The following is a 57,671-nucleotide window of genomic DNA, read 5'->3' on the forward strand; positions in this document are numbered from 1 at the left end:
GGCATCCGTGCGCCGTCCGCTCCCAGACACCAGAAGCGAGCCACCCCGTCCACCACCGTGACCCCGAGAGTGAAGGCGCTTTCCGTGCCCACGTCGACCACGGCCACCTGACGGGTCCCGTCCTCCTCCCGCTCCGTCAGGCTGAGCACGGTCCGCCCGCCGCCCCGCCACTGCTGACCACGCTGCCCCTCGCCCTCGGGCTCCGCCCACGTCACGTCGAGCGCCAGCCAGGACTCGGTGTCGTACCAGAGCACCAGCCCGGCGGCCTGGGTGAACGTGGTCGGCCGGGCCTCCACGGTGACCTCGGCCTCCGCCCGGTGCTCGGTGATCCGCTGGGCGAGCAGACTGTGCGCCCACCGCGACTGAGGCCCGTGCCGCCCCCGCAACCGGATCCAGCCCGGCCGGACGGCCGTGTCGGCCCAGGACGGATCGGGAGCGGCCCGCAGGGTGCTCCAGGGCCAGCCCAACGGGTCGTCGGCCACGGCGGGTTGCCGGCCCAACGGGTCGTCGACCGTGGCGGGTTGTTCCACCGGCCCCGCATGCGTGGGTACCTCGACCTCGACCGCGGGATGCGCACCCCCGTGTCGCATCCTCGGCCAGCCCTCCGCGTCCCAGGTCACCGCCTGGATCGCCGTCTCCCGGCCGAGCGGGCAGCGCGGGCCGTCCGGCGTGTTCAGCGGGCGGGCCGCGAGGTGGCTCAACACCCAGCTCCCGTCGTGCAGTTGGACCAGCTCACCGTGGCCGGCCTTCTGCAGCGGCAGTGCGGGATCGTCCCGGGACGTCAGCAGCGGCCGGTCGTCCAGCTCGTAGGGGCCGGTGATCTCCCGGCTGCGGGCGACCAGGACCCCGTGCTCGAAACCGGTGCCGCCCTCGGCGAGGAGGAGGTGGTACCAGCCTTGGTGGCGAAGCAGTTTGGGCCCCTCGACGAGCCGTTCGTGCTGGAGCAGCAGACGCGTGTCACCGACGGGCGCCAGCGTCTCGCGGTCCAGCTCCGTCAGCACGATCCCGGCGAAGCGCCGGCCGCCTGGGCGGTGGTCGTTCTGGAGGTTGAGCAGCCACAGCCGGCCCCCCTCGCCGTGGAAGAGCGCGGGGTCGAAGCCATGGCTCGCGATCCGCCGCGGCGCCGTCCACGCGCCGGACGCCTCCGTCGCCGTGGAGACATAGGTGTCCGTGTCGAAGTACGGCGTGCCGACCGAGCGGACGATCGAGTAGACCACCCAGAACCGCTCACCGTCCCAGCTCAGGGACGGCGCCCAGATGCCGCCCGAGTCGGGGACGCCGGCGAGGGAGCCGCCCGGGACCGCGCCCTCGACGTGGCCCGCGTACTCCCAGTGCGCGAGGTCGCGCGAGCGGTGCAGCGGGATCGTCGGGAACCACTCGAAGGAACTGGTCGCCACGTAGTACCAGTCGCCGACGCGGACCATCGACGGGTCGGGGGCGAAGCCGCGGATCACCGGGTTGCGCAGCAGGGTCACTTGAGGGCTCCGAGGGTGACTCCGGTACGCCAGTAGCGGCGCATCGCGACCATCATGATCGCCATCGGGACGATGGACAGCAGGGCACCGGTCAGGACCAGGCTGGTGAGGTCGACGCCGGACTCCAGGCGCTTGCCGGACCAGTTGTAGAGGCCGATGTTGAGCGTCCAGTTGTTCTCGCCGCGCAGCACGGTCAGCGGCAGGAAGAAGGCGTTCCAGGTGTTGACGAAGGCCAGCAGGAACACCGTGGCACCCCCCGTGGTCATCATCCGCAGCACGATGCTGAAGAAGATCCTGAGCTCACCGGCCCCGTCGATACGGGCCGCCTCAAGGAGTTCGAACGGGATGGTCGCCTCGGTGTAGACCTTGGCGAGGTACACGCTGAACGGGTTGATCAGACAGGGGATCAGCATCGCCCAGGGCGTGTCGACCAGGCCGATCTCCGAGAACAGCAGGTACAGCGGCAGCGTGAGCAGGGCGATCGGGATCAGGAAGGAACCGACCACGCACGCGAACACCAGGTTGCGGCCCGGGAAGTCGAAGCGCGCGAGCCCGTAACCGGTCGCCAGCGCCAGCAGAGTGCCACCCAGCGAGCCGACACCGGCGTACAGGAACGAGTTCGCCGTCCAGCGCAGGAAGATGCCGTCCTCGTAGGTGAAGAGCTGATGCAGGTTGTCCCACAGGTGCCAGCCGGAGAACCACAGCCCGTTGGACTGGTACAGCCCGGTGCGGTCCTTGGTGGCGGCGACGACCAGCCACCACACCGGGAAGAGGCTGTAGACGCTCGCCAGGGAGAGTCCCACGAGGAGGAACCGCTGCCCGCCCCGTGAACGGGCAGCGGGGTCGGGGGTGTGGAGACGGCGGACCTGCTGTGCCTTACGGGGACGTTCCTCGGTGATCGTCATCAGTCGGTCTCCTTCGAGGTGAACCGGTAGAACAGGAAGGAGGCGACGCCGAGGATCAGGGCGAGCAGCACCGAAAGGGCCGCCGCGTAGTGGTAGTTGCCGGCGTTGAACGCCTGGTTGTAGATGATCATGATCGGGGTGAAGGAGTCGCTGACCGTCTGCGGTGTGACGTTCCTGAAGAGCGCGGGCTCGTTGAAGATCTGGAGCATCTGGATGATGGAGAGCATCCCCGTCAGCACCAACGCCCCCCGCACGAACGGGATCTTGATGCTGAGCGCGATCCGCAGCTCCGAGGCCCCGTCCAGCCGAGCGGCCTCGAACAGATCACGCGGCACGCCCTGGAGCGCCGAGTAGATGATGACCATGTTGTAGCCGATGCCGTGCCAGGTCAGCAGGTTGCCGATGGACGGCCACACCATCGACGGCGCGAAGAAGTTCCAGGAGAACCCGAAGACCTCACCGAGCGGGGTGAGCGGCCCGACGTCCGGGCTGTAGAGGTTCAGCCACACGATGGCCGCGACCACACCCGGGATCATGTACGGCACCAGCAGCAGGATCCGGAACCGCCCGGCCGTCCGGGAGCCGAGCGCGTCCAGGAACAGGGCGAGGAGGAGACTGACCAGCAGCATGACCGGGATCTGCACGCAGGCGAACAGCACCACCCGCAGCACGGACCCCATGAACGCCGAGTCGGTCAGCCCCTGCTGGTAGTTGTCCAGCCCGGAGAACTCGTCGGTCGTGCCGCCGAGCCCGAGCCCCGAGGACTGCGAGCGGTACAGCGACTGGTAGACGGCGTACCCGATCGGCAGCAGGTACAGGAAGACGAAGCCGAGCTGGAAGGGCACCGTGAAGGCGGCACCCTTCCAGCGCAGTGAGCGAATCATCAGCAGCAGCCCTAAGCCTCTAGCCCTTGACGCTGATGCCGCGGGACTTCAGGTCCTTGACCGTCCATTCCTGCATGTGCGCCAGCAGCTCGGTCACCGTCTGCTCCTTGCTGACCACCTTCGCCCAGCCGGCCTGCATCTCGGTGAACATCGCGGTCCAGTCGGGTCCGAAGGTCCAGTCGGTCGTGACGGTCTTCAGGCTGTCCTTCACGATCTGCTGCCCCGCCTGGTAGTGGGAGCCCAGCAGCTTCTGGGAGACCGCCTCGGGCACGTACGCGTCGCTGTCGGCCAGCGCCGGCATCACGCCGTTGCCGGTCTCCGGGCTCGCCATCGTCTTCACGGCGCCGGTGTTCGTGGACATCCACAGCGCGGCCTCGGCGGCCTGCTCCTGGTTCTCGCACCCCTTGGTCACCAGCGTCACGCTGCCCGTCAGGTTGGTGCCGGCCGGCGTCTTGGCGGCCTCACCGGTGAACGTCGGCCAGGGCGAGAGCCCCCACTTCCCGAAGGACTTGGTGAAGTTCTGCACCATGCCGGCCATCTGCCAGGTGGAGATCTGCCGGGTGGCGGTGCCGCCGTTGTCGTAGTTGCGCTGCACGGCCGCGTAGTCGGCGAACGACAGCTTGCTGTTGAGGTCGTTGTCGATGATCTCCTGGATCACCTTGGCGGCCTTCAGCGTGCCCGCGTCCTGGAAGTCCACCTTCCAGGAGTTGCCGTCGATGGAGTACCAGTGCGCCCCGGCCTGCATGGCGAGCACCTCCAACGTGCTGGGGTCCTCACCGGCGTAGTTGGTGATCTTGACGCCGTGCTTCTTCAGCACCTTGCCCGCGGCGATGAACTCGTCCCAGGTCGTGGGCGCCTTGATGCCGTACTTCTCGAAGAGGTCGGTGCGGTAGATGGTGAAGTTCGGCGCCGAGCTGGTCGGCACGCCGTACATCTTGCCCTGCACCTGCGCGCTCGCCCACGAACCGGTGTTGAACTTCGCCTTCTCGCCCTCGACGTACTTCGTGATGTCGGCGAGCGCGCCCTGTGCGACCCAACTGGTGACGTACTCGGCGGTGTTCTGCACCAGACAGGGCTCGTTGCCCGCCTTCACCGCGTTGGTGAGCTGCTTCTGCATGGTGAGCTGGTCGGTGACCTTCGTGTACTTCAGCTTGATGTCCTTGTGCGAGGCGTTGAACGCCTTGACGACCGCGTCCTGGCCGTTGGCCCAGCCCCAGAAGGGAAGGGTGACCGGCCCGGACGACTGCGAGTCGCCGGAATCGTCCGACCCGCCGCACGCGGTGAGCAGACCTGACAACGCGAGTCCCGCAACGGCGGCGCGGGCGAACCTTCTCCGGGGGCTGCTGAAGTTCATCTGACCGTGTTCCTTCGGAAAGTAGGGCGTCTCGGAGAGGAGAGAGGGGATCGGCGGCTCGGTGTCGGCCGGAAACGGCGGCCGGAAGTTCACGGCTCGCGGTTGCGGGGGGTCGGCCCAGCGGAAGCTGTAGTAACCGGCGGAAGCTGTAGTAACCGGTTGCTGGGACGGTAGGCCGACGGCCCGGTGGTTAGCAAGAGGCAGGCGGCAAATTGTTGCTCCGGTCCACCTGTCGGACAAGCCCGGCGCCCACCCGCACACCGATGTCGGCCCGGACATAAGACCAGTTCAGAGGCGTACCGCAGCGCAAGAGAGCTGTCCGGCACCGCAACCGGACCACGGCCCGACCCACAACAGAAACCGTTTACGAAACGATCTCATCCTCTGTTGCTAGCGAGGTTGTGCGGGCGGCCGCACCGAGTTCCGTACGACGACATGGGTGCCCAGCACCAGATGGTCCCCGTCGGCCCCCCGGCGCCGCGCTGAGCCGCCCTCACGCCGGTCGGCGACCGCACGCAGGGCGACCCGTCCCATCTCCTCGTAGGGCACATGGACGGTGGTGAGCTGCGGGGTGAGCTGGGAGGCGAGCGGGATGTCGTCGTACCCGACGATCGACACGTCCTCGGGCACCCGCAGCCCGGCCGCACGCAGGGCCTGCATGGCCCCGGCGGCGACGACATCGGTCCCGGCGAGCACGGCGGTGAACTCGAGCCCGTCCCGCAGACTTTCCTCGACGGCGTCGTACCCGTGCTCGTAGTCGTAGGCCCCGTGGCGCACCATGCCTGCTTCGAACGGCACGCCGTACGCCTCGAATGCGCGCCGAGCGCCTCTCAATCGTCCCTGGGCCGTGGTGAGTTCGGAGTGCCCCGGCAGCACGAGCACCCTCCGGTGGCCGGCCGAGAGCAGATGGCTGGCCATGGCGTAGGCGCCGCCCTCGTTGTCGTAGTCGACGGTCGTGGCCGGCACGTCGCCTTCCAGCGGTGGCCGTCCCACCAGCACCAGGTGCGACCCGGCGGCGTCCAGGGACCGCGCGAACCGGGCCATGCGCAACTGGTACTCGTCGTAGTCGTAGGCGCCGCCGAGCAGCACCACGGCCGCGACCCCCTGCTGGCGCATGAGGTTGACGAGGGCGAGCTCGCGCTCGGGGTCGTCCCCGGTGGTCCCCACCAGCGACAACCATCCCCGCAGTGTGGCGGCGCCCTCAACTCCCTTGGCCACGTGGGCGAACGCGGCACCGGTGATGTTGTTGATGAGGATGGCGACGGTGGGTGTGCCGCCGCCGGCGAGCGACCGGGCGTGCGCGTTGGTGACGTAGTCCAGGTCCCGAACGACCTTCATCACCCTGCGGCGCAGCTCCTCGGAGACCGGGTAGTTCCCGGACAGCACCCGGGAAACACTGGCCACGGACACCCCGGCCCGCTCGGCCACGTCCCGGATGGTGGCCCGTCCGACGTCCCCGGACGCCTTGCGCTGACTCACCCTTGCGGCTCCTTCACGGTCGTGGCCGGGGGCTCCGCCCCGTGCGGGTCCGGAAACCGTATCCCATTGTTACTACGGCACGATTCCGACGGCAGGGGGGCGGCTTGCGGTGAGTGCCCACCAAGGTGCACTGCACCCAGGACACCGACGCGCCCCCGGAGGCGACCGAACCAATGCGGTGCGGGTAAGTGCAGTGACCTGGGTGCAGGTGATCCGGCCGCGGCGACTGCGGCGACCCGTCCCCTCAAGCCACCCGCCCCATGTCCGCGTACCGCACCTCGTGCACCAACCCCACCCCCGCCCCCACCCGCTCCAGTTCCTCCACCACGATCCGTCCCAGCCGTTCCAGCTCGTTCCCCAGGGACCCCGCGATGTGCGGTGTGAGGAACACGTTGGGCAGCCGGTACAGCGGTGACTCCGCGGGCAGCGGTTCGGGTTCCGTGACGTCGAGCACCGCCCGCAGCCGCCCCGAGACCAGTTCGTCGGTCAGGGCGTCCGGGTCGACGAGCGCCCCGCGGGACGTGTTGATGAGCACGCCCCCGTCCCGGATCAACCCGAGCCGGGCCCCGTCCAGCATCCGGTACGTCTCCGGGATGTCGGGCGCGTGCAGCGAGACGATGTCGCTGCGCCGCAACAGGTCCTCCAGCGAGACGAGTTCGGCTCCGAGCGAGGCGGCCTCCGCGGGGCTGACGTAGGGGTCGTGCAGCAGCACCGTGAAGTCGAACGGCCGCAGCAGCTCCAGCAACCGTCGCCCGACCCGGGACGCCCCGATGACGCCCACCCGCCGTCCCACGTTCCCGGTGGCCGCGGTTTCGGCGGGGGAAGGGTACGCATGCGTGATCCGGAACCGCTCCCGGTGGTCGAACGTGTCCTTCCCGCACAGCAGGATCATCGCGAGGGTGTACTCCGCGACCGGCAGGGCGTTGCCGGTGACCGCGCTGGAGACGGCGATGCCGCGTCGCCACACGGCGTCGCCGACGAGTGAGCGGACCGAGCCGGCGGCGTGCAGGACGGTGCGCAGGCGGGGTGCCGCGGCAAGGACGCCGCTGTCCAGGTGGGGGCAGCCCCAGCCGGTGATGAGGACGTCGGCCCGGGCCAGGGCGTCGGCCGCGCGGGGGTCGGTGAAGTCCTGGACGACGAGTGCGGGGTCGAGGTCGGCGGCCTCGCTCAGCCGGGTCATCAGGGGCGGGGGGAAGAGCAGGGGGAGGTGTACGGGATCCATCGCGAACACGGCCCTGGGTGGCTGAGGGCTGGGCATGTCACTCCTGACACACTGAGTGGAAACTGTTTCTGAAAACGTCTTCTACAGCAGATCTACCGTAGGTCTGGCGTCGAGGCGTGGTCAATCGCTGAAGCGGCCTGGATGACAACCGGTTTCTCCGCAGGGCCGTGTCGGCGAGGTTACACAGACTTTTCGAAAGTTCGTCAGGCCTCTTGACGCCGTTTCCGGACAGGGCAGAAGCTCTGCCCCAACGCAGCAACCGGTTGTCTACCGGTTCTCGCGTTCCCATGAACGGACAGAGCAGGAGGTGGTGCGTCGTGCGCCCACACGCCGGTGCCGCGTTGAGCCGCCGCCGTTTTCTCTCCCTTTCCGCAGGCGGTGCCGTGGCGGGAGCGGCGTCGCTGAGCGGCTGCGCGATGCAGGTGTCGAGCGCGGTCGGCGGCTCCGGCGAGACCGTCACGGTGATGGCCAAGGCCGACGACATCTCACCGGAGCTGATCAAGCAGGCCCAGAAGGACATCGGCGTCAGGATCAACACGGTGCTGTACAGCACCAGCAAGCTGATCGCGATGATGACCAACGGCAACCCGCCGGACCTGGTGCGCGGTGTCGGCGCCGTGGACGCCCCGTACTACGCGGCCCGGGGCGTGATGGAGGACCTGGACCCGTACTTCGCCAGGAGCAGCGTCCTGCGGGTGGACGACCTGGACCCGGTCAACGACCTGTGGCGCTACGACGGCCGTGTCCAGGGCAAGGGCCCCCGCTACGGCATGGCGAAGGACTTCTCCCAGGACTCGATGTTCTGGTACAACACCGCCCTGTTCGACGAGGCGGACGTCGACTACCCGCCGGAGCTCGCCCCGGTCACCTACGAGGAGTGGCTGGACACGGCCAAGCGCCTCACCCGCCGCCGCAACGGCCAGACGACCGTGTTCGGCGGCAGCTACAACGGCGTGCTCACCCCCAACCTGCTGGCGAGCCTCACCGTGGCCGCCGGAGGAAACCTCTTCACCGACGACTACTCCCGGGTCGACTTCACCACCCCCGAGGCCCGTAAGGCGCTCGGCTGGTACATCGACTACTGCCGGACCAAGGTCGGGCCCAGCATCGTCCAGCCCGACCCCAACACCTGGGACGGGCCCACCTTCCAGGCGAACCGGCTCGCCATGTCGAACTCGGGCTACTGGCTCGGCGGTCTGATCAACGCGGACAAGAAGCTCGCCCCGCTGTCCCGGCTCGCCCCCGCCCCGTACTTCGAGGGCGGCCGGCGGGTCAGCCCCTGCCAGGCCGGCACCGGCTTCTGGATCCCGAGCAAGGCACACCACAAGGACGCCGCCTGGCGGGTCTTCGAGTGGTTCTTCGGCGAGGCCCCGGCCAAGGCGCGCGCCTCGGGCGGCTGGGGCATCCCGACCCTGAAGTCACTGCGACCGCTGATGCCCGCTCAGGAGGACTACCAGAAGCGGGTGCTCAAGGTGCAGGAGGCCGAGCTGAAGCACTACTCGGTGATCGCCTTCACGCCGTACGCCACCGCGGACTCGCTCCTTGCCCTCTTCAACCAGATAGCCCCCGCCGCCATGACCGGCGGCATGTCCGTCGACACCCTCGCGGGGCGGCTGAACTCGGCCATGAACGCTCAGCTCAAGCGCGGTAAGGAGCAGGTCGGATGACGGTCGATCAGATGTCCACGGTCGCCGAACGGCGCCGCTCGGCCCCGGCGGAGGGTTCGGCCCCTTCCCGGCCGCGCACCTCCATCGCCACCCGCAGGCACCGGGCGTTCTACATGTTCGTCTCGCCCTGGATCATCGGCTTCGCGGTGCTGACCATCGCGCCGATGGCGTACGCGCTGTGGCTGAGCTTCACCACCTTCGACGGCATCTCGCCCCACTGGCACTACGTCGGTCTGGGCAATTACCGCGAGCTGTTCTCCGACGCGCAGACCTGGCAGTCGCTGGGCCGCACCGGCCTGTTCGCGATCGCCTCGGTACCGCTGTCGATCGCCGCCGGGCTCGGGCTCGCCGTACTGGTGAACCGGCCGCTCAAGGCGCGCGGGCTGTTCCGCACGCTGCTCTATCTGCCGGCGGTGGTGCCGCCGGTGGGCGCGGGCATCGCCTTCAAGCAGCTCTTCGACCAGAACTCCGGTGCCGCCAACGGGGTGTTGAACTTCTTCGGCATCGACGCCCTCGGCTGGCTCGCCGATCCCTACGCCCGTTACGTACTGATCATGACGGTGCTCTGGACCGCCGGGAACATCATGATCATCTCGCTGGCGGGGCTCCAGGACATCCCCCGCGAGCTCCTCGAAGCGGCCCGGATCGACGGTGCGAGCGCCTGGCGGAGCTTCCGCAGCGTCACGGTGCCGCTGCTGTCACCGGTGCTGCTCTTCCAGACCGTGACCGGGGTGATCGCCTCGGTGCAGACCATCATGCCGCTGCTGCTGGCCCCCGACCCGACCCCGGCCGGCATCACCGCGCTCCCGCAGTCCACCTACCTCTACATGATGCACGTGTTCGCGGAGTACTTCGCGTTCGGCCGCTACGGCTACGCCTCCGCGCTGCTGTGGGTGCTCTTCGTCCTGATCCTCGTCGCGACCGGAGTGATCTTCAAGGCCACGTCGGGCGTGGTGTTCTACAACGTCGACCCGGAGGCGAAGAAGTGACCGCCACCAGCCCCACCGCCCCGGCCCCCACGGGCGCCGGCCTCAAGCCCGCCCCCCGCGTGCGCGTGCGCGTCAACCGTCTCGTCCTGTACACGGTGCTCGTAGCGATCACCGGCCTGTTCCTGGGCCCCTTCGGCTGGCTGGTCATCTCCGGCCTCAAGACCCCGGCGGAGCTCGCGGCCTCGCCCGTGCACTGGCTGCCGGCACACGTGCAGTGGCACAACATCGCCGACGCCTTCAACCTCATCGACTTCCTCGGCTACGCCCGCAACTCCCTGGTCATCGCGCTGATCTACGCCACGCTCGTCACCCTGAGCTCCGCATGGGTCGGCTTCGGCTTCGCCCGCCTCGAAGCCCCCGGCAAGAAGACCCTGTTCGGCATCCTGCTGGGCTCGATGATGCTGCCCCAGATGATCACCCTGCTTCCGACCTACCTGATCTTCGCCAAGCTCGGCATGGTCGACACGTACTGGCCGTGGGTGCTGTGGGGCCTGTCGTCCGCCCCCTATCTGGTCTTCCTCTTCCGGCAGTTCTTCGCGGGCCTGCCCCGGGAGCTGGAGGAGGCCGCGATCGTCGACGGCTGCGGCTACGCGGCGATCTTCTGGCGGATCTTCCTCCCGCAGTCCTGGCCGGTCCTCTCCGCGAGCTTCGTGATCGCGTTCACCTGGACGTGGGGCGACTACATCGCCCCGCAGCTGCTGCTCTCCACGGACCGCACCACCCTCGCGGTCGCGGTCATGTCCACCTACGTCACCTCGGCCGGCACCCCGGTCACCAACCTCCAGGCCGCGGCCTCGGTGATGTACGTCGTCCCGATCCTGCTGATCTTCCTCGTCGCCCAGCGCGGTTTCGTCGCCGGAATGTCGACGACCGGCCTCAAGTAGCCCGCCCCGTACCCCTGTTCGCAAGGAGTTCCGAATGAACACGCCGTTGTCCCGCCGTACGGCCCTCCAGGCGGCCGGTGCCACCGTGCTCGCCGCGGGTCTGACCGACCTGACGGCCACGGCGGCCCGGGCCGACGACACCGCCGGCGTCACGCCGAAGCTGGTCACCTATCCCCGCCCGTCCGCGATGCCCACCAACACCAGCTTCAAGGTGCGGGTGCGCACCGCCCCCGACGGCGAGTGGCAGACCCTCGACATCTGGCGGCCGCAGCTCGGCGAGATCAACCCCACCACCGGCTCCAGCAAGACCTACAACTCCTCGCTGGCGTACTTCGACTTCCAGGGCTCCGTCGAGGTCGAGGTCACCTACCTCAAGGGCGGCACCACCAAGGTCCGGGTGAGACCGGACTCCTACGGCATCAAGCCCGAGGTGCTCGGTGACACCCTGCGCTTCACGCTCGACCAGCCGCGCAACCTCGTCGTCCAGATCAACGACGACATCTTCGACTGCCTCCACCTGTTCGCCCGCGCCGTCGAGAAGAACAAGCCCGCGCAGGACGACCCGGACGTCCTCTACTACGGCCCCGGCGTCCACACCACCGCCGACGGCACCCTGCTCGTCCCCTCCGGCAAGACCGTGTACCTCGACGGCGGCGCCGTCCTCAAGGCCACCGTGATCTTCCGGAACGTGGAGCACGCGGGGATCGCAGGGCGGGGCGTGCTGGCCGGGACCGCGGGCGGCGGGGCCCTGGTGGAGAGTTCGCGCAACATCTCCATCGGCGCCGTCACCGTGCTCAACCCCAACGGCTACGCGGTCCAGTTGGGCGAGGCCACCGGTGTCACCATCAAGGGGCTCGGCTCCTTCAGCAACAAGGGCTGGGGCGACGGCATCGACGTCTTCTGCTCCAGCAACGTCGTCATCGACGGCGTCTTCATGCGCAACTCCGACGACTGCATCGCCATCTACACCCACCGCTGGGAGTACTACGGCGACACCACCGACGTCACCGTGCGCAACTCCACCCTCTGGGCGGACGTCGCCCACCCCATCAACGTGGGCACGCACGGCAACACCGACAACCCCGAGGTCCTGAAGAACCTCCGCTTCAAGAACCTCGACATCCTCGACCACCGTGAACCGCAGATGAACTACCAGGGCTGCATCGCCCTCAACCCCGGCGACTCCAACCTGATCAAGAACGTCCGCATCGAGGACGTACGGATCGAGGACTTCCGCTGGGGCCAGGTCATCTACATGAAGGTCATGTACAACACGAAGTACAACACCTCGGTCGGCCGCGGCATCCAGAACGTCTACGTCAAGAACCTCAGCTACACGGGCACCAACGCGAAGCCGTCGCTCTTCCTCGGCTACGACGCCAAGCACGCCATCGAGGACGTCACCTTCGAGAACCTGGTGATCAACGGACTCGTCGTGGCCGACTCGATGAAGAAGCCGAGCTGGTACTACACCACCGACACGGTCCAGTGGTTCGCCAACGAACACGTCACGAACCTCAGGTTCATCACCACCGCCGAGGCCGAGGCGGCCGCCGCGTCATGAGCACCAGGCCCCTGGGACCCATCACCCCGTCCCGCCGCGGCTTCCTCGGCGGCACGGCGGCCCTGCTGCTGGTGGCGGGGGCGAGCGGACTGCTCGCCCCCGGCACCGCCCGGGCCGCCGACCGGAAGTCCGGCAGCCGTGCCTTCGCGCACCCCGGCCTCCTGCACACCGCCGACGACCTCGCCCGCATGAAGGCCGCCGTCGCCGCCAAGCAGTCCCCGATATACGACGGCTACCTGGCGTTCGCGGCCCACGCGCGCTCCAAGTCGACGTACACCATCCAGAACACCGGGCAGATCACCTCCTGGGGCCGTGGCCCCACCAACTTCCAGAACCAGGCGGTCGCCGACTCGGCCGCCGCCTACCAGAACGCCCTCATGTGGGCCGTCACGGGCAACCGCGCCAACGCCGACAAGGCCCGTGACCTCCTCAACGCCTGGTCGGCGTCCCTCACCATGATCACGGGAGCGGACGGCCCGCTCGGCGCCGGACTCCAGGCCTTCAAGTTCGTCAACGCGGCCGAACTGCTGCGCCACACCGGCTACGACGGCTGGGCCGACGCGGACATCGCCCGCTGCGAGCGGTCCTTCCTGGACGTCTGGTATCCGGCCGTCTCCGGGTACATGCTCTACGCCAACGGCAACTGGGACCTGACGGCTCTTCAGACCATCCTGGCCATCGGAGTGTTCTGCGAGGAACCCACCCTCTTCGAGGACGCGCTCCGCTTCGCCGCGGCGGGCGCGGGCAACGGCTCCCTCGCCCACCGGATCGTCACCGACGCCGGCCAGGGCCAGGAGTCCGGCCGCGACCAGGGCCACGAACAGCTCGCGGTCGGTCTCACCGGTGACATCGCCCAGGTCGCCTGGAACCAGGGCGTCGACCTGTGGGCGTACGACGACAACCGCGTCCTCGCCAACTTCGAGTACGCGGCCCGCTACAACCTCGGCAACGACGTCCCCTTCACCCCCGACCTCGACCGCACCGGCAAGTACCTCAAGCAGACCGTCTCCGCCACCGGCCGCGGCACCCTGCCCCCGATCTACGAGATGGCCTACGCCCACTACGCCGGCGTCCGCGGCCTCGACACCCCGTACACCGAGGCGGCCGTCTTCCGCGGCACCGGCGGCGCCCGGGTCGTCGAGGGCAGCAACGACGACCTGCCGAGCTGGGGGACCTTCGCCTACGCGGGGGCCACGGCACCCGCCCCCACCGCGCCGACCGCGCCGGCGGGGGTCACGGCGGTGGGGGAGCGGGCCGGGATCACGGTGAGCTGGCTGCCCTCGACGTGGGCCACCAGCTACACCGTCCTGCGCGCCACGCGCCCCCAGGGGCCGTACGAGCAGATCGCCACCGGCGTCGACCGGCCGACGTACACCGACGACCGGGTGCGCGCGGGAGGGACGTACCACTACACCGTCGTCGCCGCCAACTCCCTGGGCAGCAGCGGTGATTCGGCCTCCGCCTCGGCCACCGCCGGCCTCCCGGAACCCTGGTCGACCCAGGACGTCGGGGACGTGCGGATCCCCGGCTCGGCGGTCTTCGACGGTGAGCGGTTCGTGCTGGAGGCGAGCGGCACCGCCGACGCCCACCGGCTGGTCCAGCTGCCCCTGCGCGGCGACGGCACGATCACCGCGCGGATCGTGTGGCCGCTGAGCTCGCAGTACTCCAAGATCGGCGTCAGCCTCCGGGACTCCCTCGACGCGGACGCGGCCCACGCCGCCATGGTCATCCAGGGGCTCCCGCTGCACACCTGGAGCGGGGTGTGGACGGTACGGCCGTCGAAGGGGGCCAACGTCTCCGCGACCGGCAGCACACCGGTGCCGCCCTCGCAGCGGACGGCGATCACCACCGGCGCGGGCTTCCCGATCTCCGGCCTGGGCGCCCTGCCCGAGTCGGCGACCCCGCTCGAAGCCCCCTATGTCGAGGGAGCGGGGGACGGCTACCGGCTGCGCATGCCCTACTGGGTGCGCGTGACCCGCAAGGGCCGCCGCTGCACCGGCGCGATCTCCCCGGACGGCGTCCGCTGGGCCGAAGTCGGCTCCACCGAGGTCGCGTTGGGGCGGACGGTCCACGCGGGCCTCCTCCTCACGTCCTGCCTCGGAGTCGACGCGGACTACGCCGAGACCGGCACCGGCGCCTTCGACAACGTCACCGTGACCTCCGCGACCGCGGGCGAGATCTGGTCCGTGCCCGAACCGGCCCGCGCCGCGGGGGACCTGCGGGCGACGACCGGCCCCGACGCCGTCGAGCTGGCCTGGACCGACCCTGATCTCTCCGCCCGCTACAAGGTCCTACGGGCGACGGACCCCGACGGCCCCTACCGCACCCTCGCGACCGGCCTGGGCCCGGTCGGGTCCGGCACCCGCATCCGGTACGCGGACGCCACCGGCACCCCCGGGACGACGTACCACTACGCCGTCGCGAAGACGAACGCGGCCGGGCGCGGCCCCCTGTCGGAACCCGCCTCCGCGTCGATGCCGACCCCCTCCGTCCCCGAACTCACCTCCGCCGACACGGCGTTCGCGAACAAGGGGGTCGCCTTCCGGCACGTCCTGCGGGCCTCCCACGACCCCGTCCGGTTCACCGCCACCGGCCTCCCCGACGGCCTCCGCGTCGACAGGCGCACCGGACTGATCCACGGAACGCCCCGCGAGACCGGCGAGTTCACCGTCACCACCACCGCCGGGAACGCGGCGGGCGACGGCACCGCGCCCCTCACCCTCACCGTCGGCACACCCCCACCGTCCCCCTGGACGTACGGCGACCTCGGCGACGTGGTCCTCGACGACCGCGCCTTCGGGACACTCGGCGTCGCCGCGGTCCTCACCCCCGGCAGCACCGCCCACCAGGACGGGACCTTCGTGGTGCGGGGCGCGGGCGTCGACCTGAACGTCAACAACCAGGGCATGACAGGGCAGTTCGCCAGGCGGCCCGTCACCGGCGACTGCCAGGTCACCGCCCGGCTGGTCTCCCGCACCGGAGCCGGCGCCGACCGCGTCGGGCTGCTGATGGCCAAGTCGCTGTCACCGTTCGACCAGGCGGCCGGAGTCATCGTCACCGGCGGCACCACCGCGCAGCTCATGCTGCGCAGGACCGTCGCCGGCGCCTCCGCCTTCACCGGCAACGCGACCGTCCAACTCCCCGCACTGCTGCGGCTGAAGCGCACCGGGACCGTCTTCACCGCATCCGTGTCGTCCGATGACGGCGCCACCTGGACCGACCTCGCCTCCGGTGAGATCCCCGGCTTCGGCGACGCCCCCTTCCACGTCGGCCCGGTGGCCTGCTCCCGCAGCCCGCTGGCCCTCGTCACCTCCGAGTTCGACGAGGTGAGCATCACCCCGATGTGATCCCCATCTGATTCCCCCCACGGAATGGAGATGCACAGCATGAGCCGCACATCCCCCCACGAGCACCTGCACAGAGCCGAGTTGAGCCGCCGCGGTCTCCTGCGGACCGCGGGCGGGCTCGGCGCCGCGCTCGCCCTGGGAAGCGGCGCGTTCGCCGCCACCACGGCGGACGCGGCGCCGGCGACCTGGACCCACCCGGGCATGCTGCACAACGCCGGCGACATCAACCGGGCCAAGCTCAGGGTCGCCGCGGGCACCGACCCCTGGCTCTCCGGCTGGAAGAAACTGGTCGCCAACTCCCACTCCCAGTCCACCTGGACCAACCGGGCCACCGCCACGATCATCCGCGGCGGCACCGGCGAGAACTACTCCCTGCTCTTCAACGACATCGCCGCCGCCTACCAGAACGCCCTGCGTTGGCAGGTCGGCGGCACCGAGGCCAACGCCGCGTGCGCCGCGAAGATCCTCAACGCCTGGTCGAGGACGCTGACTTCGGTCACCGGCAACGCGGACCGGTTCCTCGCGGCCGGCATCTACGGCTGGCAGTTCGCCAACGCCTGCGAACTCATGCGCGGCTACAGCGGCTTCGACCTCGCCGCCGCCCAGGAGATGCTGACCAAGGTCTTCTACCCGCTCAACAACAGCTTCCTGACCAACCACAACGACGCCTGCATCACCAACTACTGGGCCAACTGGGACCTGTGCAACACGGCCTCGATCCTCGCCATCGGCATCCTCAACGAGGACGGCGCCAAGTACGACCAGGCCGTCACCTACTTCAAGTCCGGCGCCGGCAACGGCTCCCTCGCCCACGCGGTGCCCTACCTCTACACCGACTCGGCCGGCTACGCGCTGGGCCAGTGGCAGGAGGCGGGGCGCGACCAGGGCCACACCGTGATGAGCATGGGCCAGATGGGCGCCGTCTGCGAGATGGCCTGGAACCAGGGCGACGACCTCTACTCCTACGACGGCCGCCGCTTCATGAAGGCCGCCCAGTACGTCGCGAAGTACAACCTCGGCCAGGACGTGCCCTTCACCACCTACAACTGGGGCACCGGGCAGAACTGCGCCGCCTCCTCCCAGACCGTCATCTCCGCCACCTCCCGCGGCCAGGTCCGCCCGGTCTGGGCGATGCTCCACTTCCACTACAACCGGCGCCTGGGCCTCGACGACAAGTACATCTCGCAGATGTACTACGACCTCGTCGCCCCCGAGGGAGGAGGCGGCGACTACGGCACCACCAGCGGAGGCTTCGACCAGCTCGGCTTCGGCACCCTGATGTACGCCAAGTAGCCGCCGAACCGCGCTCTGCACCGGAATACCGAGCCGAGATGTGATGCTCTGTTGTTCACGGTGCAGCAGCGCGGTGAGGAGGCTGGTGGATGACAGCAGTCCAGGCGGACCCCGTGGTCAGTACGCCGTACGGGGAGGTGCGCGGCCGGTACGAGAACCGTGTCGCGGTGTTCCGGGGCATCCCCTACGCGGCCCCGCCCTTCGGCCCCCGCCGCTTCCGGCCACCGGAGCCGCCCGAGCCCTGGGACGGGGTGCGCGACACGGTCGACTTCGGGCCGACGGCACCGAAACCGCCGTACTCCGACGCCTTCGCGCAGTACCTCTCCGACCCGTCCGTGCCCGGCGACGACTGCCTCAACCTCAACGTGTGGACGCCCGAGCCCGGCCCCGGGGCCCGGCTCCCGGTCCTGGTGTGGCTGCACGGCGGCGCCCTGACCAGGGGATCCTCGGCGGTGCCGGTGTACGACGGGCATGCCTTCGCCCGGGACGGCGTCGTGTTCGTCTCGGTGAACTACCGGCTCGGCGTCGAGGGCTACGGCCTCTTCCCGGACGCCCCCGCCAACCCCGGCCTGCGCGACCAGCTCGCCGCGCTCCAGTGGGTCCACGAGGCGATCGGGGCCTTCGGCGGCGACCCGGGGCGGGTGACGCTGGCCGGGCAGTCGGCCGGGGCGATCAGTACCGGCGCCCTGCTGGCCGCCCCCCGGGCCCAGGGGCTCTTCCGGCGGGCCGTCCTCCAGAGCGGGCCGCCCGAGGCGAGCGACCGCGACAAGGTACGGCGGATGGTGCGCCGCATGGCCACCCGGCTGAAGGTCCCCGCCACCGCCGCGGCCTTCGCCGACGTCGACCGTGACCTGCTGCTGCGCACCCAGGCCGAGGTGGGCCGGCTCAGCAGCCCGGTCCTCGGCGGCCCCGCCTTCGGGATCGTGGTCGACGGCGACCTCGTGCCGCGCGACCCCCTGGAGGCCCTCACCGAGCCGGGTGCCGCCGTCGCGAAGGACGTCGACCTGATGCTGGGCTGGACCAGCGAGGAGTACCGCCTCTGGCTCGTCCCGGGAGGGCTCCTGGAGCGGGTCGACCGGCTCGGCCCGGTCGCCCTCGCCGGCGCCATGGCTCGCTGCCACTGCGGCTTCGAGGTGGTCCGCGGCTACCGCGCCCTGCACCCCGGCGCCGGCACCGCCGAGATCGTCGGCCAGATGGTCACCGACCACCTGCTCCGCATCCCCCTGCACCGCCTAGCCGAGGCCCGCCCGGGCTCGTCGTACGTCTACGAGTTCGCCTGGCCCTCGAACCTGCCGCAGCTCGGCGCGTGCCACGCCCTGGAGCTGGGCTTCGTCTTCGACACCGGGAACACCCCCGAGTCGGCCAAGCTCGCGGGCGAGGGCGCCCCGGCCGAGCTCGCCGAGGCCATGCACGGGGCGTGGGTGCGCTTCGCCGCCGACGGCGACCCCGGCTGGCGGCCCTGGGACACCACCCACCCCGTGCGGGTCTTCGGCAAGGGCGACCCCCACCTCGTGTCCGGCCCTCGGGACGGCGATTTCGCGGTGTGGACGGCGGACCCGACCACCGAGGAGACGGCGCCCGTGTCGGAACCGGTGGAGGGCTGGCCCGGGCGGACCGCGGAACTGCGGTCGGCCGTACGACGGCTGCGGCGCTCCGGCCTCGCAAGGCGGCACTGACGGCGGGCCCGCCGAATCTCAGCCGCCGGTCGCCCCGACCGAGTCCCTGACCACCACATGGGTGCCCAACAGGAGGTGCTCGTCCGGATCCTCCGCGGTACGGCCGAGCGCGGTGCGTACGGCGAGGCGGCCCAGTTCCTCGTAGGGGACGTGGACGGTGGTGAGCGCCGGGTGCAGGTCGCGGGCGAAGGGGATGTCGTCGTAGCCGGCCAGGGAGACGTCCCCGGGGACGTCGAGTCCGGCCTCGTGGAGGGCGGTCAGGGCGCCCGCCGCGACCATGTCGGTGGCGGCGACCACGGCCGTGAAGTCCAGGCCGTCCTTCAGGGCCCGGCGCATCAGACGGTGACCGGCGTCGCGGGTGAAGTCGCCGTTCAGGACCAGCGCGGGATCGGGGTCCAGGCCGCGCGCGCGGTGCGCCGCGAGATAGCCGCGCTCACGGCCCTGCGCGGTGGTGTGGTCCGCCCTGCCGCCGAGGAACAGGACCCGCCGGTGGCCCTGGGACAGGACGTGGGCGACGAGCGCGTAGGCGCCGCTCTCGTTGTCGTACTCGATGACCGTGACCGGCGCCCCGGGGCCCAGCGGGGGCCTGCCGCACAGCACGAGCCGCGATCCGGCCGAGGCCAGCGAGTCGGCCATGCGGCGGGTGCGCTCGCGGTACTCGACGGTGTCGGCGGCGCCGCCCACCAGGATCACGGCGGCGGCGCGCTGGGCCCGCATCATCTCCACGAACTCCAGTTCGTGCTCGACGTCCCCCTCCGTGCTGCACACCAGACACAGATGGCCCAGCCGGGTCGCCTCGCGTTCCACACCGTGCGCCATCAGCGCGAACGAGGGCCCGGTGATGTCCTCGAGGACGAACGCGAGCGTGGGGGTGCCGACCCCGGCGATCGCCTTCGCGCGCGCGTCCGCCACGTAGTCCATCTCGCGCACGGCACGCATCACGCGCGTGCGTGTCGCCGCGCTCACCGGATACACCCCGCCGAGCACCCGCGACACGGTCGACGCGGACACCCCGGCCCGCGCCGCCACGTCCCGGATCGTGCTCCGGCTCGCGTCCTCGCTCTTCCTGGTCATACCTGCCTCGCCCCCTCGGGAACAGCGGCAACACCCATGGAAACCGGTTCCCGAGCGGAGGCTAGCAGGACGACGAGGCGAGGTTAAGGCCTTCAGGGGCGTGGGGAACCGCGCGAGCAACCACGACGAGGCTCAAGCCGCAGAGCGACAGAACCCCTCCGGCGAGAAGGCGCACCGCCCGCCCGCTAACGCACCGCCCCCGCGATCCCGGCGATCGCCTCGGGCCCTACCCGGCAGCACCCCCCGACCAGCCGTGCCCCGCCCTCCTGCCAGCCGCGCACCTGCTCCGGGGCGAAGGACGAGTCGCCCTCCCACGCGCGCGTGCCGGCGTTCCAGCTCTCCCCGCTGTTGGGATAGACGACGACCGGCTTGCCGGTGACCCGCGCGGCGGTCTCGATCGCGGCCGGCACGTCCTCGGGAACACAGCAGTTGACGCCCACCGCGACGACCTCGTCCACGTCGGCGGCCAGGGCGAACGCCTCCTCCAGGGGCTGGCCGGCCCGGGTGCGGCCGCCCGCGACGGAGTAGGAGAGCCAGGCCGGCACACCGAGACCGCGGACCGCCCGGAGCAGGGCCTCGGCCTCGTCGGCGTCCGGGACCGTCTCCAACGCCAGGACATCGGGTCCGGCCGCCGCCAGCACCTCGAGCCGGGGCCGGTGGAACGCCTCCAGCTCGGCCACGCTCAGGCCGTACCGCCCCCGGTACTCCGAACCGTCCGCGAGCATCGCGCCGTACGGCCCGACCGAGGCCGCCACGTACAGCGGCCGCCGGACCCCCTTCGCCCCCGCCTGCCGTGTCGCCTCCCGCGCCAACCCGACGCTCAGGGCGAGGAGTTCGGCCGCCCGCTCGCGCTCGATCCCGCGCTTGGCGAACCCCTCGAACGTGGCCTGGTAGCTGGACGTGATCGCCACGTCCGCGCCCGCCTCGTAGTACGCGAGATGCGCCTCGGTGATCGCCTCGGGCCGCTCGGCGAGCAGCCGTGCCGACCACAGCTCGTCGCTCAGGTCGTGTCCGGCGGACTCCAACTGGTTGGACATGCCGCCGTCGAGCACGACCGGGCCGGCCGCGAGGGCCTCGGCGAAGGGGCGGGCGGGGGCGTCGGGGAGTTCCGGGGTGTCGCTGCTCATGCCTCGACGCTAACCGAACGGCCGCCGGACGGCCCCGGCTGTCCGGTCCGCGAACACCGTGACCGGCATGCGGGACCACTACGCTCTCCCGTATGACCGACCTGGACGCCGGCCTCGTGGCCGCCGAAGCGGTGGAGGTCCTCGGCCCGGGCACCGGCCCGGTCTTCGCGTCCTCCCTCACCCACAACCCCGGCAACGGTGTCACCGCGGGGGTCTGGAGCATCACGTTCGGAGAGCGGACGGCGGTGCTCAAGGTCCTCACCCGCGCCAAGGACGTCACCGGCGCGTGGGCGGCCTCCGAGGACCCCCGGCACTGGAACCACTGGCGGCGCGAGGCGGACGTCTACACCTCGGGACTCGCCCGGGCCTGGCAGCCGTACGGCATCCGCGCGCCCCGCCTGCTCGCCTGCGTCGAACGGGCGGACGGCGATGTGGCGCTGTGGCTGGAGCGGGTGCCGGGCAGACCCGCCCAGCGCTGGTCGATCGACGCCCACGTACGGCACGCCCACCGGATGGGACGGGCGCAGGGGGCCGTCGGCGCGCGGGACGAGCCCTGGCTGTCCCGGCGGTTCCTGCGGGAGTACACGGGTGCGAAGACCGAGGGGCGGGAGCTTCTCGACGACGACGAGGCCTGGCGGCAGCCGCTGATCCGGGACCACTTTCCCGCGGGGCTGCGCCGTGACATGGTCCGGCTCCACCACGACCGCGAGTGGTTCCTCCAGATCATGGAGTCCCTGCCGCGTGCCTTCAGCCACCTCGACCAGTGGCCGGCGAACGTCCGCGCGGACGGGCGGGACAGTGTGCTGCTCGACTGGGCGTTCGCGGGGGACGGAGCGCTCGGGGAGGACCTCGGGAACTACCTGTCCGACTCGGTCTTCGATCTGTTCGTGCCCGCCGACCGGTTGCCCCGGTACGCGGCGGCCGCCTACCACGCCTACCTGGAGGGGCTCCGGGCGAGCGGGTGGCGGGGCGACGAGCGGGCCGTACGGCTCGGGGTGTGCGCGTCGGCCGTGAAGTACGACTGGCTCACGGCGCTGCTGCTGGCGCGGGCGGGGCAGGAGCGGCAACTGGACCACGGGGGGCGGCGGGAGGTGTCCGTGCAACGCCGGTACCGGGAGCGGGGGCTTGCGCTGGCGTTCCTCGCGGAGTGGGCGGAGGAGGCGCGCGGCCTGGCGCCTGGGCTCGGATACCCCGCGGCGCCCAGTACTTCTCTGTGAGGTCGAGCGCTGCGGAGGGGCGCCGTGGAGCCCCGGCGCCGATCAGTGCGCCGCGTGGCGCCCGCCCGGGCGTTGCCTGCCCCGCCTGCGCACGGTCGGGGGGATCACCAGACCGGCCAGCAGCCCCAGCGCCAGGATGTACGGCCACCAGCCGAGCCCCTCGGCCACCTCGCCCGTGGGGTGGGGTGCCGCGACCGCCGCGTTCGGCGTCGAGGCGGGACGGACCAGCGGGGAGGCTTTCGTCGAGACGGCGGTCAGCATCACGTCGTTGCCGTCGCCGCCCCGGTAGGTGATCCGGTAGGTCGTGTCGGCGAGTTCGAGTCGCGTGCCCTCCTTCAGGCCCTTGAAGGCACCCCTGGTCCTCGCGCCGCCCTTGTTGTCCAGCACGGTGATCCTGCGTGCCGGGTGGGTGCCGGCCGCGGCGAGGTCGAGGTCACCGGACAGCCGTACGGGGCCGGTCACCTTCAACGGGCTCTTGCCCAGGACCAGTTGGCCCCTCGCGCTCTGGGAGTATCCGCCGGAGACGGTCAGACCGCCCGCCACCACGCCGTCGTTGGTGACCGCGCCCTTCACCGTGCCCTTGCCGGACAGCGAGGAGACCACCCGGAGGCCGACCGGGCCGGCGTCCAGCCGTGCGGTCGCCGAGGTGAGACGAACCGCCCTGCTGCGGGCGAGCGTCGCTCCGCCGCGCAGGGCCAGCGTGCCCTTCTCGACCGTCGTCGTGCCCGTGTAGGTGATTCCGCTGCCGGTCAGTGTCGTGGTCGCCCGGCCGGCCTGGGTGAGCGAGCCGCTGCCGCTGATCCGGGGCAGGGTCAGGGACTTGGCCGTGTTGTCGAGGATCAGCGAGCCGTCGTTCACGACCTTGTAGTGGCCGCCCCCGGTGTAGAGCCCGCCGTCACCCCCCGGCCTGCCGCTGCCCAGGCGGAGCACGGCACCCTTCTCGACGGTCGTGGAGCCGTCGTAGTACTGGACGGCCGCGAAGGTGACGTCGTTGCCCTTCGTGCCCTTGATGACGATGTCACCCGCGCCGGGCGCGGACAGGGTGTCGTGGAAGCGGCCGCCGCCGATGGGGGCGCCCAGGGTGACCGGCCCGTTGTAGTCGAAGGTCAGCAGGGAACGGGAGCGCGCCGCGAGGAGGTTGATGTAGACCGTCTTCGCCGTGCCCGGCATGAAGATCCTGCTGGTCGTGCCGTCGCCCCACTGGACGTTCGCGCCCTTGATGTTGGTGCCGCGCTTGTTCACGTTCTTGGGGGCGGGCGTCCAGTTGAGGGCGGGGTCGCTGAGCGAGGGATCGGTGTCGCCGCCCTGGTTCGACCAGGAGTACTGGCCGGTGAGGATCACCTTGCCGCCCGGCCGGGACTGGACGTTGATGTCGCTGCCGTACTCGCGCTGGTAGAAGTCCATCCGCTGGGTGACGGTCTGCCCGAGCGGGGTGTCCACGGTCCAGGTGCCCTGGTTCAGCACCTTGCGCACGTTCGGCAGGGCGGTCGCGTACTCGGGCCGTCCGGCGTTGGCCTGCGTGCCGTTGTCGATCACCCCGGAGAACGGGCCCGACGTCAGGTCCCAGGTGCCCCACAGGAAGCGCGGCTGGGTGACCAGGCCGGAGCCGCTCACGGTGCCCAGGTTGTAGGCGCTCTTCAGGGACAGCCGCAGGGTGCCGTCGACCCGGATGTTGTCCTGGTTCAGCCGGAACGCCGGGGTGGCGTAGGGGAAGTGGCCGATCAGGCCGGTCGTGCCACCGTCGCCGTACTGGAGGGTCGCCCCGCGCTCGACCGTGACCGCGGGCGGGTCGGGGCGGGTCGTGGTGACGTACGGGTGGTTGCCGCCCGGCGTCCGCACGGACTGCCGTTGCCGCGACCGGGGCAGCGTGAAGTCGCTGTCCCTCGTGAGGATCAGCGTCCCGCTGCCGCGCACGGTGAGCGTGCCCGTGCCGCGGAGCACGCCGTCGTACGTCGTCGTGCCGGCCGGGACGGTGACGACCGTGTCGCCGGTCAGCGTGACGTCCCGGCCCGCGAGGACGTCGGCGGTGGCGTCCCGGGGGCCGGCCGCCAGCGCGGGGGGAGCGGTGGCCAGGAGGGCGACCGCCGCCAGGGCACCGGCGGCCGCTGCTGTTCTGTGGAAATGGCTGCGCACATGACCGGAGACGGGCGGGACGGGAGGCGATAACAGAAAACCGAAACAGAAAGCGCCTTCTTTTGGTCGCGTCCGACCCGTTGACCTCCTGGTTCCCCAGCCGTACCTTTCGGCTGTTCGCAATCACCAACAGATGTTCTCAATATCGAACATCGCTCTCAGGACACCCCCACCCGAGAGGCAGTCCGTATGAGCCGCGCCCCCGACGTCCCCCACCGACGACTGCTGCTGAAAGGTGCCCTGGCCGCGGGCGCCCTGGCCGCGACCCCCACAGCGGCCGAAGCCGCCCCGCGACCGAAGAAGGCCCCCGCCTTCGTGAACCCGCTCGTCCGCAACCGCGCGGACCCGTACATCCACCGTCACTCCGACGGCTACTACTACTTCACCGCCACCGCCCCCGAGTACGACCGCATCGTCCTGCGCCGCTCACGCACCCTCAACGGCCTCGCGGGCGCCGACGAGTCCGTCATCTGGACCAAGCACCCCACCGGTGTCATGGGCGCCCACATCTGGGCGCCGGAGATCCATCGCATCGGCGGCAAGTGGTACATCTACTTCGCCTCCGCGCCCGCCGAGAGCGTGTGGGACATCCGCATCTGGGTCCTGGAGAACGCCAACCCCAACCCGTTCAAGGGCACTTGGGTCGAAAAGGGTCAGGTCAGGACCGCCTGGGAGACCTTCTCCCTGGACGCCACCACCTTCACCCACCGCGGCACCCGCTACCTCGCCTGGGCCCAGCACGAACCCGGCCTGGACAACAACACCGGCATCTTCCTGTCGAGGATGGCGAACCCATGGACACTGACGGGCCCTCAGATCCGGCTCTCCACACCGGAGTACGACTGGGAGTGCGTCGGCTACCGGGTCAACGAAGGCCCCTCGGTCATCGCCCGCAACGGCCGCCTGTTCATGACCTACTCGGCCAGCGCCACCGACTGGCACTACTGCATGGGCCTGCTCACGGCCGACGCGGACGCCGACCTCATGAACCCGGCGAGCTGGTCCAAGTCGCCGACCCCCGTCTTCACCAGCAACGACACCACCAAGCAGTACGGCCCGGGCCACAACTGCTTCACGGTCGCCGAGGACGGTCGCAGTGACGTCCTCGTCTACCACGCCCGCCAGTACAAGGAGATCGTCGGCGACCCGCTGAACGACCCCAACCGCCACACCCGCGTCCAGAGGCTCGGCTGGCGCGCGGACGGCACCCCGGACTTCGGCATACCGGTGGCGGACACCATCACGGACACGGAGGTCGCGTCATGAGACGTGCTTACGCAGTACTGCTCGCCCTGTGTCTGGCCCTGGCCGGCGCCCTGGTGACCGCGGGACCGGCCCAGGCCGCCCCGCTGACGATCCCCAACGGCGTCCAGTTCACGGACACTTCGGGGAACGCCCTGCACGCCCACGGCGGCGGGGTCATCAAGGTCGGCTCCTACTACTACTGGTTCGGCGAGGACCGCAACGCCGACAACACCTTCCGGTACGTGGACGCGTACCGCTCCACCGACCTGAAGAACTGGGAGTTCAGGAACCACGTCCTGACCCAGTCCAGCGCCGCCGAGCTCGGGACCGCCTACATCGAGCGGCCCAAGGTCATCTACAACGCGACCACCGGCAAGTTCGTGATGTGGATGCACAAGGAGAACGGCACCGACTACAGCGAGGCCCGCGCCGCCGTCGCCGTGTCGTCCACCGTCGACGGCAACTACAGCTACCAGGGCAGCTTCCGCCCGCTCGGCCAGTACATGTCCCGTGACATCACGACGTTCGTCGACACCGACGGCACCGGCTACATGGTCTCGGCGGCCAACGAGAACTACGACCTGCACATCTACAGGCTCACCGCCGACTACACCGGCATCGCGAGCCGCGTCGCCAACCCGTGGCCGGGCGGCCACCGTGAGGCGCCCGCCCTCTTCAAGCGGGGCAACGTCTACTTCATGCTGACCTCGGGCGCGACCGGCTGGAGCGCCAACCAGCAGCAGTACGCCACCGCCACCTCCCTCGCGGGGCCGTGGACCTCGATGGCCAACGTCGGTGACTCCACGACCTACAACTCCCAGACCGCGTACGTCCTTCCGGTGCAGGGCACCTCGGGCACCTCGTACCTCTACATGGGCGACCGCTGGGGCAACTCCTTCGGCGGGACCGTCAACGACTCGCGGTACGTGTGGCTGCCGTTGACCTTCCCGAGCTCCACCACGATGTCCATGTCCTGGTACCCCGAGGTCACGATCGACGCGGCCGCCGGGACGGTCTCCGGCACCGGCGCCACGTACAACACGCTGGTCGCCCGCAACAGCGGCAAGTGCGCCGACGTGGCCGACCAGTCGCTGTGGCAGGGGGTCGCGATCAGCCAGTACACCTGCAACAGCGGCGCCAACCAGAAGTGGTGGTTCAAGAGCCTCGGCAGCGGCTACTACCAGCTCGTCGGCCGCGGCAGCTCGCTGTGCCTCCAGGAGAACGCCTCCACGGTCACCCAGGAGAACTGCTCCTCGAGTGCCACCACCCAGCAGTGGTCGGTGGTCACGTCGGGCTCGTACGTGAACATCAAGGCCCGTGCCAGCGGTGAGTGCCTGGACGTGAACGGCGCGTCCACCGCCAACTCCGCCGCGATCATCACGTACACGTGCAATGGAGCGACCAACCAGCAGTGGACACGCGGTACATGACGTCAGCTCAGTAGATCGATGGCGTCGATCGACGTGCCCGCGCTGAGATAGGCCGTCGACCCCGAACCGCTCACGATGTTGATCTTCAGCGTGTTGTACTGGCCGGTGTCCGTACGCCAGGCACTGGCCGGGACGCTGTAGGTGAACGTGTAGTTGTTGCCCCGGTAGGACCCGTTGGTCAGGGACCGGGTGCTCGGCTGCGTGGGCGGGGAGGGGATCGCCGACGTCCAGGTGTCGTTCACGACGACCTGCGGCCGCCCGTTGGCGTAGGCCGTCGTCACGCCGATCCGCAGGGTGTGCGCGGCGGCGGCCTGCGCGGCGGTCAGCTTGAAGTACACCAGCAGACCGCTGTTGACGTCCTTCCACAGGTAGCAGGGGAAGGCGGAGGTCTCGGTACCGCTGCCGATCACCACGTTGCCGGTCCAGGAGGAGGCGCGGACGTCGGAGGGGTGGGCGTACGTCATCAGATCGGCGTTCTTGAAGCCGCCGGGCGTGCCCGTCCAGTCGTTGATCCGCCAGATCGCGCCCGCGTTGCTCGGGTCGTTCGAGGACGGGATCGCGATCGTGTTCAGGGTGGTCGTACCGCCGGCGGTCACCGTCACCGAGGTGGTGTACACGGCGAGTTCGCTCTTGAAGACGGTGAGCGTGTACGTCCCCGGAAGGACTCCGCCGATGGAGAAGTTGCCGTCCGAGGAGCGTGCCGAGCCCCAGTACTGGGCGGCCGAGTTGGCGAGGCCGACGGTGTACGGGTACGCCGTGTCGCGGCCCGTGATGCCGACGCCCGCGACCTTGCCCCGGCCGCCCGAGCCGACGTAACCGGAGATGCCGAGCGAGTCCGCCCAGGAGGTGGTGAGCGTGCCCGGGAACAGTGAGGAGGAGGGCGCGCCGCCGTCCGTGAGGGCGATGACGTACGGGCCCTGGAGGCCGAAGCGCTCGTTCTCCGTCTGGTTCTGGGCGTAGTGCAGGATCTCGTACAGGCCGCCGCCGTCCGCGCTCTGGTGCCGCAGCAGCGAGCGGTAGAAGGGACCGCCGGACGCCTTCTCGTGGTTGGAGCGGACGATCCACAGGCCGACGCCGTTCGCGCTCCAGCCGATGTAGTCGTAGTCCATGACCCGCCGCTTCGAGTAGTGCTTCGAGCGGGTCTGACCGTCGGACTTCGCGAAGACGTCCGCGGCCTCGATGGTGGTGGGCGCGTAAGTATAGGAATCGGGCTCGTCGTTGAGGAACAGGCCCGCCTTCACGCGCAGGATGAAGCGGGTGGAGGCGACCGAGGTGTCGGCCCGGTTGGTCCACAGGTAGACGTTGTTCTCGCCGCTGCGGGCCGCGTAGTAGTGCCGGAGCGTGCCGTACGCGACCGAGATCAGGATCGTCGACCCGGACTGCTTGATCGTGACGGTGGAGGTGCCGAGGCCGGACTCGATGTGCGAGTTCTTGCCGCCGTAGCCCTGGTACTCGGTGCCCTTGTAGACGAGCGAGGTCAGGTCGCCGTTGGTCTTGCTGACCTTGAAGACGAGGTTCGCGCCGGTGTCGACGACGTAGTTCGAGCCGTCGTCGGACCAGCCGAAGCCGGCGGCGGACGCGCTCGTGGCGAGCGGCCCGGCGAGGGCGGCGGTGCCCGCGGCGGCCGCGGTGCCGAGGACGAAGGTACGGCGTCCGACCGTTCTGGACACGGAGGATTCGGACATGGGGGTGCCTCCTTCGAGAGGTGTGGGGGTGGGGCAGGCACTTGGAGAGTGACAGTTGAATCGATTTCGCGAAAGGGCTTTCGTGCGCTGGAGGTTGGCGACTTTGTGAAATTGGTCCAAGGTCTAGAAAGCGCTTGCAGAAGGCGGTACGGTCCGGCGCCAGGTGTTGTCCCCCTGACGGAGGAACCGCGAATGAGACGTTTCAACCTCGCCCTGCTGGCGGCGGTGGCACTGGCCTCGGGCCTGACGGCCGTCCCGGCGCAGGCGCACCCAGCACGTCCGCTCGGTCTCGACAACTGCACCGCCGACGCCTGCCACTTCGCCGTCCCGCCGGGCACGTACGACGTGAAGGTCCTCCTCGGCGCCGACACCGCGTCGAGCACGGCGATCAGCGGCGAGACCCGGCGCTCGCTGCTGCCGGAGACGGCGGCCCCGGCCGGCGAGCGCGTCGCCCGCAGCTTCACCGTGAACGTCCGCACCCCGGAGGGCGAACCGACCGGCCCCGACGGCACACCGGGCCTGGACCTCGTCCTGGGCGGCTCGGCCCCCGCCCTCGCCGACATCAAGGTCACCCGCGCCCGGCACACCCGCCAGATCCTCCTGGTCGGCGACTCCACGGTCTGCGACCAGCCCGGCGACCCCTACTCCGGCTGGGGCCAGCAACTGCCCCAGTACCTGCGCAAGGGCGTGTCCGTGGCCAACTACGCCGACTCCGGCGAGAGCACGGTGACCTATCTGTCCGAGCCACGCCTGTGGGCCACGGTCCAGCCACTGATCCACCGCGGCGACCTCGTCCTGATCCAGCTCGCCCACAACGACAAGACCACCGACGAGGCGACCTACCGGGCGAACCTGGAGACTCTGGTCGCGGGTGTGAGGGAGAAAGGCGGGAACCCTGTCCTCGTGACGCCCATCGTGCGACGCTGGTTCAACTCGGACGGCACGCTGAACAACGGGACGGCCCTGCTGGTCAACGGCCTCGGGGTGGACCATCCCGCGGTGATCCGCTCGGTGGCCGCAGCAGAGGACGTCCCGCTGGTCGACCTGACGGCGAAGACGAAGTCGCTCGTGGAGTCCCTCGGCGTGGAGGGCTCCAAGGCGATCTACCTCTACAACGAGAAAAGGGACAACACCCACACCTCCGTACACGGCGCCACCGTGTACGCGGGCCTGGTCCGCGACGAACTGGTCGCACAGGGACTGGTGCCCGAAGGGGCCGTGAGGGTGGGATAGACGCCTGGGGCGTCCCGACCGGAACCGGGGCGCCCCAGGTCTGTGACGCGAGCCTGCGAGTCAAGCCTGTGATGGGAAAAAAGAGAGAACCGATGCACCTGCCCCCCGAGGACCGCACCCTCAGTCCCCGCACCGGCTACACGCGCGCCCACTGGGAGGCCGCCGCCGACGCCCTGCTCGCCGCCGTCGAGCCGTACACCACCGGGGACCGCGCCCTGTACCACCTCCCCGGCGACCGCGAGAGCTGGTCCGGCCGCCTCTCCGACGGCCTGGAGGGCTACGCCCGTACGCTCCTGCTGGCGGCCTTCCGCCAGGACGCGACCGCGCTGGAGCGGTACGCCGACGGACTCGCCGCCGGCGTCTCGGGCATCTGGCCGCGGATCGAGGACCGCAGCCAGCCCTTGGTGGAGGCCGCGTCGATCGCGTTCGCCCTGCGGATCACCAAACCGCTGCTCTGGGACCGCCTCGACGACGCCGTACGCCAGCGGGCCGCCGCCTGGCTCGGCGACGCGCTCACCGCCGAGGCGTGGCCATGTAACTGGGAACTCTTCCCCGTCACGGTCGCCGGTTTCCTCTCCTCGGTCGGCCACCAGCCGGAGGCCTCCCGCAAGGCGATCGACCGCGGCCTGGAACGCATCGAGCAGTGGTACGTCGGCGACGGCTGGTACACCGACGGCGACGGCCGCAAGTTCGACTACTACAACGGCTGGGCCATGCACCTCTACCCGGTGCTGCACGCGTGGCTGGCCGAGGACGACCGCCTGCTGGACCTGTACGGCGGTCGCCTCTCCCGCCATCTCGACGACTACGCCCGCTTGTTCGGCGCCGACGGCGCCCCGATGCACCAGGGCCGCTCCCTGACCTACCGCTTTGCGACCACCGTCCCGCTGTGGCTGGGCGCCCTGACGGGCCACACCCCGCTGCCCCCCGGCGAGACCCGGCGACTGGCCTCAGGCGCCCTCAAGTACTTCCTGGACCGGGGCGCGGTGGACTCCCGCGGCCTGCTCACCCTTGGCTGGCACGGCCCGAACCCCGCTGTCCTGCAAGGCTATTCGGGCCCGGCGTCCCCGTACTGGGCGAGCAAGGGCTTCCTCGGTCTGCTCCTCCCGGCCGACCACGAGGTGTGGACGGCGGTGGAGGAGCCGGGCCCGGCCGAGCGCTCCGACGCGGTCACCTCGATCGCCGCCCCCAACTGGCTGCTCCAGTCCACGAGTTCCGACGGCCTGGTCCGCCTCCACAACCACGGCAGCGAGGACGTCCGCTACGACCCGTACTACACCCGCCTCGCCTACTCGACGGTCACCGAGCCCTCGGAGTCGTCCTCCGCGTCGTACGACAACAGCCTGGTGGTGGACGGCGATCCGAGCCGGACGGAGATCGAGCCGTTGGGGGTGGGGGAGGGGTGGGTGGCGTCGCGGCACACGGCGGCCGGGAGTGTGCGGGTGACCAGTGCCGTGCTCGCGCGCGGCGCTGTGGAGGTACGCGCCTTCCTCGTGACCGGAGCCGAGCCCGGGACACCGGTACGGGTGACTGGATGGGCCGCGCGGGAGGGTGTGCGGGCCGAACTGCTTCCCGCCGTGGGCCTCGACGACGAGCTGGGCGGGGTGACGGGCGAGGGGGACACGCTGTTCGTCGCACTGGCCCGCCTCACCGGTGACGCGGACGCCGCGCCGTTGGGGGAGACGGTGACCGTACGGGCCGCGGGGGCGGGGGAGTTGACGGTGGCGTGGAGCGGGGGCACCGAGACGCGGGTCCGGCTGAAGAGCTCCTCGGTGGACATCACCGCCGGGGGCTGAGTCGCCTCGGGCAGTATGAGGATCATGGGTGGGAGAGACGAACTGGTCGAACTGCTGGGCCGGGCAGGGCTGGAGGTCGTGGGGGACTGGCGGGTCGAGGAGGTGCCGCCGCCGCAGTTCGCGTGGCGGTACGTCATCGCGTGGCAGACCGAGCCGACCGTCGCGGTGGCGGACGACCGGCCGGACCTGATCGCCGAACTCAACGCCCAGTGGCACCGGCTGGCGACCGAGGCGGGGATCCTCGGCGGCGACGGGGTGTTCCTGATCGACTTCTCCGGCACCGGGCGTTGGGTGCGGGTACGGCTCACCGACGGCTGGGACCTCGCGGGGGTCCTGGGGCCGCGCCCGGGGCAGCCGGAGTTCCTCACGCTGTCCCTGGACGGGGACACCATGGTGGGCGCCACGACCGAGGAGTACGCGGTCTGGCTGGTCGCCGTCGACCGGCTCGGGGAGCGGAGGGAGGCGGCGGCGCTGGCCGCCGCCGAGGAGAGCCCGCAGGACCGGGCCGAGTCCTGGGAGGCGCTGTTCCGGGGACCGCGAGCCCGCGGGAAACTGCTCGACGCGTGGGCGAGCGGGCTCTGGCGCAACCCGGCGGCCCCGCAGGAGCTGCGGCACGAGCTGTGGGAGAGGGCCCGCTACGGGATGTACGGCGCCCTGCCGACGGAGGTCGTGGACGCGGCACTGGCCCATCCGGACTGGAGAACGCGGGCCCTGGCGGCCGAGGTGCAGCCGAACATCACGCCCGAGCAGTGGTCCCGCGTGATCCTCGCGGAGCGGGACGAGCGGCAGCGCTGGATCCTCACCTTGCTGGCCGCCGACCGCCGGGCACGACTCCCCGAGGACACGTGCCGGACGCTCGCGGCCGACCCGTCCGCCCGCGTGCGTGCCGAGACCGCCCGTCTCCAGGGCCTGCCCGCCTCCGTGTCGGTCGCCCTGGCAGCCGACCCCGACGGCGGCGTCCGGTACGCCGCCTGCGGACCGGCCTGGCCGCACCTCGACGCCGCGGCACGGCAGGGGCTGCTGAACGACTCCGAGGACAAGGTGCGAGCGGAGGCGCTGCTGTTGCACCACCTGGACCATCCGCTGCCCCGCTCGGTCTACGAGGCACAGGACATCGGGACCCGCGCCCTGGAGACCTGCACTCTGGAGCGCGACCTCGCCGAGCACCTGGCGCGGAACGGGAAGCCGGATGAACGCGGCTCTCTCGCCAGGAACCTCCGTCTCGACCCTGATCTGGTGGCCCTCCTCGGCGAGGACCCCGATCCCGGTGTCCGCTTCGTGGTGTCCCTCCGTGCCGACCTCACCGAGGAGCAACGCGCCGGAATCCACTACGACTTCGACCCGCGCGGACGGTACCACCCCCTCGACTGGGTCGTCGCCCTCCACCACGACGACGAGGCCATGCGCCGCCTGGCAGCCTCCTCCCACCCTGTCGTGCGCCGAAGCGTCGCCCGCGCCCGGCACCTCCCGCCCGACGTCGTCGAACTCCTCGCCCGTGACGAGGACCGCGTCGTCCAGCTCTTCCTCGCCGAGTCATGCGACGACGCGCCAGCCGACATGCTCCTGCGGGTGTGGCAGTGGTGGGACGGCAGCCTCACGGTCCCCGACCGTCCGCGCGGCCACCCGAACTTCCCCCGCCGGGACCTCGTGCGGTACGCCGACGATCCGAACCCGCGTATGCGCAGGCTCGCCCTCGACGACCCGGAGTCCACACCCGAGCTGGTCGAGCGGCTCAGCCGGGACAGGAGCGCGGAGGTCCGTTATCGGGCCGCCACCGATCCACGACTGTCACCGGCCGCCGCGGCACGGCTGACGGAGGACCCGCACGAGCACATCCGCAACGCGGCCGCCGAGCACCCCCACCTGCCGGCCAAGCTCCTGACGCGGCTGTTGCGCGACCCTGGCACCGCGGAGGCCGCTGCCCGGAACCCGGGACTGCCCGTCGACGTCATGCGGCGGATGGCCGCGCGGATCAGCCGCTGTTCCTAGGGGCGCCATTGGCGATGTACCGGGAGTGGCACAGAGAGCGCGCGAACGGTGTCGCCTCGCGTGACGTGGGGCTCACGGCTTACGGCTCACGGCTCGCGGCGCTTGCGGGTTGCGGAATTCGTACCCCCAGGTCGCCGCGGGTGCCGTGAGGGTTGTGGTGATGCGGGCGGTAGGGCCCCGGCCTTGCTGCACGCGGCCCGGTCGGCCGTGTCGACCCCCACCGCGCCCGCCGTCGCCGCACGTCGACCGCCCCCTGACCGCCCCCCCTCCCGACCGCCACACTTCGGTCGGTGCCGAAGCGACGCGCGTCTAGCGTGCCGGCATGACCGAACACCCGCAGGAGACACCGGCGCAGACCGTGGCCGGCATGGTCGAGCACGTCCTCGGCCTGGCCGCGACCTGGACCGCCTGGGACGGCAGGCCCGCCCACGTCGACGACCGCGTCTACACCCCGCACAAGGCGATCCGCCGCGTCGCCGACCACCTCATCGACCACCTCGCCGAGTTGGAGGCACGGCTCGCCGGCGAGACCCCGCAGCCCGACCACTGGCACGCGTCCGCGACGACCACCGAGGCCGACCTCGCCCCCTTCACCCAGGAGGACCTGGACGAGGCGCGCAGCCGTCTCACCCGACTCGCCCGCATCTGGGCCAACCGCCTCGACACGCTCACGGAGGAACAGCTCGACCGGTCACCCGGCCAGGGCTGGACCTTCCGTGAACTCGCCCTGCATCTCAGGGGATCCACGTACTACGCCGACGCCCTCGGCGACCTGTCATGACCGCGAGTCGGTCCCGAGCAGGATCCGCCTGAGCAGGTCGGCGAAGTCCAACGGGTGCTGGAGGACGCCGAGATGACCGCCGGGGAACTCGACGAAGTCCGCCTGCTGCGCCTTCGTGAGGAACTCGGCGGTGCGGTACAGGAGTTGGCCGCGGGAGTCGCTGCCCGCGGCGACGGTGAGGCGGGCCTGCGAGGGCCCCGCGTCGGGGACGTACGACGTGAAGGGCCCGATGACGTGCGCGAGGGAGAGCGCCATCGGGTTGGTCAACTCCTCCTCACGGGACAGGGGTCGGCCCTCCGGGAGTTCTCCCGCCGCGCGTTCCTCCAGTACGGCGGTCATCAGGGCGCCCGCCGCAGCGAGCCCTTTGGTCCGGTAGACCTCACAGACCTCCCGGAACGCGGCCTGCTGCCGTGTCCCGTCCGGCAACACCCCGACGCACGGCGGCTCGTGCGCGACCACGTGCCGCAGCCGCTCCCCGTGCCGGGCGAGCAGATCGAGGGCGGTGACGGCCCCGGCGCTGGTGCCGAAGACGTACGCGGTCCCGCCCTCGGGGAGCGTTTCGTCCAGCACTTGCCGCGCGCCGTCGCTCCAGTCCTGGACCCGCTGGTCCTCGACGGGTTCACCGAGGCGGCCGTGGGCGAGGCCCAGAGGGTCGTAGGTGACGACGGTGAAGTGCCCGGAGAGCGCCTCCGTCACCGGGCCGAGGCCCATCGGGTGCCCGGCGCCGCCGGGAAGCAGCAGCAGTACGGGGCCGCGGCCGGTGATGTCGTAGAACGGGTCAGTCATCGGTTTTCTCCTCTGGGGACTGTTGGAACTCATGGGAGTCATGGGACTAATGAGGCTCCTGGGGCCAGTTCTCGAGTGCCACGTGGAGGGCGTCGACCGCCCTGTCCCAGGACTTCTGTACGTCGCGGGGCGCGCCGAAGCCGCCCGCCGACTCCAGGGCGCAGTAACCGTGGAAGGTGGCGCGCAACAGGCGTACCGCGTCGGTGAGATCGGGTTCGGCGAGGCCGTAGGCGCGGAGCATGCCGTAGGTGATCTCGGCGGTGCGCCGGAGCGCGGGGGAGTCGGCGATCAGCGACTGGTCCATCCGGATCTGCGTCGCCGCGTACCGTCCGGGCCGCTCCAGCGCGTACGCCCGGTAGGCGCCGGCGAAGGCGGCCAGCGCGTCCTTCCCGGCCCGCCCCGCCACCGCGACGGCGATCCGGTCGATCATCTCGCCGCCGGCGAGCAGGGCGACCCGGGTGCGCAGGTCCTGGAGGTTCCTGACGTGCGAGTACAGGCTCGCGTCCTTCACGCCGAAGCGTTTGGCGAGGGCGGCCAGGGTGATGTTCTCGAAGCCGATCTCGTCGGCGAGGTCGGCGGCGGCTGCGGTGACGCGGGTGGTGGTCAGGCCGGCTCTGGGCATGAGGAGAGGTTAGCTAGGGCCCCTAGGTTGTTGGCTAGTTATTTTTGGTTCAGGGCACCACAGTGGTGTTGGGTCCACCCCTGGGGTGGCACTGGGCGGCTGGTGGGCCGAGCGGGCCGCTCATAGCGTCGTGCTCATGATGAAGGCGACGAACGAAGAACGAACAGGGGCGACCCGGCGGACGGCGTTACGCGGGCTGGGCCTCGCGGTGGGGAGCACGGCACTGGCCACCGGGCTCGGGACCTCGTCGGCCGCGGCGGACCCGCGTCGCGGGCCCACCACCTATGTGCTGGTGCACGGTACTCACAGCGCCGGCGCGTTCTGGACGCCGATCGCGCGCGAGCTGACACTGCGCGGTCACCGGGTCGTCATGGTCGACCAACCGCGGCACGGCGCGGAGGCCTTCGTGCCGGAGTCGTACCAGCGGCAGGACCTCGAAGCGATGGCGGTCGAGCCTTCCCCGCTGAAGGGCCTCGGGCTGGACGACTACGAGGCGCGCGTCACGGGCATCGTGCGGCGGGCGGCGCGGAACGGCCCCGTGGTGCTGGTCGGGCACAGCCTGGGTGGCGTCTCCGTCAGCCGTGTCGGCGATGCCGTGCCGCATCTGCTCCACCACATCTGCTACATGGCAGCCTTCTGTCCCAGCCGCGCCCTGCCCACGGCCGACGCCTGCACGGCGGCACCCGAGAACGAGGACGCCGTCAGCCCGGTCGAGCTGACGGTCGGTGACCCGGACCGGCTCGGTGTCCTACGACTGAACTTCCGGACCGGTGACAGCCGTGAGCTGGCGCTGTTGAAGGAGATGATCTGCGCGGACTACTCCGACGCCGATTTCCGCCGGATCCTGGCCGGTATGCAGACCGACGAGCCCATCGCCGCTTATGCGGGCCGAGCGGTCGGCCGGGCTGGTGGCTGGGGGCGCGTTCCCCGCACCTACCTGCGTTTCGGCAGGGACCGGACGATCGCCACCGCGCTCCAGGACAGGATGATCGCGGAAGCCGACGCGTTCACGCCCGGCAACCGCTTCCACGTGCACGACTTTCCCAGGGCGTCCCACGTAGGCCCGCTGGATCCCGTCCCGGTCGCGGACGCCCTGGACGCGCTCGCGGGGCGGGGAAGGTAGGACGCTCCCGGGGGCCGGAGGTCGCCCCTGGGGGATCCGTGCGGTCCTGGGCCACGGAGGCCGAGGCCGCTTCAGGCCCCGGCGAACCGGGGCCGCCTCAGGGCGCCGGTGACCCAGGCCGCTCCAGGCCCCGGAATCCGAGGCTCTGGACCGTGTGCTGCGTCAGGCCGTTGCGAACGCCGTCCGCAGGGTGCCGACCGCCTGGGCGATGGCGGCCTCGGCGGCGTGGGTCTCGCGCAGGGCGTTGAGCATCACGAAGTCGTGGATGATCCCCTGGTAGCGGACCGCGGTGACCGGGACGCCGGCCTCGCGCAGCCTGTTCGCGTACGCCTCGCCCTCGTCGCGCAGGACGTCCGCCTCGGCGGTGATCACCAGGGCCGGGGGCAGCCCCGCGAGCTGTTCGGTCGTGGCGCGCAGCGGGGACGCGGTGATCTCCGCGCGCTGCTTCTCGTCGGTCGTGTACTGGTCCCAGAACCACCGCATGGCGTCCCGGCGCAGGAAGTACCCCTCCGCGAACTGGTGGTAGGAGCCGGTCTCGAAGCTCGCGTCGGTGACCGGGTAGAACAGGACCTGCTGGACGAGCGGGACGTCCCCGCGCTCCTTGGCCATCAGGGTCAGAGCGGCCGTCATGTTGCCGCCGACGGAGTCCCCGGCCACCGCGATGCGCGTGGCGTCCAGTCCGTTGGCGGCGCCCTGCTCGACGACCCAGCGGGCGACGGCGTAGTTCTGCTCGACGGCGACCGGGTAACGGGCCTCGGGGGAGAGGTCGTACTCCGGGAAGACGACCGCGGCACCGGTGCCGACGGCGAGTTCGCGGACCAGCCGGTCGTGGGTGTGGGCGTTGCCGAAGACCCAGCCCGCGCCGTGGATGTAGATCACCACGGGGAGGGTGCCGGTGGCGCCGGCGGGCCGGACGATCCGTGTCCGGACGCTCCCGGTGGGACCGCCCTGGACGGTCACCCACTCCTCGTCGACGGCGGGCTTCGCGATCTCGCCCGACTGCACCTCGTCGACCGTCTTGCGGCCCTCGACCGGGCCCAGGTCGAAGAGGTACGGCGGGTTCGCGGTGGCCTCCACGAAGGCCTGGGCGGCGGGTTCCAGTACGGGGCGGGGGGTGCTCTCGGTCATGACGATCTCCTCGGATCGGGCGCCGCGGGCGCGCTCAGGCTCTCGGTTCGGCCGAGCGGCGGCATGTCGAGAACAGTAGCGCGCTATTAAGTCGTGCACAACTGATTAGTGGTCGATAGAATCGAGGAGACCTGAACGCGTACGGTGAAGGCCGAGACGCCGCCGAAGGGAGCCGTTTCCGTGAGCACCACCCCAGACGAGCGGGCCGAGCAGACCCTGCTCCTGGACGACCAGCTCTGCTTCGCCCTCTACGCGGCGTCGAGAGCGGTGACCGCGCGCTATCGCCCGCTCCTCGACGAGCTCGGGCTGACCTATCCCCAGTACCTGGTGCTGCTGGTGCTCTGGGAGCAGGACTCGATCTCCGTCCGCGATCTGGGTGCCGCCCTGCAGCTGGAGTCCAGCACACTGTCACCGCTGCTCAAGCGCCTGGAGGCGGCGGGGCTGCTGCGCCGTGAACGCCGGCCGGACGACGAGCGGTCGGTGGCCATCCGGCTCACCGACGAGGGGGCGGCACTGCGGGAGAAGGCCCGGGCGGTGCCGCCCGCGATGGGGAACGCCATGGGGCTGACGCCGGAACAGGAGGCCTCCGTGAAGCAACTGCTCCGGTTGATCACGAGCAATGTGACGGCGGGTTGAGGATTCCGGCCCGGCGGAAGAGGGCGACGTCGTCGGCGCAGCAGCTGAGGAGTTGTTCGCCGTCGGCGGCGGGCTCCTGGCCCGGAGGGGCAGGTGTTGGACCTCCCGGCAGCTCCAGTGTGCCCATGCCGTCTCCGCAGACCGCGCGCCACCAGACCTCCGGCAACTTCGCCTGCGCCCCGCGTGCGCCCGGCACCGCGGTCGGGTGAACGAACGCGGCTTGCGCGTACGACTGCTGCTGAGGAGTCGCTACGGGTGGAGGTCGGTGACGCCAGGGTGGACCGGCTGCCGGTGCCGGCGGGGGAGGCGGACGAGGGAGGGCGGGGACTGCTGCTGGTCGAGGCGCTGGCGGAGGGGTGGGGCGTCGAACTCCGGCCGGGCGGGGCGTACAAGACCGTGTGGGCGGAGTTCCGAGTGGGGGCGTGCGGCTGCTGACGCCTCCGACCTATGTCGTGGCCCGCCGGCAGCCGGTTTCCGTGGACTTGTCGTGCAAGTAGCGGGACCTCTCCAGAGGGGTGAGGTCGGTGTCGACGGCCGCGCAGATGACGTTGATCGCGCGGGCCGGGTCGGGCAGGTCGACGCTCCACAGGTCGACGGAGCCCTCCGCGCCGATGGCCAGGGTGCGCCCGTCGGGGCTGAACGCGACCGCTTCGGGTGAGCGCGCCGGCAGGGTGAGTCTGTTCAGGCCGGTCGCGAGGTCCCACAACTGGACGCCTCTGGCGGCGCTCGCGGCCAGAGTGCGCGCATCGGGGCTGAATGCCAGGGACGCCACTGCACCGCCGACAGCGAAGCTGTCCTGGAGCCGGCCGGTGCGCGCGTCCCACATCGTCACCGAGCCGCGACTGCCGCTCACGGTGGCCAGGGTGCGCCCGTCCGGGCTGAACGCGAAGGCCGACAGGATCTGGGCGCTCAGCTTGATGGTGCGCTGGGAGCGCCCCGTCGCGGCGTCGAACAGCCTGACCTGGTGACCGTCGGCCTCGTTGCCCACTGTGGCGAGTGTGCGTCCGTCCGGGGTGAACGCCATCCACCGGCTGCCGGGCTGAGCCGCGGTGTGCCGTGCGCCGGTGGAGAGGTCCAAAAGGTGTACCGCCCCCTGCCGGCCGACGACGGCGAGCCGTGTCCCGTCGGGACTGAAGACCGCCGTGCCGCCGGCGCCCAGGGCACGGCTCAGGCGAAGTCGGCCGGTGGCGACGTCCCGGACCTCGATCACCCCCTTCTTGACGGACCTGGCAGCCAGAGCACGGCCGGTCGGGTCGAACCCCACGGCAGCGAGGCGGCTGACCGGGAACTGCGGCTGCTTTCTTCCGGGAGCCGAGTCCTTGTCGAGCGGCAGTGAGGCTTCGCGATCGCCGGTCCCGGCATCCCAGAGCTGTACCTCCCCACGGCCGACCGGCCCTTGGCGGACCGTGGCCACCGCGTGTCCGTCCGGGCTGAAGACCACGTCGTCGATGGAGGTGTCGGCGGAGCCGGGCAGAGTGGTCTGCGGGAGATCGGCGGGCAGGCTGTGGACGCGGACGTCGGGGTCCCCGTTGTTGCTGGTGACCAGGGTTCGGCCGTCCGCACCGAGGGCCACGTGCATGGCTCCTCGTCCGTGGTGCCCGGCGGTCACGGTGGCCCGCGCCGCGCCGGAGGCGGTGTCCCACAGCCGCACCGTGTCGTCGAGGCTCGGGACGGCGATCGCCCGCCCGTCGGGGGCGAAGGCCGGCTCGTTCATCCCGACCATCCCGACGGAAGCGTCCTTCAAGGTGTGCCGGACGATCCCGGTGGTCACCTCCCGCAGTTGCACCGAACCGCCGGCGCGGACCACCGCGTAGGTCCGTCCGTCCGGGCTGAAAGCCACCGCCCTGCCGTCGATTCGGCCGCCGCCGCCGACGGTTCGGGTACGGCCGGTGGCCACATTCCACACCCGCACGAGTCCGTCGAGACCCACTGCGGCCACGGTCCGTCCGTCGGGGCCGAAGGCGACCGCCTGCGGATAGGGGTGCCCCGTGAAGCCGCGCCGCTCGCGGCCGGTGGCCACGTCCCACACCCGTACGGTCGTCACGGAGGCGGCGGCCACGGTACGGCCGTCAGGGCTGAAGGCGATCCCGCGTACCGAGCCGTCGGGGACGGTGATGGTCCTGAGTTTCCTGCCGGTGACCGGATCCAGTAGCCCTATCATCCCGTCGGCTCCACGGGCGAAAGCGACAGCGAGGGTGCCTCCGTCGGGGCTGAACGCCGCGACGTTGCCGCTGTCGTAGCCGGTGAAGGTGTGTCGGAGCCGGCCTCCGGGCAGACTCCGGATCCGCACCTTGCCGTCTCGGCTGGTGGCGGCGACGGTACGCCCATCCGGACTGAGGGCGAGGGAATCCACGGGTTCGCTGCCGCCGACCAGGCGCTCGCGCAGCGACAGCCCCGCGGCGGCGTACAGGGCGGCGGTGGCCTCGCGGGTCGGGCTGGTCCGGTATGCGTGGACGGCGAGCAGTGCCCCGAGGTCGGGGTCGGAGTCCAGCAACGCGCCGGACTGGGCGGCCAGTTGGCGGGACTGGGCCAGGTGTTGGGCGGCGACCGCGCTCTGCCACTGCCCCACGGCGAGGCCGGCGGCGACGAGGGCGAGGCACAGGGCGGCGGTGACCGCGGCGAGCACCAGCCGGGACCGGCGACGGCCCTTCTGCTCGTGGTCGCGGCTGGCGTCGAGGTAGGCGTGCTCCAGGTCGGTCAGGTCCTCGCGCGGCGCGCCGCCGAAGTGTTCCTGGGCGGCGGCGAGTCGGCTTCCCCGGTACAAAGCGCCCTCCTCACGGCCGAGTTCCTGCCAGGCCTGGGCCGCTTCGGTCAGGTTCCGGTGCACACGCAGGCGTTCGCGATCCTCCTCGATCCACCCGCGCAGCCGGGGCCAGGCCGTGAGCAGTGCCTCGTGGGCGAGCTCGACCGTGTCGCCGTCCAGGGTGAGCAGCCGTGCCCCGGTGAGCGCCTCCACCACCCGGCCGGTGTCGCCGAGTTCCGCGCGCTCGGCGGGACGGCGGGTGTCGGGCGTGCCGTCCCCGGGGGCGACCATGCGCAACAGCACCCGGCGGGCGGCGGCTGCCTGGTCCCTGGTGAACCGGCCGTAGATCTTTTCGGCGGTCTTGGCGATCGCGCCGTCCAGGCATCCCGCCGCTTCGTACCCCGCCATGGTCAGTGTCTTGCCGCGGCGGCGGCGCCAGGTCTCCAGCAACGCGTGGGACAGCAGTGGCAGCCCGCCCGGCGCGTCGGCGACCTCTTCGACCAGCCGGGTGGTGAGGGCGCGTTCCACGGTCAGTCCGGCGGCCGTGGCCGGCTTGACCACGGCGTCGCGCAGTTCCGTCCGGCTCATCGGTCCGGTCAGGAGGTTGGCGTCGCGCAGTGCGTCGGCCAGCTCGCGGTGCTCGGCGCAGCGGCCGTAGAAGTCGCCGCGCACCGCCAGCAGCACCCGCAGACGGCTCTCGGGCTGCCGGGCCGTCAGCAGCAGGTCGATGAAGCGAGCGCGCTCGGCCGCGTCGTGGCAGAGGGTGAAGACCTCCTCGAACTGGTCGACGATGACGAACGTGTCCGCCGCGGCGTTGCCGTCTCGGGGAATCGCGGGTGTGAGCAGCGGTGCGTGGCCGCGGGCGGGGCGTTCGCCCGGTGTCAGGATCCGGATCGCGGCCGGGCGCGGGCCCGGCTCCTGAGCGCGCCGGAGGACGGGTATCAGGCCCGCCCGCAGCAGGGAGGACTTGCCGCTGCCGGAGGGGCCGAAGACCGCGGCGAACCGGCGGCGGCCCAGCAGGTCGACCAGGTCCGCGGTGAGCTGTTCCCGGCCGAAGAACAGGTCGCTGTCGCCGGTCTCGAACCGTGCGAGACCCCGATACGGCGCCAGCGCTCCGTCCTCGTCCCGAGAGCCGTCATCGGTGGACTCCTCCACCGCCGCCTTCCAACGGGCCTCCCATTCCGCCAGGTCCGCACCGCACGCCCCCGCATAGGCCAGCACCACCGGGAGCGTCGGCAACCGCTCGCCCGCCGCGGCCTGCGACAGCGTGGTCACCGAATAGCCCGCCCGCCGCGCCAGCGACCGGTAGGTGATCCCGTCCGCCTCCATCCTCAGCTTGCGCAACTCGAACGCGAACCGCTGCACCGGACCTGCCGCCGGATCCAACGGCACCTCACGACGCCCCGCCACACCTTCACCCCGTTCAATGTTCGGCCGCCAGAACGGTACTGCCGAACAATGCGCCGGCCGGTGAACTCGGTGATCAGCGCACCCCGACCGGGGCTTGCCTGATCGAAGAGGACTCTGCTCACGCATGGAATCCCCACCCCTCGTCCCCCCTTCAGCGAAGCTGGGCTGGTTGGACGCGTTACGCGGTGTCGCCGCACTCGTCGTGGTCTTCGACCACTCCTCGTACACCTTCATGGCGGACTTCCGACGGGAGTTGATGCCGCAGTTCAACACCAGCCGCTACGGCATCATGGTGTTCTTTCTGGTCAGCGGCTACATCATCCCCGCGTCGCTGGAGCGCAGGGGCTGCGTCCGGACGTTCTGGATCGGGCGGATCTTCCGTGTGTACCCGCTGTGGGCGGTGGTCGTCCTGGTGCTCCTCGCCGCCCACCTCCTGGGTGTCGCGGAGCTGCACGACTTCGGCGGGCAGAGCGCCGGCACCGTGGTGGTCGCCCACGCCACGATGCTGCAGGAGTTACTGGGAACGCCCAATCTCCTGCTAGTCCTGTGGACGCTCTCCTACGAGATGTCCTTCTACCTGCTGGTAGTGGCTCTGTTCACGGTTCGCCTGCACCGGCGGTCCGGGGCGATCGCGGTCGCTTTGGCAGTGCTTTCCGCCGCGAGCGTGGCGGCGGGCGCGGCACTGCCCGCCTCCGCCCTGTCCGGCCTGGTCGGCACCGGCCCGCTGATCGTGTGTGCTTCGGTCGTCATGGGACTCGCCATCTGCTGTGCGAGCGCCGGCTCACCCGTGCTCCGGGGGTTCGGGGGTGTGTTGGGCGGGGTGCCGGCGCTCGTCCTGGTCCCGTTCAACGGCACGGTGCCGCTGTGGGAGGGCTTGGTGATCCTCGCCGTGATGTTCCTCGGCACCGCCGTCTACCGTGCCGGTCACGGTCAGAGCACGTGGCGCCGTACGGCCGCCGCCGCTGTCCTGGTGGTCGTCTGTGCCGTGGGGAGTGCGTCCTGGTCCGGCACTGACGACCACTTCGCACGACGCGGCTGGATCGTCGCGTTCCTGCTGGCTGTGCTCACCTTCGCCGTCGGACTGGCGACGCGGCGTCGACGCGTACCGCGGATACTGACCGGACTGGGAACGATCAGCTACTCGGTCTATCTGGTGCATCCGCTTCTGCTGGCGGTGATCGACGGCACGGTCGGCCGGCAGCGGCAGAACAGTCTCGTGCTCGAAGTGGCCTTCTTCGCGGTGCTGTTGCCCGTCTGCCTGCTGACCCACCGTTGCGTCGAAGCGCCGAGCCAGGCCTGGGGCCGTAGATTGGCGGGCCGTGTGGAGCTGCCCGGTACCGGGCGCTGAACAGCACCGTCAGAGGCAGGATGAAGCATCGCGGTCGCGAGTGATGAAACGTGATCTGTAACACACCTGAAAACAGGGCGAGCCCAGCCACGTTCGCGCAAATTTCGATCGAAGTGCGACCCTCTTGGCGGATGCCCAGCTCGGGTAGGGGTGGCGCGCGGGGCGCTGAGGGTGGCGCACCCTGGCGATAAACACTCGCGAATTAACCCATGGCCAACAGTTAGTGGAAAGCTACCCTCCGTTAGAAAGATGTGTTCGAAGGGCTGCACATTCGCCGGGGGGCGTCCGCTTACCTGTTCTCCAGAGCAACGGTGCTCCGGGTTCCGTACCCGCAACGGGCGGGGGACGAAGCGGTTACGGCGCCGACCGAAAAGAATGGAAAACAGTCACTGTGAGCTACGACGTAGTCAGCCTCGTGCTGGCCACCTCCGCCGCGGCGCGTTCGTTCGCGCCCGACGTGTGGTTCTTAGTGCGGCGCCTCCTGGGCGTCGGAGTCCGCATCGGGGCGAACGCCCTTGGCGAACCGCACCCTCACCACCCCTCGACACCCGCGGCCCAGGCCTCCTGGATCGAAGGAGGCCGTCGATGACCAGTCGGCAACCCGACCACGCGAGATCCGCGACGCCTCGTCCGGAGTCCGTGATGCCGCCTGAGTTCTGGGAGTTCCAGGCCCGGTACGACCGGGCGTGCTTCGAGTACAGCCGTATCCATCTCGACGACGACCAGGTCGCCGCCCGTCGACTGGTCGACCGCACCTTCCTGTACCTGGCGACCATCTGGCCGCGCCTGGAGAACATGGACAACCCCGGCGCCCACGCCTGGGCTCTGTTCAAGGAGCGTGTCCACGGAGAACTCGCCGACCAGGGCCGCAGCCCGGACACCACCGAGACCCTGGCCTTCAAGCGGGCCATCAAGACGGCGAGCAAGCCCCTGCTCGACGCCTTCCGCAGGGAGTTCCACGCCGAGCACGGAGACGAGATCGCCGAACTGGAGGAAGGACTGGGGCTGTTCAGGCGCATGACGCGGCTGAGCGAGCGGCAGTTCGACGTCATCGTCCTGCATGACGTGCTGGAGTTCGACAACCGTGAGACTGCCTTGATCATGGGCATCAGTGAGGCCACCGTCCGTTCCACCCGACGCACCGCGATTCTCCGGCTCGCGTCCGCGATGGGGTACCGGGTCGAGAGCGCGCCCGACGACGGCGAGGAGTGACCAACCGGTGAGCCGTACCCCGCGCAGCATCGAGGAGGCCCTGCGCCGATCCCGCATCTTCCAGGGCGAGTACACCCACGCCGACCTGGAGGACACTCGGGACCGTCTCGCACATGAGCTGCACGAGCTGCGCTGGGTGCGGTTCCTCCACACGGCGGCACACCACGGCCGCCGTGCCCCCTCACCTCCCGCCGCACTGCACGAACGGGCCGCGCACGACCTGCGCGTGCTGTGCCGAGGCGCTGTCCGCCATGAAGGGGCAGCCTGGCGCATCACCGCCTTCGACGACGACCGCGACCCCGGCGGCGCCCTCACCTTCGCTTGCCTCCTCTACCTGGCCGACCAGGGGGAGGGCGCCCAGTTCTGGTGGCAGTACACCGCGGGCTCCGGCAGTGTCACCGCGGCACTGTGTCTGTACCTGCTGCACCTGTGCCACGGCGAACTGCGTGACGCCCAGCACTGGGCCGACCAGATTCACCGCCTCAACGACATCGGCTGGAACGACTACACACCGGTCGCGCATCATGCCGACACCACCACCGGCCATGCCGGCGTCCGCTACGTGCTGCCCGCGCGGTCCCCCGTCGTCTCGGACAGCGCGGTCAGGCACGCGGTCGACGAGTTGCAGGCCCCGTACGACGGCGGTCTCGGCCCTGTCCCGCAGCCCATCCCGGAACTCGCCGACCGCTGGGACGACTTGGTCACCGCGTAAAACTCGGATGTACGGCCTCGCCCTGGGCCGTAGGGTGACCGGCGGACATCCGGGGAGGGGTATGACGCACGAGGCTCAGCGGGACAGGGAAGCCCGCAAGGCCCTTTCGGAACGCGCCCTTTCACGTCCGCTCTGGCGGCAACGGGACTTCGCCGTCTTCTGGGCCGCGCAGACCCTCTCCGTCCTCGGCGACTCCTTCGCCCTGATCGCCCTGCCCCTGCTGGTGCTCGAGACCACCTGCTCCCTCGCCCGGATGGGACTGCTGACGGCGGTCGGCGGTGCCGCCTCGGTCGTCGCCGCCGTGTTCGCGGGCGTGGTGGTCGACCGGGTCGACCGGCGCCGGCTGCTCATCGGCTGCGACCTCGTACGCATGGTGCTGTACGGGGTGATCCCGCTGGTGTGGCTGTTCGGGCCGCGGATCTGGCTGCTGTACGCGGTGCTGCCGGTGTGCGAGGCGGTCGGCATGCTGTTCGCCGTCGGGTACGTCACCGTCGTACGGAGTCTCGTCGGGACCGGGCAACTGACGGAGGCCAACGGGCGGTTGAACGCGACCGCCGCCGCTGCCGGGGTGCTGGGGCCGGTGTGCGCGGGAGTGGTGGCGGCCTGGACCGGGCCCGCCACGGCGGTCGGCGTGGACGCGGCGAGCTTCGGGGTGTCGGCGCTGTGCACGTTCTTCGTGCGGTTCCGTGCCCGCCCCGCCGAGGCACCTGGACGCACCGGCCTGTGGCGCGACCTGCGCACCGGGGTGGCGTTCCTGCGCGGGCACCCGGTGCTGCGCTCGCTCACCGTGCTGCTGTTCGTGTTCAGCTTCCTCACCCTCGGCCTGAACGACCTGGTGATCTACCACCTCAAGCACGACCTCGGCCACGACGACGGCACGGTCGGCACCGTCATGGCCGTCGGCGCGCTCGGCACCATCACCGGCGCCCTGCTGGTCGCGCGAGTACGCCGACGGCTCGGCTTCGGCGCGGTGTGGACCGGCTCGGTGGCGCTGTGCGGGCTCGCCTTCGCCGGCCTCGGCTGGGCCCGCGACGTACCGGCCGTCGCCCTGCTGACCGCGGTCTTCCTCGCCTGTGGCGGCATGGCGGGCACCTGCTCCATGTCCCTGCGCCAGGAGGTGACCCCGGAACCCCTCCTGGGCCGCGTCACCTCCGCCTTCTGGACCCTCCACTACTCGGCGGCCCCCCTCGGCGCGACCCTCCTGACCTGGGCGGCGGACCGACAGGGCACGGCTCCGGTGGGCCTCGTCGCCGGTGGGTGTTGCGTGCTGATCGCGGCAGCCGCACTGCTCACTCCCGTAGGGCGCTCGGGACGGCCCTGACCGCACCCGCCGCGCGCTTCACAGGTTGTGTACCGCCGACCGGGCCGTGGAGACGAAGGCAAGCAGCGATTGCCAGAACGGGTCGTAGTACTGGTCGAACGCGGTGAGCGCGCTCGAGTCGCCGGCGATCGCCGCCTCGAGGGCACGGTAGGGAGGCCTCGTCGCGAGACGCAGGTTCTCCGCGGCTTCGGCCACGCTGTCGGGGCCTTCGAGGTTGATGACCCATATGGCGTGGCGTAGCTGCGTGTATTCCTCGCGAAGGCCTGCCCTCACCTCCTTCAGCGCGGGCAACTGCTCGACACGTGGAGCGGCTGACGCATGGATGTCTGAAATCTTCCAGTACAACTCGGCCATCCTGTGAGCCTGTTCGATGAGGCTCACATACGCGCTCCGGCGTGCCTCGCTGATCCGGACCACGCGTTGGGTCTTTTCGGCCGTGTTCGCCTGGATCTGCGCCGCGCGTGCCGTGCCGCGGCTGGTGACCCAGCTGGCCAGCACGGCCGTGCCCGCGGTCAACGAGGAGAACCAGAGCGCGGAGTCGGTCATGCGAGGGATTGTTCCCCGGCGAGCGCGCGATGAATGCTCCGCTGCCGACGCATCCCGCCACCGCACGAACTTTGGCCAAGTCCACTCTGTCCACTACGAGTTGGTTGCGGCGGAAGGGCCTCACAGGCCGGAGGCCGACGTCACCCGTTGACCCCCGCGTAATGCCGGAGACTCCACCGCCACAGCACCCGTGACCCCAGGTACGCCAGCACCCCCAGCAAGGGTGACACCGCCGCGAGCCAGTACGGGGCGCCCGTGTCGTGGCCGTGACCGGTCAGGATCGCTGCTGGGAAGTAGGCGACGAAGGCGAGGGGGAGGCCGTAGGTGAGGAGGCCGCCGACCGCCTTCGGGAGGACGTTCAGGGGGTAGCTGCCGAAGGTGCCGAGGAGTTCCTCCAGCCAGCGGCTCCAGTAGTCCGCGGCCGGGAAGCGCAGGGACGCGCAGGTGACCGCCGTGAAGAGGGCCGCCTCCAGGAACATGCCGCCGATCACGGCCGCGATCAGGTAGGAGATCCGCCCCGGTGTCCAGTCGAGCTGGCTGCGGCTGAGCGCGCCGACCATCAGGCCCACCGCGACGGTCATGTCGCCGATCGCGTTGGTGGGGAAGAAGGCGAGTTGGAGCTGGCGGTACACCGGCATCGGGCGGGTCAGGTAGACGTCGATCAGACCCTCCTGGATCTGCCGGCCCGCGCCGTGCACCCGGCCCAGCAGGAGGACGAACAGTCCGTGGGCGAGCATCCTCGTCGCCGGGATCAGCAGGACCTCCGAGCTGTCCCAGCCGCCCATCCCGGTGAACCGGGTCAGCAGCACGGTGGCGAACACGATCACCGACACCTGCCAGATCGCACCGATCGCGATCATCAGCAGGAACTCCGTGCGGTACTCCAACTGCGCACGGAAGTTGAGACGCGTGACGCGCCACGCGATCCGCATGCCGTTCACGGGCCTCAGCCTCCTTGGGAGATGACGCGGCGGGCGGCCCGCCGCCACAGGAAACGGGTGAACAGGGTGAGCGCCACGACCCAGAACGCCTGGATCGCCAACTGCTCCCAGGCGTCGGAGAGGGGGATGCGGCCGATGTACAGGGACAGCGGCACGCTCAACGTGGCCTGGAACGGCAGGAATCCGCTCAGCGTGATGAACCAGTCCGGGAAGAACCACAGCGGCGCGTACACCCCGGACAGCAGGTTCTGCGCGAAGATCAGGATCAGCATCGCGGCGTTGTTGCGGACCGTCCAGAAGCACAACTGGTCCAGGATCAGCATCACGTGGTACAGGACCCACTGGCCGAGGAGCAGGCTCAGCGCGAACACGCCTGCCACGGCCGCCGACCTGGGGGGATCCACCACCCCGGCCGCCAGGCAGACCAGGTAGCCGCCGAGCGCCCACGCGAAGCCGTACACCTGCTCGCCCAGCGCCCGCAGGGCGTGGTAGCGCTGGGGCGGCAGCGGGCGCAGGTACCAGTAGACGATCGTGCCGAAGTGCATGTGCTGGAGCACGGTGTCCCGGCCCGCGTACTGGTCCAACTCCCTGAGCCGGGAGGCGAGTACGGCCAGCACGGCGTACGTGACGGCCTGGCCCTCGGCGAGGCCCGCGGTGGTGCCGGTGTGCGCGTACAGGCCGTGCCACAGGGAGGCGACGAGGACCACCTGGACGGTCAGCCGGACCAGGACGGCCGTCATCCGGGGCGGTGCGTGCAGCTCGCCGAGCGGGGTGACCCGGGCGGCGCGCCAGGCGTGCAGGACGGCCATGTCAGACGCCCTCCACCGCGGGCTCCGCGTGCACGTAGGCCGCCCGCATCACGTCTTCGAGGTCGGCCTCGTCGATGGCGACGCCCGTCACCTCGTACCGCTCGATGACCGCCTTCAGGGCCTGGTGCACGGTGGGGGAGTCCGGCCCGTCGGGCCCGAAGACCACCTGCGGCCCGTCCTTCCTGAGTACGGCGATCCCGCGCAGCGGCGAGACCTCCGTGTGCGCGTCGGCCAGGGTCGCGCGGACCTGCCAGGTGGAGCCGAACTTGCGGCGGATCTCCTCGAGGGAGCCGTCGAGGACGAGCCGGCCGTGGTTGACGAGGACGACCCGCTCGGCGAGCCGCTCGACCTCGGTCATGTCGTGGGTGGTCAGCAGCACCGTCCGGCCGCGCTCCTCGACCTGGTGGCGCAGGAACTCCCGCACCTGCTCCTTGACCACCACGTCCATGCCGATGGTCGGCTCGTCGAGGAAGACGACCGGCGGGTCGTGCAGCAGGGCCGCGGCCAGGTCGCAGCGCACCCGTTGGCCGAGGGAGAGGTGACGGACCCGGGTGTCCCAGAAGGTGGACAGCTCCAGGATGGCGTCGAACTCCGCCAGCCGGGCCGCGTGTTCGGCCTTCGGCACCTCGTAGATGTCCCGGAGGATCGAGAACGACTCGCGCACCGGCAGGTCCCACCACAGCTGGGTGCGCTGCCCGAAGACCGCGCCGATGTTACGGGCGTTGCGTTCGCGATCCTCGTACGGCACCACGCCCGCCACCCGGGCCTCGCCGGAGGTGGGCGTGAGGATACCGGTGAGCATCTTAATGGTGGTGGACTTGCCGGCGCCGTTCGGGCCGAGCAGGGCGAGGAGTTCGCCGGGCGCCACGTCGAAGGTGATGTCGGCGACGGCGTGCTTGGCGACCCGCTCCGGGTTGACCAGGGAGCGCAGGGTGCCGGCGAGGCCGGGGCGGCGGACGGTGGTGTGGAAGGTGCGGGACAGGCCGCGAACCTCGATGCTTCCGGGCACGCTGTGAACTCCCTTGTCACGAACAAGAGTTGCGGCCGGTCGGCTTGGAGGGCCGACCGGCCGCGGGTACACCATGACCGTCGCAGAACGCCGATCACACTGGCAATGGATTAATCCACCGGTGCATTGGACTAACCGATCACCGAGAAGACGAACGAGAACTCCGCCGGCTCGGCCCGCAGGTGGTACTGCGGCAGCGGGCCCGGACCGCAGGACTGCGAGCCGACTCCGTGATGGCCGTGGTCGAGGTTCACCCACACCGTGTCACCGGCCCGCAGATCCGTCAGATGCTTCGCCGCGTCCAACTGCTCCGTCGTCCAGCGCCGGGCGGTGAAGGAGAACTCCGGGTCGCCCTCGATCCGCAGCCCGCCGAGCTCCACCCAGCGGACGTCGGCGCGGGCGCCGTTCTCCTGCGGGCGCAGGTACGGCGTCTGGAGCTCGTCCACGCTCGCGTCCCAGCGCCCGACCATGGACGCCTTCCGGGTGTCCGGGTACGCCTCGCCGGGGCCGCCGCCGAACCACCGCACCTGGTCGGCCTCGGACAGTCCGAGCCGGATGCCGAGCCGGGGCAGCGGCTGCGTCCACTCGCCCTCGGGACCGACGGACACCGTCAGGCGCAGCCGCGAGCCGTCCGAGGTCCAGCGGTACACCACGCCCAGGCCCACCTCACGGGCCGCGGGCGCCACCCGGGTCCGGACGGTCAGCGCCTGCGAGTCGAGCTCCACCCCGGCCAGCCGGTGCCGCATCCGGTGCAGGCCCAGCGTGCGCCACAGCCCGCTGTACTGGATGCCGGAGTTCCACTCCGTGCCCTCGTCGTTGTCGGTCGTCGCCCGCCACACGTCCAGCCGGGGGCTCTCGACGGTGACCCCGCCGATCGCCTTGAGCGCGCCGGTACGGGCGTCGAAGGACGCCGGGCCCAGGGTGATCAGCTTCTCGCCGCGCACCGGCCGGGCGGTGGGCGCGACGGAGGGCCGTACCGGAGCCGAAGCCGGGAGCTGGCCCCACGCGACGAGATGCCCCTTCGGCGCCCAGGCCGTGTCGGACGCCAGCAGCGCCCGTACCGTCCACTGCGCCTCCGCGCCCTCGTGGGCGGGCGGCTCCGGCAGCTTCAGGTCCGCCGACTCGCCGGGTGCCAGCGCCGGCACGGCGAGTGTGCCCGCCTCGACGGTCTCGCCCTCCACCTCGTACGACCACTCGAAGGCGAGGGCGGACAGGTCCGCGAAGTCGTACTTGTTGGTGACGCGTACGGTGCCGTCGGCGCCCTCGATGCGGACGGGCTCGATGACCTTCTTGTACTCGATCAGACCGGGGGAGGGCGTGCGGTCCGGGAAGATCAGGCCGTCGCAGACGAAGTTGCCGTCGTGCAGCTCCTCGCCGAAGTCGCCGCCGTAGGCGTAGCCCAGCTCGGGGTGCTTGACGCCGTGGTCGATCCACTCCCAGATGAAGCCGCCCTGGAGACGGTCGTACTTCTCGAAGAGGTCCTGGTAGTCGGAGAGGCCGCCGGGGCCGTTGCCCATGGCGTGGCCGTACTCGCACTGGATGAACGGCAGCTCGCGGCGGCCCAGCGTGCCGCCGTCCAGCCGCTTGCCGATCTGCTCGACCTCGTCGTGGAAGGCGTACATGCGCGAGTACACGTCGGTGTCCCGGCAGTTCCAGTCGCCCTCGTAGTGGACGAGCCGCTCGGGGTCCCGGCCGTGGATCCACTCGGCCATGGCGGTCAGGCCGCGGCCGGTGCCGGCCTCGTTGCCCAGCGACCAGAAGACGATCGAGGGGTGGTTCTTGTCCCGCTCGACCATGCGGGCCGCGCGGTCCAGGAGGGCCGGGGTCCAGCGGTCGTCGTCGACGGGGTTGTCCCGCCAGCCCTGCTCGGTGAAGCCGTGGGTCTCCAGGTCGCACTCGTCGATGACCCACAGGCCGTACTCGTCGCACAGGTCCAGGAAGGCCGGGTGCGGCGGGTAGTGCGAGGTGCGCACGGCGTTGATGTTGTGCCGCTTCATCAGCAGCACGTCCTCGCGCATGGTCTCCAGGTCGAGCGTGCGGCCCTTCTCGGGGTGCCACTCGTGCCGGTTGACGCCCTTGAACAGGACCGCCTTGCCGTTGACCTTGATCAGGCCGTCTTCCAGGACGACCGTACGGAAGCCGATCCTGAGCGGGACCCGCTCGCCCTCGGTGACCAGCTCACCGTCGTAGAGCCGGGGGCTCTCGGCGCTCCACGGGGCCACCAGGGCCGTCACGGACTCACCGGTGGCGACATCGATGTCGAGGGCGGGCACCAGCACCCGCCCGTCGACGTCGGAGTCGACGCGCAGGGTGCCCTCGCCGGTGAGGTGGTCGTACGAGGCGTGCACGAAGAAGTCTCCGGCGGAGCCGGAAGGCCGGTGCAGCAGGGTCACCTCACGGAAGATGCCCGGCAGCCACCACTGGTCCTGGTCCTCCAGGTAGGAGCCGGCCGACCACTGGTGCACGCGGACCGCGAGGACGTTGCCCTTCGGCTTCAGCAGATGTCCTACGGCGAACTCGTGCGCGAGCCGGGAGCCCTTGAACTCACCGATGTCCGTGCCGTTGAGCCAGACCCGGGCGCAGGACTCGACGCCGTCGAACCGGATGACCGCGCCGCCGTCCGAGGGCCAGTCCTCCGGCAGGTCGAAGACCCGCAGGTGGTCGCCGGTCGGGTTCTCGGTGGGGACGTGCGGCGGGTCCACCGGGAAGGGGTAGAGGTGGTTGGTGTAGATCGGCAGCCCGAAGGCGCCGTCGCCCTGGAGGACCCAGTGCCCGGGGACCGCGACCTCGGCCCAGCCGTCGGCGTCGTATCCCTCCTCGGCGAAGGAGTCGTCCTCGGCGTCGGCGGTCGCCGACAGCCGGAAGCGCCAGGTGCCGTCGAGGGGCAGGGCCTTCGCGTCGGAGGACGCGTACCAGGCGCGGGGCGGGAGGGCCCCGCTGCCCGGGGACACGTCCTCGACGTAGTCGAAAGCGCTGGTCGTGCGGAAAGACATCGGTCTCCAGGTCCTGAGAGAGGTGTCAGCCCTTGATGCCGGTCTGCGCGATTCCCTGGACCAGCCAGCGCTGGAGGAAGAGGAACACGAACACCAGGGGCAGGATGGAAATGGCGGTGGCCATGAAGATCAGGTGGAAGTTCACGGTCTGGTTGGTCATGAAGGAGGACAGGGCGACCTGAACGGTCCAGGAGCTCGGGTCCTGGCCGATGACCAACGGCCACAGGAAGGCGTTCCACCCGCTGATGAACGTGATCGTGGCCATCGCCGCGAAGAAGTTCAGCGAGTTGGGCACCACGATGCGCCAGTATGCGCCCCAGTATCCGAGTCCGTCCACGCGAGCCGCCTCCTCCAGCTCCTTCGGGAACCCGAGGAAGTACTGCCGGAACAGGAAGCAGGTGAAGCCGCTGAACAGACCGGGGATGATCAGACCGCGGTAGGTGTCGATCCAGCCGAGGGACGAGACCAGCACGAAGCTGGGCACGAACGTGACGGCGGTCGGGACCATCAGGGTCGCGAGGACGACGTAGAAGACCTTGTTGGCGTGCTTGTAGGGGATCCGGGCGAGGCCGTAGCCGGCCAGGGAGCAGATCAGCAGGGTGCCGAGGGTCATGGAGACGGCGATCACCGTCGAGTTCCACATGGACCGGGCGAAGTCCACCGTCGGGTCGTCGAACAGCTCGCTGATGTTGCCCCACTGGAAGGAGGGGAGCAGCTTCCAGTTCTCGCCGGTGATCTCCGGGTCCGTGGACAGGGAGTTGCGGAGGATCAGGTAGAAGGGGAGCAGGAAGAGCAGGGCGGCGACGCTGACGGCGAAGTACAGGCCCGTGTTGCCGAGGACGCCTCCGCGCTTCTTGCGGCCTTCCTTGCCCACCTGAGGTGCGGTGGTGGTCACTTGGAGTCCTCCCCCCTTCCGAAGCCCATGAACTTGCCCTGGAGGAGCGTGACGGCGCAGATAAGCACCGTGAGGATGACGGCGCCCGCGCTGCCGGCGCCGTAGTCCTGGTTCTCGCCGAGGGCGGTCTTGTACAGGACCATGAGCGGGGTCTGACCCCAGGTGGCCTTGGTCGTGATGATGTTGAAGAACTCGTCGAACGCCTGGTACGCGGCGACGAGCAGCAGCAGGATGACCGCGGTCGAGGTGGCGCGCAGCTGGGGCAGCGTGATGTACCGGAAGGTCTGCCAGCCGGGCTTGGCGCCGTCGATCGCGGCCGCCTCGTACAGCTCCGCCGGGATGTTCTGCAGCGCTGCCAGGAACAGGATCATGTAGAAGCCGGCCTGGAGCCACAGGCGTACGGTCACGATGACCAGCCAGTACCAGGGCGGGTTCGGGTCGGACAGGTAGGCGATGTTGTCGACGCCGAACCAGCCGAGCACCGTGTTCATCAGACCGAAGCGGACCCCGGTGAAGATGGACATCTTCCAGATCAGCGCTGCGGCGACGTAGGACACGGCGGTCGGCAGGAAGAACACCGACCGGAAGAACGCCCGCATGAACCGCAGCCGGTGCACCAGCATCGCCAGGCCCAGGGACAGGGCCCAGGTGAGGGGCACGATGAGCGCCGCGAACACCGTGAACGTCACCAGGGAACCGGTGAAGTTGGAGTTCGTCAGCATGCTCTCGTAGTTGTCGAAGCCGACGAACTTGCTCGGCGTGACGGTGAAGCGCGCGTCGAAGAAGCTGAGCCAGATGCTCCAGAAGATCGGCACGAAGACGAAGATCGCCAGGCCGATGAGGAACGGCCCGGTGAAGAGCCAGAAGTTGAAGGTCGGGTTGCCCCGCAGGCCCCGCCGCGGCCGGGCCTGGGAGGCCTTGGCCGGGGCGGGCTGGGTGACCCCGCGCGTGGTGGTGGTCGACATGTCGTGGATGCTCCGTCGGCCTAACCGAAGAGCTTCTTGAGCTCGGCGTTGACCTTCTTCTCCGCGGTGGCCAGCGCGGCGTTCGGGTCGCCGTTCTTACGGACGCTGTTGGCGAACGCGTCGGTCACGGCGGTGATCATCGCCTGGGTCCAGCCGATGTTGTCGAAGTGCCCGAACTCGTTGAAGAGCTTGACGCCCTCGGCCGGCAGACCCGTCTTGAGCTTGGTGGCGGACTGCGCGATGGAGGTGCGCGGCGGGATGTGGAAGCCGTACGAGGTGGCCCAGTCCTCCTGGTACTCCTTCTGGTCGATCCACAGCCACTTCACGTACTCCTTGGCCGCGTCGACGTTCTTGCCCTTGGCGTTGACGAACATCGACCAGCCGCCGTTGTAGACCGACTGCTTGCCGTTGTCGCCGACCTTGGGGAAGGGGAAGACACCGAGGTCGTCGCCGAGCGCCTTCTGCATGGCGGGCATCGCCCACATGCCGCAGAACTGGATGGCGCACAGGCCCTGGTTGATCGCGGACGGGTCCCAGTAGTCGGCCGGGGCGTCGAGGAGCAGGTTGCCGCTGGTGAACAGCTGGCGCAGCTGCTTCATGCCGGCGACGACCGCGTCCGTGTGGAAGGCGGGCTTGTTGTCGGGGGTGAGGGTGTCGGCACCGGCCGACCAGATGAGCGGGTTGATGGCCGGGGTGAGGTCGTTGCCGAGGAAGACGCCCTTGACCTTGTTGGTCGTGAGCTTCTCCGCCGCCTCGAGCAGCTCGTCGAGGGTGGTCGGCACGTCGACCTTGGCCTTCTCCAGCATCGACTTGCGGTAGAAGAAGAACTGCGGGTCGTCGATCATGCGGACGCCGTATATCTTCCCGTCCACCGTGTGCGACTTGATGTCGGCCGGATTGAAGTCGTCCTTGACCGGGGCGATGATGTCGGTCAGGTCCGCGACCTGGCCGCTCTTGACCATCTGGATCTGCGGGTGGAACTCGAAGACGTCGGGCGCGTTCTTGGTGAGCAGGGACGCGAAGAGCTTCGCCTCGAAGTTGTTGCCCGTGATCCAGTTGGTGGTCACGTTGGCCTTCTTGTACGCCTTCGCGTACCGCTTGATGGCCTGCTCCGTGCCCGCCTCGCCGTAGGCGTGGAAGAACTGGACGAGCCCGTCGCCCGATCCGCTGCTGCGGCCCGTGTTGCTGCCGCACGCGGCCAGCCCGCCGGCGGCGGCCAGGCCCATCGCGGCTCGCAGAACGTTTCGACGGTCCCAGTTGCTGTTGCTCATTGCCGACATGCTGACGTCCTTGTCTCGAATACGGCTGCGGCTCTGCGCCATGGCTCTGCGGCTCAGTGCCAGGTGGCTCAAATGGTCCTGCGGTGCGGGACGTTAACCTTCGGCTAAGCCTTCGGCAAGGGGTTGGACGAAGTCTGCTCGAAGCGTTGTGCGACGTTCGGGATACCGGACGCCCCGGGGGCGCGGGCCGCCGCACCAGCGGCCCGCGACCCCCTTGCGGAGGTGCTGCGTTACTGCTTGAACCAGGCCTGGTTGGGCCCGCCGTTGCAGGTCCACAGGCCGACCTTGCTGCCCTCGGCCGTCGCCTGGCCGCCGACGTCCAGGCAGGTGCCGGACGCCTCGCTGACGACTTGGCCGTTGGAGTTCAGCAGCCATTGCTGACGGCCGTCACGAGTCGCCTCGGGGCTCGTCGTGAGTCCCGAACTCCCCGCCGTCAGATAGCCGTTCACGCCCTTCAGGCGGCCCTTCGCGTCGTACGACCACACCTGCTCGGGCCCGCCCGTGCAGCTGCTGATCGACGCACCCGAGGCGTTCGCGGTCAGGCACTTGCCGGACTGCTTGCCCGCCAGCGCGCCCGTGACCGCCGACGTGCCGCGGCCCTTCTGGTCGAGGACGTACGTCGTGATGGACCGGGCCGGCAGGGTCGCCGACGCCGTGCCGCCCTTGACCGACGGCTTGGCCACGTTCGCCCAGCTCTCGGTCGCCGAGGTCCGCACGGCCTTGCTCGCGCGCACCGGCGCCTT

General features: G+C 70.4%; 44 protein-coding genes (2 of these 44 running past the window's edge). 21 read left to right on the forward strand and 23 right to left on the reverse strand.

Annotated features, from left to right (window positions below):
* The 6 genes from ABZ098_RS12055 to ABZ098_RS12080 all read right to left on the reverse strand — a co-directional run.
* Positions 1 to 1,475: the 5' portion of a family 43 glycosylhydrolase gene (locus ABZ098_RS12055; RefSeq protein WP_356589846.1), read on the reverse strand. Its footprint begins 202 nt before the window's first position; the window shows 1,475 of its 1,677 coding nt (coding positions 1-1,475); its start codon is at positions 1,473 to 1,475; the stop codon falls past the left edge of the window.
* Positions 1,472 to 2,380 (reverse strand): carbohydrate ABC transporter permease, encoded by a 909-nt coding sequence (locus ABZ098_RS12060; RefSeq protein WP_356589848.1) that lies wholly within the window; start codon positions 2,378 to 2,380, stop codon positions 1,472 to 1,474. The genes ABZ098_RS12055 and ABZ098_RS12060 overlap by 4 nt, the downstream gene beginning before the upstream one ends.
* Complete coding sequence (locus ABZ098_RS12065) at positions 2,380 to 3,264, reverse strand: sugar ABC transporter permease (RefSeq protein WP_356589850.1); 885 nt, start codon at positions 3,262 to 3,264, stop codon at positions 2,380 to 2,382. The genes ABZ098_RS12060 and ABZ098_RS12065 overlap by 1 nt, the downstream gene beginning before the upstream one ends.
* 19 nt (positions 3,265 to 3,283) lie before the next feature.
* Positions 3,284 to 4,618 (reverse strand): extracellular solute-binding protein, encoded by a 1,335-nt coding sequence (locus ABZ098_RS12070; RefSeq protein WP_356589852.1) that lies wholly within the window; start codon positions 4,616 to 4,618, stop codon positions 3,284 to 3,286.
* Between the two features lie 390 nt (positions 4,619 to 5,008).
* On the reverse strand, positions 5,009 to 6,097 hold the full coding sequence (locus ABZ098_RS12075) for a LacI family DNA-binding transcriptional regulator (RefSeq protein WP_356589854.1): 1,089 nt from the start codon (positions 6,095 to 6,097) through the stop codon (positions 5,009 to 5,011).
* Between the two features lie 244 nt (positions 6,098 to 6,341).
* Positions 6,342 to 7,355, reverse strand: coding sequence for a hydroxyacid dehydrogenase (locus tag ABZ098_RS12080; protein ID WP_356589856.1), 1,014 nt, complete (start codon positions 7,353 to 7,355; stop codon positions 6,342 to 6,344).
* 281 nt (positions 7,356 to 7,636) lie between these two features.
* On the opposite strand from ABZ098_RS12080, the gene ABZ098_RS12085 reads away from it, so the two are divergent.
* The 7 genes from ABZ098_RS12085 (at position 7,637) to ABZ098_RS12115 (ending at position 18,739) form a co-directional block, all read left to right on the forward strand.
* The gene (locus ABZ098_RS12085; RefSeq protein WP_356589858.1) at positions 7,637 to 8,986 is read left to right on the forward strand and encodes an extracellular solute-binding protein; all 1,350 of its coding nucleotides are present in this window, start codon (positions 7,637 to 7,639) and stop codon (positions 8,984 to 8,986) included.
* Entirely contained in the window at positions 8,983 to 9,975 is a 993-nt protein-coding gene (locus ABZ098_RS12090; protein ID WP_356589860.1) for a sugar ABC transporter permease, read from the forward strand. The genes ABZ098_RS12085 and ABZ098_RS12090 overlap by 4 nt, the downstream gene beginning before the upstream one ends.
* A 59-nt stretch (positions 9,976 to 10,034) precedes the next feature.
* Positions 10,035 to 10,859, forward strand: a complete 825-nt coding sequence (locus tag ABZ098_RS12095; RefSeq protein WP_356590506.1) for a carbohydrate ABC transporter permease — start codon at positions 10,035 to 10,037, stop codon at positions 10,857 to 10,859.
* 34 nt (positions 10,860 to 10,893) lie between these two features.
* A complete protein-coding gene (locus tag ABZ098_RS12100) occupies positions 10,894 to 12,423 on the forward strand; it encodes a glycosyl hydrolase family 28 protein (protein ID WP_356589862.1) in 1,530 nt (509 codons plus the stop codon).
* Positions 12,420 to 15,770, forward strand: a complete 3,351-nt coding sequence (locus tag ABZ098_RS12105) for an alginate lyase family protein (protein ID WP_356589864.1) — start codon at positions 12,420 to 12,422, stop codon at positions 15,768 to 15,770. The genes ABZ098_RS12100 and ABZ098_RS12105 overlap by 4 nt, the downstream gene beginning before the upstream one ends.
* A gap of 39 nt (positions 15,771 to 15,809) precedes the next feature.
* Positions 15,810 to 17,063 carry an alginate lyase family protein gene (locus ABZ098_RS12110; protein WP_356589866.1) on the forward strand — a complete coding sequence of 418 codons (1,254 nt, stop codon included), beginning with the start codon at positions 15,810 to 15,812 and terminating at the stop codon, positions 17,061 to 17,063.
* Positions 17,064 to 17,152: 89 nt separating this feature from the next.
* Positions 17,153 to 18,739 carry a carboxylesterase family protein gene (locus ABZ098_RS12115; RefSeq protein ID WP_356589868.1) on the forward strand — a complete coding sequence of 529 codons (1,587 nt, stop codon included), beginning with the start codon at positions 17,153 to 17,155 and terminating at the stop codon, positions 18,737 to 18,739.
* 18 nt (positions 18,740 to 18,757) lie between these two features.
* Here ABZ098_RS12115 and ABZ098_RS12120 read toward each other — a convergent pair whose 3' ends face one another.
* Together ABZ098_RS12120 and mmuM are read right to left on the reverse strand one after the other, a co-directional pair.
* On the reverse strand, positions 18,758 to 19,813 hold the full coding sequence (locus ABZ098_RS12120) for a LacI family DNA-binding transcriptional regulator (protein WP_356589870.1): 1,056 nt from the start codon (positions 19,811 to 19,813) through the stop codon (positions 18,758 to 18,760).
* Between the two features lie 185 nt (positions 19,814 to 19,998).
* Positions 19,999 to 20,940, reverse strand: coding sequence for a homocysteine S-methyltransferase (gene mmuM, locus ABZ098_RS12125; RefSeq protein ID WP_356589872.1), 942 nt, complete (start codon positions 20,938 to 20,940; stop codon positions 19,999 to 20,001).
* A gap of 92 nt (positions 20,941 to 21,032) precedes the next feature.
* Between mmuM and ABZ098_RS12130 the strand changes: the two genes are divergently transcribed.
* Positions 21,033 to 22,157 (forward strand): aminoglycoside phosphotransferase, encoded by a 1,125-nt coding sequence (locus ABZ098_RS12130; RefSeq protein WP_356589874.1) that lies wholly within the window; start codon positions 21,033 to 21,035, stop codon positions 22,155 to 22,157.
* Between the two features lie 42 nt (positions 22,158 to 22,199).
* Here ABZ098_RS12130 and ABZ098_RS12135 read toward each other — a convergent pair whose 3' ends face one another.
* The gene (locus ABZ098_RS12135; protein ID WP_356589876.1) at positions 22,200 to 24,290 is read right to left on the reverse strand and encodes an autotransporter; all 2,091 of its coding nucleotides are present in this window, start codon (positions 24,288 to 24,290) and stop codon (positions 22,200 to 22,202) included.
* A 189-nt stretch (positions 24,291 to 24,479) separates the two neighbouring features.
* Between ABZ098_RS12135 and ABZ098_RS12140 the strand changes: the two genes are divergently transcribed.
* Complete coding sequence (locus ABZ098_RS12140; protein ID WP_356589878.1) at positions 24,480 to 25,556, forward strand: glycoside hydrolase family 43 protein; 1,077 nt, start codon at positions 24,480 to 24,482, stop codon at positions 25,554 to 25,556.
* On the forward strand, positions 25,553 to 26,965 hold the full coding sequence (locus ABZ098_RS12145) for an RICIN domain-containing protein (protein ID WP_356589880.1): 1,413 nt from the start codon (positions 25,553 to 25,555) through the stop codon (positions 26,963 to 26,965). Before ABZ098_RS12140 ends, ABZ098_RS12145 begins: the two co-directional genes overlap by 4 nt.
* A 2-nt stretch (positions 26,966 to 26,967) precedes the next feature.
* On the opposite strand, the gene ABZ098_RS12150 is transcribed toward ABZ098_RS12145, so the two are convergent.
* A complete protein-coding gene (locus ABZ098_RS12150) occupies positions 26,968 to 28,650 on the reverse strand; it encodes a rhamnogalacturonan lyase B N-terminal domain-containing protein (protein ID WP_356589882.1) in 1,683 nt (560 codons plus the stop codon).
* Between the two features lie 192 nt (positions 28,651 to 28,842).
* On the opposite strand from ABZ098_RS12150, the gene ABZ098_RS12155 reads away from it, so the two are divergent.
* From ABZ098_RS12155 to ABZ098_RS12170, 4 genes are all read left to right on the forward strand, one after another.
* Positions 28,843 to 29,883, forward strand: coding sequence for a rhamnogalacturonan acetylesterase (locus ABZ098_RS12155; RefSeq protein ID WP_356589884.1), 1,041 nt, complete (start codon positions 28,843 to 28,845; stop codon positions 29,881 to 29,883).
* A gap of 92 nt (positions 29,884 to 29,975) precedes the next feature.
* Positions 29,976 to 31,679 (forward strand): DUF2264 domain-containing protein, encoded by a 1,704-nt coding sequence (locus ABZ098_RS12160; RefSeq protein ID WP_356589886.1) that lies wholly within the window; start codon positions 29,976 to 29,978, stop codon positions 31,677 to 31,679.
* A gap of 24 nt (positions 31,680 to 31,703) precedes the next feature.
* Positions 31,704 to 33,668 carry a PE-PGRS family protein gene (locus ABZ098_RS12165; RefSeq protein ID WP_356589888.1) on the forward strand — a complete coding sequence of 655 codons (1,965 nt, stop codon included), beginning with the start codon at positions 31,704 to 31,706 and terminating at the stop codon, positions 33,666 to 33,668.
* Between the two features lie 322 nt (positions 33,669 to 33,990).
* Complete coding sequence (locus ABZ098_RS12170; RefSeq protein ID WP_356589890.1) at positions 33,991 to 34,449, forward strand: hypothetical protein; 459 nt, start codon at positions 33,991 to 33,993, stop codon at positions 34,447 to 34,449.
* On the opposite strand, the gene ABZ098_RS12175 is transcribed toward ABZ098_RS12170, so the two are convergent.
* On the reverse strand, positions 34,444 to 35,235 hold the full coding sequence (locus ABZ098_RS12175; protein WP_356589892.1) for an alpha/beta hydrolase: 792 nt from the start codon (positions 35,233 to 35,235) through the stop codon (positions 34,444 to 34,446). The genes ABZ098_RS12170 and ABZ098_RS12175 overlap by 6 nt on opposite strands.
* Positions 35,236 to 35,281: 46 nt before the next feature.
* Positions 35,282 to 35,857, reverse strand: coding sequence for a TetR-like C-terminal domain-containing protein (locus ABZ098_RS12180; RefSeq protein ID WP_356589894.1), 576 nt, complete (start codon positions 35,855 to 35,857; stop codon positions 35,282 to 35,284).
* 208 nt (positions 35,858 to 36,065) lie between these two features.
* Here ABZ098_RS12180 and ABZ098_RS12185 point away from each other — a divergent pair, with 208 nt between their 5' ends.
* Positions 36,066 to 36,980 (forward strand): alpha/beta hydrolase, encoded by a 915-nt coding sequence (locus ABZ098_RS12185; RefSeq protein ID WP_356590508.1) that lies wholly within the window; start codon positions 36,066 to 36,068, stop codon positions 36,978 to 36,980.
* Between the two features lie 162 nt (positions 36,981 to 37,142).
* Here ABZ098_RS12185 and ABZ098_RS12190 read toward each other — a convergent pair whose 3' ends face one another.
* The gene (locus tag ABZ098_RS12190) at positions 37,143 to 38,108 is read right to left on the reverse strand and encodes an alpha/beta hydrolase (protein ID WP_356589896.1); all 966 of its coding nucleotides are present in this window, start codon (positions 38,106 to 38,108) and stop codon (positions 37,143 to 37,145) included.
* A 180-nt stretch (positions 38,109 to 38,288) separates the two neighbouring features.
* On the opposite strand from ABZ098_RS12190, the gene ABZ098_RS12195 reads away from it, so the two are divergent.
* The gene (locus ABZ098_RS12195) at positions 38,289 to 38,744 is read left to right on the forward strand and encodes a MarR family transcriptional regulator (RefSeq protein WP_356589898.1); all 456 of its coding nucleotides are present in this window, start codon (positions 38,289 to 38,291) and stop codon (positions 38,742 to 38,744) included.
* A gap of 255 nt (positions 38,745 to 38,999) precedes the next feature.
* Positions 39,000 to 39,179, forward strand: coding sequence for a hypothetical protein (locus ABZ098_RS12200; protein WP_356589900.1), 180 nt, complete (start codon positions 39,000 to 39,002; stop codon positions 39,177 to 39,179).
* Positions 39,180 to 39,189: 10 nt separating this feature from the next.
* Here the strand turns inward: ABZ098_RS12200 and ABZ098_RS12205 are convergent, their stop codons facing one another.
* Entirely contained in the window at positions 39,190 to 42,897 is a 3,708-nt protein-coding gene (locus tag ABZ098_RS12205) for a helix-turn-helix domain-containing protein (protein WP_356589902.1), read from the reverse strand.
* 124 nt (positions 42,898 to 43,021) lie between these two features.
* Here ABZ098_RS12205 and ABZ098_RS12210 point away from each other — a divergent pair, with 124 nt between their 5' ends.
* The 4 genes from ABZ098_RS12210 to ABZ098_RS12225 all read left to right on the forward strand — a co-directional run bounded on the left by ABZ098_RS12210 (position 43,022) and on the right by ABZ098_RS12225 (position 47,490).
* On the forward strand, positions 43,022 to 44,245 hold the full coding sequence (locus ABZ098_RS12210) for an acyltransferase (RefSeq protein ID WP_356589904.1): 1,224 nt from the start codon (positions 43,022 to 43,024) through the stop codon (positions 44,243 to 44,245).
* Between the two features lie 585 nt (positions 44,246 to 44,830).
* The gene (locus tag ABZ098_RS12215) at positions 44,831 to 45,457 is read left to right on the forward strand and encodes a sigma-70 family RNA polymerase sigma factor (protein WP_356589906.1); all 627 of its coding nucleotides are present in this window, start codon (positions 44,831 to 44,833) and stop codon (positions 45,455 to 45,457) included.
* A 7-nt stretch (positions 45,458 to 45,464) separates the two neighbouring features.
* A complete protein-coding gene (locus ABZ098_RS12220) occupies positions 45,465 to 46,169 on the forward strand; it encodes a hypothetical protein (RefSeq protein WP_356589908.1) in 705 nt (234 codons plus the stop codon).
* 61 nt (positions 46,170 to 46,230) lie between these two features.
* Positions 46,231 to 47,490: an MFS transporter gene (locus tag ABZ098_RS12225; RefSeq protein WP_356589910.1), complete on the forward strand. Its 1,260-nt coding sequence runs from the start codon at positions 46,231 to 46,233 to the stop codon at positions 47,488 to 47,490.
* Between the two features lie 18 nt (positions 47,491 to 47,508).
* On the opposite strand, the gene ABZ098_RS12230 is transcribed toward ABZ098_RS12225, so the two are convergent.
* The 9 genes from ABZ098_RS12230 to ABZ098_RS12270 form a co-directional block, all read right to left on the reverse strand.
* A complete protein-coding gene (locus tag ABZ098_RS12230; RefSeq protein WP_356589912.1) occupies positions 47,509 to 48,036 on the reverse strand; it encodes a hypothetical protein in 528 nt (175 codons plus the stop codon).
* A gap of 140 nt (positions 48,037 to 48,176) precedes the next feature.
* Positions 48,177 to 48,977: an ABC-2 family transporter protein gene (locus ABZ098_RS12235; protein WP_356589914.1), complete on the reverse strand. Its 801-nt coding sequence runs from the start codon at positions 48,975 to 48,977 to the stop codon at positions 48,177 to 48,179.
* Between the two features lie 5 nt (positions 48,978 to 48,982).
* Positions 48,983 to 49,786: an ABC-2 family transporter protein gene (locus ABZ098_RS12240; protein WP_356589916.1), complete on the reverse strand. Its 804-nt coding sequence runs from the start codon at positions 49,784 to 49,786 to the stop codon at positions 48,983 to 48,985.
* 1 nt (position 49,787) lies between these two features.
* Complete coding sequence (locus tag ABZ098_RS12245; protein WP_356589918.1) at positions 49,788 to 50,795, reverse strand: ATP-binding cassette domain-containing protein; 1,008 nt, start codon at positions 50,793 to 50,795, stop codon at positions 49,788 to 49,790.
* Between the two features lie 131 nt (positions 50,796 to 50,926).
* On the reverse strand, positions 50,927 to 53,788 hold the full coding sequence (locus ABZ098_RS12250; RefSeq protein WP_356589920.1) for a glycoside hydrolase family 2 TIM barrel-domain containing protein: 2,862 nt from the start codon (positions 53,786 to 53,788) through the stop codon (positions 50,927 to 50,929).
* A 25-nt stretch (positions 53,789 to 53,813) separates the two neighbouring features.
* Complete coding sequence (locus ABZ098_RS12255; protein WP_356589922.1) at positions 53,814 to 54,683, reverse strand: carbohydrate ABC transporter permease; 870 nt, start codon at positions 54,681 to 54,683, stop codon at positions 53,814 to 53,816.
* Positions 54,680 to 55,648: a sugar ABC transporter permease gene (locus tag ABZ098_RS12260; protein WP_356589924.1), complete on the reverse strand. Its 969-nt coding sequence runs from the start codon at positions 55,646 to 55,648 to the stop codon at positions 54,680 to 54,682. Before ABZ098_RS12260 ends, ABZ098_RS12255 begins: the two co-directional genes overlap by 4 nt.
* Positions 55,649 to 55,668: 20 nt before the next feature.
* Positions 55,669 to 56,928, reverse strand: coding sequence for a sugar ABC transporter substrate-binding protein (locus ABZ098_RS12265; protein WP_356589926.1), 1,260 nt, complete (start codon positions 56,926 to 56,928; stop codon positions 55,669 to 55,671).
* 230 nt (positions 56,929 to 57,158) lie between these two features.
* Positions 57,159 to 57,671, reverse strand: the 3' end of a protein-coding gene (locus ABZ098_RS12270; protein ID WP_356589928.1) for a glycoside hydrolase. 1,332 nt of this gene lie beyond the right edge of the window; only the last 513 of its 1,845 coding nucleotides appear in the window; its start codon lies off the right edge, out of view; it ends in the stop codon at positions 57,159 to 57,161.

This window comes from Streptomyces sp. NPDC006335 (assembly GCF_040612795.1).
Classification (GTDB): Bacteria; Actinomycetota; Actinomycetes; order Streptomycetales; family Streptomycetaceae; genus Streptomyces.

Coding starts and splice junctions, on each gene's coding strand:
- ABZ098_RS12060 (WP_356589848.1), bottom strand. CDS start 2,380: ATGACGATCACCGAGGAACGTCCCCGTAAGGCACAGCAGGTCCGCCGT.
- ABZ098_RS12065 (WP_356589850.1), bottom strand. CDS start 3,264: ATGATTCGCTCACTGCGCTGGAAGGGTGCCGCCTTCACGGTGCCCTTC.
- ABZ098_RS12070 (WP_356589852.1), bottom strand. CDS start 4,618: ATGAACTTCAGCAGCCCCCGGAGAAGGTTCGCCCGCGCCGCCGTTGCG.
- ABZ098_RS12080 (WP_356589856.1), bottom strand. CDS start 7,355: ATGCCCAGCCCTCAGCCACCCAGGGCCGTGTTCGCGATGGATCCCGTA.
- ABZ098_RS12090 (WP_356589860.1), top strand. CDS start 8,983: ATGACGGTCGATCAGATGTCCACGGTCGCCGAACGGCGCCGCTCGGCC.
- ABZ098_RS12100 (WP_356589862.1), top strand. CDS start 10,894: ATGAACACGCCGTTGTCCCGCCGTACGGCCCTCCAGGCGGCCGGTGCC.
- ABZ098_RS12105 (WP_356589864.1), top strand. CDS start 12,420: ATGAGCACCAGGCCCCTGGGACCCATCACCCCGTCCCGCCGCGGCTTC.
- ABZ098_RS12110 (WP_356589866.1), top strand. CDS start 15,810: ATGAGCCGCACATCCCCCCACGAGCACCTGCACAGAGCCGAGTTGAGC.
- ABZ098_RS12115 (WP_356589868.1), top strand. CDS start 17,153: ATGACAGCAGTCCAGGCGGACCCCGTGGTCAGTACGCCGTACGGGGAG.
- ABZ098_RS12120 (WP_356589870.1), bottom strand. CDS start 19,813: ATGACCAGGAAGAGCGAGGACGCGAGCCGGAGCACGATCCGGGACGTG.
- mmuM (WP_356589872.1), bottom strand. CDS start 20,940: ATGAGCAGCGACACCCCGGAACTCCCCGACGCCCCCGCCCGCCCCTTC.
- ABZ098_RS12130 (WP_356589874.1), top strand. CDS start 21,033: ATGACCGACCTGGACGCCGGCCTCGTGGCCGCCGAAGCGGTGGAGGTC.
- ABZ098_RS12140 (WP_356589878.1), top strand. CDS start 24,480: ATGAGCCGCGCCCCCGACGTCCCCCACCGACGACTGCTGCTGAAAGGT.
- ABZ098_RS12145 (WP_356589880.1), top strand. CDS start 25,553: ATGAGACGTGCTTACGCAGTACTGCTCGCCCTGTGTCTGGCCCTGGCC.
- ABZ098_RS12150 (WP_356589882.1), bottom strand. CDS start 28,650: ATGTCCGAATCCTCCGTGTCCAGAACGGTCGGACGCCGTACCTTCGTC.
- ABZ098_RS12155 (WP_356589884.1), top strand. CDS start 28,843: ATGAGACGTTTCAACCTCGCCCTGCTGGCGGCGGTGGCACTGGCCTCG.
- ABZ098_RS12160 (WP_356589886.1), top strand. CDS start 29,976: ATGCACCTGCCCCCCGAGGACCGCACCCTCAGTCCCCGCACCGGCTAC.
- ABZ098_RS12165 (WP_356589888.1), top strand. CDS start 31,704: ATGGGTGGGAGAGACGAACTGGTCGAACTGCTGGGCCGGGCAGGGCTG.
- ABZ098_RS12170 (WP_356589890.1), top strand. CDS start 33,991: ATGACCGAACACCCGCAGGAGACACCGGCGCAGACCGTGGCCGGCATG.
- ABZ098_RS12175 (WP_356589892.1), bottom strand. CDS start 35,235: ATGACTGACCCGTTCTACGACATCACCGGCCGCGGCCCCGTACTGCTG.
- ABZ098_RS12180 (WP_356589894.1), bottom strand. CDS start 35,857: ATGCCCAGAGCCGGCCTGACCACCACCCGCGTCACCGCAGCCGCCGCC.
- ABZ098_RS12190 (WP_356589896.1), bottom strand. CDS start 38,108: ATGACCGAGAGCACCCCCCGCCCCGTACTGGAACCCGCCGCCCAGGCC.
- ABZ098_RS12210 (WP_356589904.1), top strand. CDS start 43,022: ATGGAATCCCCACCCCTCGTCCCCCCTTCAGCGAAGCTGGGCTGGTTG.
- ABZ098_RS12215 (WP_356589906.1), top strand. CDS start 44,831: ATGACCAGTCGGCAACCCGACCACGCGAGATCCGCGACGCCTCGTCCG.
- ABZ098_RS12225 (WP_356589910.1), top strand. CDS start 46,231: ATGACGCACGAGGCTCAGCGGGACAGGGAAGCCCGCAAGGCCCTTTCG.
- ABZ098_RS12230 (WP_356589912.1), bottom strand. CDS start 48,036: ATGACCGACTCCGCGCTCTGGTTCTCCTCGTTGACCGCGGGCACGGCC.
- ABZ098_RS12240 (WP_356589916.1), bottom strand. CDS start 49,786: ATGGCCGTCCTGCACGCCTGGCGCGCCGCCCGGGTCACCCCGCTCGGC.
- ABZ098_RS12250 (WP_356589920.1), bottom strand. CDS start 53,788: ATGTCTTTCCGCACGACCAGCGCTTTCGACTACGTCGAGGACGTGTCC.
- ABZ098_RS12260 (WP_356589924.1), bottom strand. CDS start 55,648: ATGTCGACCACCACCACGCGCGGGGTCACCCAGCCCGCCCCGGCCAAG.
- ABZ098_RS12265 (WP_356589926.1), bottom strand. CDS start 56,928: ATGTCGGCAATGAGCAACAGCAACTGGGACCGTCGAAACGTTCTGCGA.